At 50.7% G+C, this 57,671-nt stretch carries 55 protein-coding genes, 1 tRNA gene and 2 pseudogenes (1 of these 58 only partly in view); 41 read left to right on the top strand and 17 right to left on the bottom strand.

The genetic code is table 11. From position 1 onward, the window contains the following. Positions 1-92: 92 nt before the first annotated feature. The gene (locus tag QOS46_RS07790; protein WP_283608725.1) at positions 93-1,280 is read right to left on the bottom strand and encodes a glycosyltransferase; all 1,188 of its coding nucleotides are present in this window, start codon (positions 1,278-1,280) and stop codon (positions 93-95) included. Positions 1,281-1,846: 566 nt separating this feature from the next. On the opposite strand from QOS46_RS07790, the gene hprK reads away from it, so the two are divergent. The 6 genes from hprK (at position 1,847) to pfkA (ending at position 10,326) form a co-directional block, all read left to right on the top strand. Then, the gene (gene hprK / locus QOS46_RS07785) at positions 1,847-2,839 is read left to right on the top strand and encodes an HPr(Ser) kinase/phosphatase (RefSeq protein WP_408611452.1); all 993 of its coding nucleotides are present in this window, start codon (positions 1,847-1,849) and stop codon (positions 2,837-2,839) included. A 55-nt stretch (positions 2,840-2,894) separates the two neighbouring features. After that, positions 2,895-3,806 carry a UDP-N-acetylmuramate dehydrogenase gene (gene murB / locus QOS46_RS07780; RefSeq protein WP_283608723.1) on the top strand — a complete coding sequence of 304 codons (912 nt, stop codon included), beginning with the start codon at positions 2,895-2,897 and terminating at the stop codon, positions 3,804-3,806. Positions 3,807-3,835: 29 nt separating this feature from the next. Continuing rightward, the gene (gene rapZ / locus QOS46_RS07775; RefSeq protein WP_283608722.1) at positions 3,836-4,693 is read left to right on the top strand and encodes an RNase adapter RapZ; all 858 of its coding nucleotides are present in this window, start codon (positions 3,836-3,838) and stop codon (positions 4,691-4,693) included. 9 nt (positions 4,694-4,702) lie between these two features. After that, entirely contained in the window at positions 4,703-5,608 is a 906-nt protein-coding gene (gene whiA, locus QOS46_RS07770; RefSeq protein ID WP_283608721.1) for a DNA-binding protein WhiA, read from the top strand. A 119-nt stretch (positions 5,609-5,727) separates the two neighbouring features. Further along, positions 5,728-9,234 carry a DNA polymerase III subunit alpha gene (locus QOS46_RS07765; RefSeq protein WP_283608720.1) on the top strand — a complete coding sequence of 1,169 codons (3,507 nt, stop codon included), beginning with the start codon at positions 5,728-5,730 and terminating at the stop codon, positions 9,232-9,234. 120 nt (positions 9,235-9,354) lie between these two features. After that, the gene (pfkA, locus tag QOS46_RS07760) at positions 9,355-10,326 is read left to right on the top strand and encodes a 6-phosphofructokinase (protein WP_283608719.1); all 972 of its coding nucleotides are present in this window, start codon (positions 9,355-9,357) and stop codon (positions 10,324-10,326) included. A gap of 92 nt (positions 10,327-10,418) precedes the next feature. Here the strand turns inward: pfkA and QOS46_RS07755 are convergent, their stop codons facing one another. From QOS46_RS07755 to QOS46_RS07745, 3 genes are all read right to left on the bottom strand, one after another. Then, complete coding sequence (locus QOS46_RS07755) at positions 10,419-11,648, bottom strand: NRAMP family divalent metal transporter (RefSeq protein WP_283608718.1); 1,230 nt, start codon at positions 11,646-11,648, stop codon at positions 10,419-10,421. 128 nt (positions 11,649-11,776) lie between these two features. Next, positions 11,777-12,631 (bottom strand): TIGR03915 family putative DNA repair protein, encoded by an 855-nt coding sequence (locus QOS46_RS07750; protein WP_283608717.1) that lies wholly within the window; start codon positions 12,629-12,631, stop codon positions 11,777-11,779. Next, entirely contained in the window at positions 12,610-13,923 is a 1,314-nt protein-coding gene (locus tag QOS46_RS07745) for a putative DNA modification/repair radical SAM protein (RefSeq protein WP_283608716.1), read from the bottom strand. Before QOS46_RS07745 ends, QOS46_RS07750 begins: the two co-directional genes overlap by 22 nt. Before the next feature lie 3 nt (positions 13,924-13,926). On the opposite strand from QOS46_RS07745, the gene QOS46_RS07740 reads away from it, so the two are divergent. Both QOS46_RS07740 and QOS46_RS07735 read left to right on the top strand, forming a co-directional pair. Then, positions 13,927-14,193: a hypothetical protein gene (locus tag QOS46_RS07740; protein WP_283608715.1), complete on the top strand. Its 267-nt coding sequence runs from the start codon at positions 13,927-13,929 to the stop codon at positions 14,191-14,193. Between the two features lie 117 nt (positions 14,194-14,310). Beyond that, a complete protein-coding gene (locus tag QOS46_RS07735; protein ID WP_283608714.1) occupies positions 14,311-15,267 on the top strand; it encodes an L-lactate dehydrogenase in 957 nt (318 codons plus the stop codon). Positions 15,268-15,270: 3 nt separating this feature from the next. On the opposite strand, the gene QOS46_RS07730 is transcribed toward QOS46_RS07735, so the two are convergent. Next, positions 15,271-15,651, bottom strand: a complete 381-nt coding sequence (locus QOS46_RS07730) for a RidA family protein (RefSeq protein WP_283608713.1) — start codon at positions 15,649-15,651, stop codon at positions 15,271-15,273. Between the two features lie 83 nt (positions 15,652-15,734). Continuing rightward, positions 15,735-16,607, bottom strand: a complete 873-nt coding sequence (locus QOS46_RS07725) for a DegV family protein (protein ID WP_283608712.1) — start codon at positions 16,605-16,607, stop codon at positions 15,735-15,737. Positions 16,608-16,802: 195 nt separating this feature from the next. On the opposite strand from QOS46_RS07725, the gene cls reads away from it, so the two are divergent. After that, positions 16,803-18,338: a cardiolipin synthase gene (gene cls / locus QOS46_RS07720; protein ID WP_283608711.1), complete on the top strand. Its 1,536-nt coding sequence runs from the start codon at positions 16,803-16,805 to the stop codon at positions 18,336-18,338. Between the two features lie 103 nt (positions 18,339-18,441). Here cls and QOS46_RS07715 read toward each other — a convergent pair whose 3' ends face one another. Beyond that, positions 18,442-19,674, bottom strand: coding sequence for an MFS transporter (locus QOS46_RS07715; protein WP_283608710.1), 1,233 nt, complete (start codon positions 19,672-19,674; stop codon positions 18,442-18,444). A gap of 370 nt (positions 19,675-20,044) precedes the next feature. On the opposite strand from QOS46_RS07715, the gene QOS46_RS07710 reads away from it, so the two are divergent. The 5 genes and pseudogenes from QOS46_RS07710 to QOS46_RS07690 all read left to right on the top strand — a co-directional run bounded on the left by QOS46_RS07710 (position 20,045) and on the right by QOS46_RS07690 (position 22,561). Further along, the gene (locus QOS46_RS07710) at positions 20,045-20,545 is read left to right on the top strand and encodes a spore coat associated protein CotJA (RefSeq protein WP_283608709.1); all 501 of its coding nucleotides are present in this window, start codon (positions 20,045-20,047) and stop codon (positions 20,543-20,545) included. Next, on the top strand, positions 20,542-20,802 hold the full coding sequence (locus tag QOS46_RS07705) for a spore coat protein CotJB (RefSeq protein ID WP_283608708.1): 261 nt from the start codon (positions 20,542-20,544) through the stop codon (positions 20,800-20,802). The genes QOS46_RS07710 and QOS46_RS07705 overlap by 4 nt, the downstream gene beginning before the upstream one ends. Beyond that, positions 20,802-20,897, top strand: a pseudogene (locus tag QOS46_RS07700) (manganese catalase family protein); the annotation flags it as partial. The gene QOS46_RS07705 and the pseudogene QOS46_RS07700, both read left to right, overlap by 1 nt. An 85-nt stretch (positions 20,898-20,982) precedes the next feature. Beyond that, positions 20,983-21,795, top strand: a complete 813-nt coding sequence (locus tag QOS46_RS07695) for an alpha/beta fold hydrolase (protein ID WP_283608707.1) — start codon at positions 20,983-20,985, stop codon at positions 21,793-21,795. 292 nt (positions 21,796-22,087) lie between these two features. Beyond that, positions 22,088-22,561 (top strand): TspO/MBR family protein, encoded by a 474-nt coding sequence (locus QOS46_RS07690; protein WP_283608705.1) that lies wholly within the window; start codon positions 22,088-22,090, stop codon positions 22,559-22,561. A 192-nt stretch (positions 22,562-22,753) separates the two neighbouring features. On the opposite strand, the gene QOS46_RS07685 is transcribed toward QOS46_RS07690, so the two are convergent. Then, the gene (locus QOS46_RS07685; protein WP_283608703.1) at positions 22,754-22,999 is read right to left on the bottom strand and encodes a hypothetical protein; all 246 of its coding nucleotides are present in this window, start codon (positions 22,997-22,999) and stop codon (positions 22,754-22,756) included. Positions 23,000-23,259: 260 nt separating this feature from the next. On the opposite strand from QOS46_RS07685, the gene QOS46_RS07680 reads away from it, so the two are divergent. Both QOS46_RS07680 and QOS46_RS07675 read left to right on the top strand, forming a co-directional pair. Further along, a complete protein-coding gene (locus QOS46_RS07680; protein ID WP_283608701.1) occupies positions 23,260-24,687 on the top strand; it encodes a recombinase family protein in 1,428 nt (475 codons plus the stop codon). Continuing rightward, a complete protein-coding gene (locus QOS46_RS07675) occupies positions 24,675-25,214 on the top strand; it encodes a manganese catalase family protein (protein WP_283610803.1) in 540 nt (179 codons plus the stop codon). The genes QOS46_RS07680 and QOS46_RS07675 overlap by 13 nt, the downstream gene beginning before the upstream one ends. 181 nt (positions 25,215-25,395) lie before the next feature. On the opposite strand, the gene QOS46_RS07670 is transcribed toward QOS46_RS07675, so the two are convergent. Continuing rightward, complete coding sequence (locus tag QOS46_RS07670) at positions 25,396-26,337, bottom strand: D-2-hydroxyacid dehydrogenase (protein WP_283608699.1); 942 nt, start codon at positions 26,335-26,337, stop codon at positions 25,396-25,398. Positions 26,338-26,858: 521 nt separating this feature from the next. Further along, the gene (locus QOS46_RS07665; RefSeq protein ID WP_283610801.1) at positions 26,859-27,917 is read right to left on the bottom strand and encodes an SLC13 family permease; all 1,059 of its coding nucleotides are present in this window, start codon (positions 27,915-27,917) and stop codon (positions 26,859-26,861) included. Between the two features lie 377 nt (positions 27,918-28,294). Here QOS46_RS07665 and QOS46_RS07660 point away from each other — a divergent pair, with 377 nt between their 5' ends. From QOS46_RS07660 to QOS46_RS07650, 3 genes and pseudogenes are all read left to right on the top strand, one after another. Beyond that, a complete protein-coding gene (locus tag QOS46_RS07660; protein ID WP_283608698.1) occupies positions 28,295-28,459 on the top strand; it encodes a hypothetical protein in 165 nt (54 codons plus the stop codon). Positions 28,460-28,542: 83 nt separating this feature from the next. After that, positions 28,543-30,036 carry a recombinase family protein gene (locus QOS46_RS07655; protein ID WP_283608695.1) on the top strand — a complete coding sequence of 498 codons (1,494 nt, stop codon included), beginning with the start codon at positions 28,543-28,545 and terminating at the stop codon, positions 30,034-30,036. Between the two features lie 46 nt (positions 30,037-30,082). Next, positions 30,083-30,172, top strand: a pseudogene (locus QOS46_RS07650) (manganese catalase family protein); the annotation flags it as partial. A 165-nt stretch (positions 30,173-30,337) separates the two neighbouring features. Here QOS46_RS07650 and QOS46_RS07645 read toward each other — a convergent pair. Together QOS46_RS07645 and sppA are read right to left on the bottom strand one after the other, a co-directional pair. Continuing rightward, a complete protein-coding gene (locus QOS46_RS07645; protein WP_283608693.1) occupies positions 30,338-30,991 on the bottom strand; it encodes an RDD family protein in 654 nt (217 codons plus the stop codon). Then, the gene (gene sppA, locus QOS46_RS07640; protein WP_283608690.1) at positions 30,972-31,967 is read right to left on the bottom strand and encodes a signal peptide peptidase SppA; all 996 of its coding nucleotides are present in this window, start codon (positions 31,965-31,967) and stop codon (positions 30,972-30,974) included. Before sppA ends, QOS46_RS07645 begins: the two co-directional genes overlap by 20 nt. Before the next feature lie 308 nt (positions 31,968-32,275). On the opposite strand from sppA, the gene QOS46_RS07635 reads away from it, so the two are divergent. The 5 genes from QOS46_RS07635 (at position 32,276) to QOS46_RS07615 (ending at position 37,510) form a co-directional block, all read left to right on the top strand. Continuing rightward, positions 32,276-34,918 (top strand): calcium-translocating P-type ATPase, PMCA-type, encoded by a 2,643-nt coding sequence (locus QOS46_RS07635; RefSeq protein ID WP_283610799.1) that lies wholly within the window; start codon positions 32,276-32,278, stop codon positions 34,916-34,918. Between the two features lie 125 nt (positions 34,919-35,043). After that, positions 35,044-35,289: a DUF6514 family protein gene (locus QOS46_RS07630; protein WP_283608688.1), complete on the top strand. Its 246-nt coding sequence runs from the start codon at positions 35,044-35,046 to the stop codon at positions 35,287-35,289. Between the two features lie 121 nt (positions 35,290-35,410). Further along, entirely contained in the window at positions 35,411-35,569 is a 159-nt protein-coding gene (rd, locus tag QOS46_RS07625; RefSeq protein ID WP_283608686.1) for a rubredoxin, read from the top strand. 42 nt (positions 35,570-35,611) lie between these two features. After that, positions 35,612-36,805 (top strand): FprA family A-type flavoprotein, encoded by a 1,194-nt coding sequence (locus QOS46_RS07620; protein ID WP_283608684.1) that lies wholly within the window; start codon positions 35,612-35,614, stop codon positions 36,803-36,805. Positions 36,806-36,997: 192 nt separating this feature from the next. Further along, positions 36,998-37,510: an O-acetyl-ADP-ribose deacetylase gene (locus QOS46_RS07615; protein WP_283608681.1), complete on the top strand. Its 513-nt coding sequence runs from the start codon at positions 36,998-37,000 to the stop codon at positions 37,508-37,510. A gap of 67 nt (positions 37,511-37,577) precedes the next feature. On the opposite strand, the gene QOS46_RS07610 is transcribed toward QOS46_RS07615, so the two are convergent. Both QOS46_RS07610 and QOS46_RS07605 read right to left on the bottom strand, forming a co-directional pair. After that, positions 37,578-38,183, bottom strand: coding sequence for a cyclase family protein (locus QOS46_RS07610; RefSeq protein ID WP_283608679.1), 606 nt, complete (start codon positions 38,181-38,183; stop codon positions 37,578-37,580). Between the two features lie 66 nt (positions 38,184-38,249). Then, positions 38,250-38,942: a 5'-methylthioadenosine/adenosylhomocysteine nucleosidase gene (locus QOS46_RS07605; RefSeq protein ID WP_283608677.1), complete on the bottom strand. Its 693-nt coding sequence runs from the start codon at positions 38,940-38,942 to the stop codon at positions 38,250-38,252. Between the two features lie 215 nt (positions 38,943-39,157). Here QOS46_RS07605 and QOS46_RS07600 point away from each other — a divergent pair, with 215 nt between their 5' ends. The 17 genes from QOS46_RS07600 to QOS46_RS07525 all read left to right on the top strand — a co-directional run bounded on the left by QOS46_RS07600 (position 39,158) and on the right by QOS46_RS07525 (position 56,746). Further along, on the top strand, positions 39,158-39,910 hold the full coding sequence (locus tag QOS46_RS07600) for an N-acetylmuramoyl-L-alanine amidase family protein (protein ID WP_283608674.1): 753 nt from the start codon (positions 39,158-39,160) through the stop codon (positions 39,908-39,910). A 477-nt stretch (positions 39,911-40,387) separates the two neighbouring features. Next, the gene (locus QOS46_RS07595; RefSeq protein ID WP_283608672.1) at positions 40,388-42,223 is read left to right on the top strand and encodes a DEAD/DEAH box helicase; all 1,836 of its coding nucleotides are present in this window, start codon (positions 40,388-40,390) and stop codon (positions 42,221-42,223) included. An 89-nt stretch (positions 42,224-42,312) separates the two neighbouring features. Beyond that, entirely contained in the window at positions 42,313-43,377 is a 1,065-nt protein-coding gene (gene mutY / locus QOS46_RS07590) for an A/G-specific adenine glycosylase (RefSeq protein WP_283608670.1), read from the top strand. 158 nt (positions 43,378-43,535) lie between these two features. Then, entirely contained in the window at positions 43,536-44,939 is a 1,404-nt protein-coding gene (gene murD / locus QOS46_RS07585) for a UDP-N-acetylmuramoyl-L-alanine--D-glutamate ligase (RefSeq protein ID WP_283608668.1), read from the top strand. 2 nt (positions 44,940-44,941) lie between these two features. Next, entirely contained in the window at positions 44,942-45,970 is a 1,029-nt protein-coding gene (locus tag QOS46_RS07580) for a zinc-binding metallopeptidase family protein (RefSeq protein ID WP_283608666.1), read from the top strand. Next, entirely contained in the window at positions 45,958-46,992 is a 1,035-nt protein-coding gene (locus QOS46_RS07575; RefSeq protein WP_283608664.1) for a M42 family metallopeptidase, read from the top strand. The genes QOS46_RS07580 and QOS46_RS07575 overlap by 13 nt, the downstream gene beginning before the upstream one ends. Continuing rightward, complete coding sequence (locus QOS46_RS07570; protein WP_283608662.1) at positions 46,989-47,798, top strand: GNAT family N-acetyltransferase; 810 nt, start codon at positions 46,989-46,991, stop codon at positions 47,796-47,798. Before QOS46_RS07575 ends, QOS46_RS07570 begins: the two co-directional genes overlap by 4 nt. A gap of 48 nt (positions 47,799-47,846) precedes the next feature. Continuing rightward, complete coding sequence (locus QOS46_RS07565) at positions 47,847-49,118, top strand: methionine gamma-lyase family protein (protein WP_283608660.1); 1,272 nt, start codon at positions 47,847-47,849, stop codon at positions 49,116-49,118. A 159-nt stretch (positions 49,119-49,277) separates the two neighbouring features. Then, positions 49,278-49,361 (top strand) — tRNA-Leu (locus QOS46_RS07560). Positions 49,362-49,544: 183 nt separating this feature from the next. Then, positions 49,545-49,727 carry a DUF4417 domain-containing protein gene (locus tag QOS46_RS14295; protein ID WP_408611450.1) on the top strand — a complete coding sequence of 61 codons (183 nt, stop codon included), beginning with the start codon at positions 49,545-49,547 and terminating at the stop codon, positions 49,725-49,727. Continuing rightward, entirely contained in the window at positions 49,663-50,691 is a 1,029-nt protein-coding gene (locus QOS46_RS07555; RefSeq protein ID WP_283608658.1) for a DUF4417 domain-containing protein, read from the top strand. Before QOS46_RS14295 ends, QOS46_RS07555 begins: the two co-directional genes overlap by 65 nt. 138 nt (positions 50,692-50,829) lie before the next feature. Next, positions 50,830-51,102: a hypothetical protein gene (locus QOS46_RS07550; protein ID WP_283608656.1), complete on the top strand. Its 273-nt coding sequence runs from the start codon at positions 50,830-50,832 to the stop codon at positions 51,100-51,102. 714 nt (positions 51,103-51,816) lie between these two features. Then, the gene (locus QOS46_RS07545; RefSeq protein WP_283608654.1) at positions 51,817-52,155 is read left to right on the top strand and encodes a helix-turn-helix transcriptional regulator; all 339 of its coding nucleotides are present in this window, start codon (positions 51,817-51,819) and stop codon (positions 52,153-52,155) included. Between the two features lie 49 nt (positions 52,156-52,204). After that, a complete protein-coding gene (locus QOS46_RS07540; RefSeq protein ID WP_283608652.1) occupies positions 52,205-53,080 on the top strand; it encodes a methionyl aminopeptidase in 876 nt (291 codons plus the stop codon). Between the two features lie 1,306 nt (positions 53,081-54,386). After that, entirely contained in the window at positions 54,387-54,755 is a 369-nt protein-coding gene (locus QOS46_RS07535; protein WP_283608650.1) for a winged helix-turn-helix transcriptional regulator, read from the top strand. Positions 54,756-54,792: 37 nt separating this feature from the next. After that, complete coding sequence (locus QOS46_RS07530; protein ID WP_283608648.1) at positions 54,793-55,629, top strand: nitroreductase family protein; 837 nt, start codon at positions 54,793-54,795, stop codon at positions 55,627-55,629. A gap of 91 nt (positions 55,630-55,720) precedes the next feature. Then, entirely contained in the window at positions 55,721-56,746 is a 1,026-nt protein-coding gene (locus tag QOS46_RS07525) for an NADH:flavin oxidoreductase (RefSeq protein WP_283608647.1), read from the top strand. 189 nt (positions 56,747-56,935) lie between these two features. On the opposite strand, the gene QOS46_RS07520 is transcribed toward QOS46_RS07525, so the two are convergent. From QOS46_RS07520 to QOS46_RS07515, 3 genes are all read right to left on the bottom strand, one after another. Next, entirely contained in the window at positions 56,936-56,995 is a 60-nt protein-coding gene (locus QOS46_RS07520; protein WP_456298794.1) for a hypothetical protein, read from the bottom strand. Next, positions 56,971-57,096: a hypothetical protein gene (locus QOS46_RS14305; protein ID WP_456298797.1), complete on the bottom strand. Its 126-nt coding sequence runs from the start codon at positions 57,094-57,096 to the stop codon at positions 56,971-56,973. The genes QOS46_RS07520 and QOS46_RS14305 overlap by 25 nt, the downstream gene beginning before the upstream one ends. 154 nt (positions 57,097-57,250) lie before the next feature. Continuing rightward, positions 57,251-57,671, bottom strand: partial view of a sensor histidine kinase gene (locus QOS46_RS07515; RefSeq protein ID WP_283608645.1) — the end only. Its footprint extends 1,019 nt past the window's final position; the window shows 421 of its 1,440 coding nt (coding positions 1,020-1,440); its start codon lies beyond the right edge, outside the window — the gene reads right to left on this strand; its stop codon occupies positions 57,251-57,253.

Below are 57,671 nucleotides of genomic sequence, written 5' to 3'. Positions count from 1 at the left end.
TTCAAAGAATGTCCCTTTTTTGTTGCCCGTCAAAATATTAATACCGAAAAGGCAGGTTGGATAATTTCCCACCTGTCTTTTCGGTATCTGTATTATTCCAGTTTTTCTGCTGTTTTGTAGTGGTGCTTTTGCGTGAGCGAGTAAAAACTCAAAAAGCTCTTTGCCTGTTCCTCAAGCGTCAGATCACCCATTGTGCGTGTGACCAGCTTTTTCATGGCCGCTTCTTTTTCCGGGGAAAGGGAGGCGAAATTGCACAGGATTTTTTCAATATCGGTTTCACAATCATATGCGAAGCCGTTGACCCCATCCACCAGCAGCTCGGCGCAGGCACAGTTCTTCGGCAGAATGACTGGCAGACCGCTCACAATAGCTTCGAGCGGGGCAGCCTTCATGGTGTCAGATTCCGACGCACTGAAAAACGCACTGCAAACCTGGTAGCACAGCGGAATCTGTTCCCGCGGAATCTCTCCGGCAAAGGTGATCCGTGAAAAAATTCCCAGCAGATTTGCTTTGTTTTTCAGCTCGTCGAACTGCGGGCCTGTCCCTACGATTGCCAGATGCAGCTTGGTTTGCCCTTTACATAGGGTAGCCCATCGATCCAACAAAGCATCCACCTGGTTGTCCTTGCCCAGTGTTCCCACAAAAAGGATTCCTGTTTTTCCGGTGATTCCAAGGCGACGGCGCATTGCTTCGGTTTGTTCCCCCTCCGGCGTCTTTTTGCGCAGTCGTTCGGTGTCTATGCAAAGGGGAGAAACGGTTAGCTGGCGGTGTTTGCACAAGGGACGAATCTTGCGCAGAATTTTCTGCGAGGGGCTCGTCACAAGATCAGAAAAGGCCAGTGCTTTGCGGTAAGCGCTTTGGCACAGCTTTTGGTTTAGCAGACGGCGAATTCCTTTGCCGTAAAAGCCCTCACTTACATTGTGGGTACTCTGTACTGTGGTGATCAGGGGAAGATCGTGGGAAAGAGCGTACTTTAGACCCAGCCCGCCCACCGAACAAAAAGTGAACAGGTGAATCACATCCGGGTCGAAATCTTCAATAAAATCTTTTAACCGGTTCAGTTTGGTCCGCTGTCCCGTTTGCCCGTAGACGGTGTCGGCGGGCTTGGCCGGGCCGAACAGGGTGTGCTGCTCCAGATAGCATTCTTCTGATTCCACGTCGGTGCTGACTACCAGCACCTCATGCCCCATGCGAATGAGAGATTGGGCGAGCAGCAGAACCTGCGTTTCTACCGCGGAGGTTTGAGGCAGGTATGTTTCTGTAAAAATGGCGATTTTCATAAATCCTCCCGTTCCGGTCAGCCGAGCCGCTCAGCGAATCCAACGCCTCCGGCCAATCCGCAAATCATCAAAACTCACTTATTTTATCACAGATCAAGCGGCAGATTCACAATGCCTTTTGCACAGGTAAGGATCGCTCAGCAATCACGCCGCGGGGTTATCATTTTGCAGGAAAAGAATATTCCGGCTTTTCGAAGGAAGCCGATATTGGCATTTAGGTAAGAGATTATGCTCTTTCCAGATTATTATAGTATAGCAGAAGGAATTTGTCTTGGCTGAAATATTAATTTTCTTTTTAACAATCTTCAGGCGTCGAAAGCTCTGCTTTCGCTTACGCCGTGAGGTTATTATAACATAAAATTTCCCTGTGCAATCATTTCTTTTGCCAGTTTGGGCAAATTGACTTTCAGGTGGCCAATCATTGAATTTTGCCCGGTTTTGAGCTATAATAACAACAGATAAATCTTTGCAAAGCAAATTTTGACCACGGTAGGTTTCCCGACGTTTGAAACGGGCAAAAGCTGCGGCCTGACTTTGATCAGGCGGCGAAAAATATAGGAGTGATAATGATGAGCGGCCACGAGAACCACAACGCGAAGCCAACCTATACGGTCCCGCTTTCCAAGGTGATTAAAGAGCTTTCCCTTCGCCCTGTTTATATGCCGGTCGATCCAGAAAAGGTATTGATTTCTTCCCGCGAGGTGAACCGTCCGGGCCTGGAGCTGAACGGTTTTCTTGATTATTTCGATTCTCATCGTATCCTGATCATGGGGAATACAGAAACAGCGTTTTTAAGCAGCTTTTCGCCGGAGGAACGGCAGGTTTCGCTTAACAAGCTGTTATCGAAAAAATCGCCTGCGGTCATTGTTGCGCGCGATATTGAACCGTTGCCCGAACTGCTGGAAGCGGCGCAGATTTATGGCGTATCGGTGTTCAGTTCGTCCGAACCGACCAGCGACCTGATGGCCGCGCTCGTATCGTATGTGAACGTTGAGCTAGCCCCGCGCATTACACGCCATGGCGTTTTGGTAGAAGTATATGGCGAAGGAATCTTTCTGGTGGGAGACAGCGGTGTGGGCAAGAGCGAGACAGCCATTGAGCTGATTAAGCGCGGCCACCGTCTGATCGCCGACGACGCGGTGGAAATCCGCCGGGTGTCGGCCAAATCCCTAGTGGGTACCTCGCCGGAAAATATCCGTCATTTTATCGAGCTGCGTGGCATAGGCATTATCAATGCCCGGCGCATTTTCGGTATGGGTGCCGTCAAGGTGACCGAGAAACTGGATATGGTCATCAGTCTGGAACAATGGGACAGCTCTAAGAATTACGACCGGATGGGCCTTGAAAATGACTATACGGAAATTCTGGGGATTCGGGTGCCGATTCTGACGATTCCGGTAAAGCCGGGGCGCAACCTTGCGGTGATTATTGAGGTTGCTGCGATGAACAACCGCCAGAAGAAGATGGGCTATAATGCTGCGCAGGAGCTGCTGAGCAGCCTTGGATTGGATTCTCAACTGCTGGAACCCACCGAAAAAAAATTGGATTTTGATTTATAATGCCGGAGCGGATGACTCCGGTCTTTCTTGCGGGCAAAAATATTAGGAGGCATCTATGGATCGGATTGAACAATTAGGGGCAATGGCACAGCGGCTTGGCTGCTCTTATTCTTTTCACGAGCCGATGAGCCGGCATACCACGTTTCGCATTGGGGGCCCGGCAGATCTGTTTGTTTCTGCCGGCAGCCGCGAGTGTTTGCAGCGGATGGCGCGGCATGCCAACGAGCTGGAGATACCATACTTAGTGGTGGGTAACGGTTCCAATCTGTTGGTGAGCGACGAGGGAATTCGCGGAATGGTGATGGCCCTGACAGGGGAATTCAACGAGATGACACTAACACAGTCGCAGCAGGTGCGGTGCGGTGCGGGCGCTCCGCTTTCGGCGCTGTGTACCTTTGCTCTGAACCATTCGCTTTCGGGCGCGGAGTTTCTATGGGGGATTCCCGGCACGGCAGGCGGCGCCGCGTTTATGAATGCGGGGGCCTACGGCGGAGAAATGAAGGATATTCTGTTTTCCTGCGAGCATATGACGCACGACGGCGAATTTGGCACCCTGACCGGGGCGGAGCTGGAGCTTTCTTACCGGCACAGCGCGTACAGCCATAACCGGTCCGCCATTCTGTTTTTGAATTTGCAGCTTTGTGCGGGAGCGCAGGAAGAAATCCGTGCGAAGATGAATGATCTGATCGGCCGGCGGCGATCCAAGCAGCCGCTGGAGCTGCCTAGTGCGGGCAGTGTGTTCAAGCGCCCGCCCGATCATTTTGCGGGCACGCTGATCGAACAATGCGGCCTTAAGGGCCAGAGTGTTGGCGGTGCGGCCGTCAGCAGCAAGCACGCGGGCTTTATTGTAAATCAGGGCGACGCGACCTGTGAGGATGTTCTGCGTCTGATCTCTGTGATTCAATCGACCGTTCTAAAACAAACAGGTATCGAGCTGGAGTGTGAGATTCGTAAGATCGGGCAGTGACCGGGGTGTGAAGCGAGGGGGAATTTTAAATGGAATTTATTATTGTAACCGGGCTTTCCGGCGCGGGAAAGTCCAGGGCCGTCAACGCGTTGGAGGACATCGGTTTTTACTGCGTGGATAATATTCCGCCAAAACTGATCCCAACCTTTTACGACCTTTGCAGCCAGGCTAAGGAAGGGTTCCAGCGGGTAGCGGCCGTAACGGATATTCGCGGCGGCACGCTGTTCGACAGCCTTTCTGAAACGCTGGCTCTGCTGCGTGAGGAGGGCAAAAAATATAAGATTCTGTTTCTTGACGCGGGCGACTCCGTTCTGATCAACCGCTTTAAGGAAACGCGTCGCAAGCACCCGCTGGCTGAAGAATACCTCGGCTCTTTAGAGCAGGCGGTGCAGATGGAGCGCCAGATTCTTAAAACCGTGCGCGAGTGTTCCGATTATATTATCGACACGTCGTTTTTGTCGCCGGCTCAGCTCAAGGAACGAATTTCAAGCTTGTTTTTGGGAGACGCCTCCGCGGCGCTGATGGTTCACTGTGTTTCCTTCGGCTTCAAATACGGCCTCCCGCCGGAGGCAGATTTGGTTTTTGATGTGCGGTGTCTGCCTAATCCATTTTATGTGGAGGAATTAAAGCATCAGACGGGTCTGGATGAGCCGGTGCGTGAATACGTTATGCAATGGGATCAGACGAAGGGCTTTGTGAGCCGATTCCTCGATATGATCGATTACATGCTGCCCCTTTACTGCGACGAAGGAAAAAGCCAGCTGGTTATCGCAATTGGCTGTACCGGTGGCCGCCACCGTTCGGTGGCACTCGCGCAGCTGCTGTACAACCACCTTCTCGAAAACGGGAAGAGGGCCAGCGTCAACCACAGGGACATTCATAAATAGGAGAGCACCATGTCATTTTCATATGATGCCAAATCGGAATTATGCAGAATTGAGCCGGAACAGGACTGCTGTGAAAAAGCAGAGTGCTACGGCCTTTTGCTGTGCGCAAAAAGCTTTTCTCCGCTGGCGGTTTCTCTGGTGACGGAGCACCCCATGGTGGCGCGCCGTGCCGCTCAGTTTACGGCGCAGATTACGGGGGCAATTGTGGATGTGCGCACGGCGGTATCGTACCGGCGCAGCAGCTACGTGTTGACGGTGCAGGAAGAAAGCCAGCGCCGGCAGGTGCTTTCGGTGTTTGGCCACAGCGGGAATGAAATCAGCCTGCGGGTCAACCTGGCCAATTTGGAGAACGAATGCTGTAAAGCGGCGTTTCTGCGGGGTGTGTTTTTGTCTTGCGGGACGGTGACGGACCCGAATAAGGATTACCATTTGGAACTGATTCTTCCATATATGAATCTTGCGAAGGATGTCATGACTCTCCTGCGGGAGGGGATGGATTTTCACCCTGCGCTTGTTAACCGTAAAGGCGCGTTTGTGGTGTATTGTAAGGGCGGAGACCGAATCGCCGATCTGCTGGCGTATTTGGGCGCGGGCGGTGCAGCCATGGAGCTGATGCAGGTGCGCATGCTCAAAGAGGTGCGCAACAATGTGAACCGCAAAACAAATTTTGAAACAGCCAATATCGATAAAACCGTCGGCGCATCCGTGCTTCAGGTAGAGGCGATCGAGAAAATCCGTGACACGGTAGGGCTTGAGGCTCTGCCGGACGAACTGCGCGAAACAGCCGAGCTTCGGCTGCAAAATCCGGAGCTGTCCCTGCGGGAGCTGGGGCTGCTGTTCCAGACGCCGGTCAGCCGGTCAGGAGTGAATCATCGGCTGCGGCGCCTGATGGAGGAAGCCGAAAATTTAAAATAATTCCCGGGGGTCGAGGCTTTTTGCTTTGACCGTCGGATTGTATGCAGGCTGAGCCTGCACCCACGTCGAGGGAGAACAGCGAAGCCGCACAAAAAGCTTTTGGGAAGGGGGACAGGCACATGGGATTTGTGCATTTGCATCTGCATACGGAATATAGCCTGCTCGACGGCGCCTGCCGTATTGGGCCGCTCATGGAGGCGGTCAAGGGACAGGGACAGAATGCAGTAGCCATTACCGACCACGGCGTGATGTTTGGCGCGGTGGATTTTTACCGTGCCGCAAAGCAGAACGCCCTTCATCCGATTATCGGGTGTGAGGTGTATGTCGCACGCCGCACCCGGTTCGACAAAGTTCACGGGCTCGACAACGAGCCATATCATCTGATTTTGCTGTGCGAAAACAATACCGGGTACCAGAACCTGATCCAGATTGTTTCCCAGTCCTGGACGGAGGGCTTTTACAGTAAGCCCCGTGTGGATGTGGAGCTGCTCGAGGCGCACAGCGAAGGTCTCATTGCCCTTTCCGCGTGCCTGGCAGGGCAGATTCCCCGTCAGCTGACTGCCGATGATTACGCCGCCGCTCGGGAAACTGCCCTGCGGTACCAGCGTATTTTCGGTGAGGGGAATTTTTATCTCGAGATGCAGGATCACGGTATTCGTGAGCAGAAAATCGTGAATGACGGCCTGATGCGTCTGTCGAAGGAGACCGGCATTCCTCTTGTCGCGACAAACGACTGCCACTATATCCGCCAGCAGGACAGCCGAATGCACTTGATTCTGCTGTGCATTCAGACGAACCATACCATTCAGGACCCCGATAAAATGGAGTTCGCCACCGATCAGTTTTACCTGAAAAGTGAAGAGGAGATGCGTGCGCTGTTCCCGCAGGAGGCGTGCGACAATACGGTTGTGATCGCCGAACGCTGTCAGGTGGAATTTGAGTTCGGTCATACGAAGCTGCCTGCGTTTCAAACGCCGAACGGGGAAGATAACGTACAGTTCTTTCGCAACCTCTGCTTTGAGGGCCTGCACCGTTTGTATGGGGAGCAGCCCGATCCCGCCGTGACGGAGCGGCTGGAATATGAGCTTCGCGTGATCGAAAGCATGGGTTATGTTAACTATTATCTGATTGTTTACGATTTTATTCGATACGCAAAATCAGTCGATATTCCAGTGGGGCCGGGGCGCGGCTCCGGAGCAGGGAGCCTTGCCGCGTACTGTGTTGGCATCACCGGAATCGACCCCATTCGCTATCAGCTGCTGTTTGAGCGGTTTCTCAATCCGGAGCGGGTCAGTATGCCGGATTTCGACATCGACTTCAGCGACGAGCGGCGCGGCGAAATGATCGATTATGTTGTGCGGAAATATGGGGCCGATCACGTGGCGCAGATCGTCACTTTCGGCACCATGGCGGCGCGCGGTTCCCTGCGCGATGTTGGCCGCGCGATGGCGATCCCCTATAATGTGGTGGATGCTGTGGCAAAGCTGGTGCCGATGGGGCCGAATGTGACGCTGGAGAAGGCGCTGCGCGCTTCCTCCGAGCTGCATTCACGCTACGATACCGACCCCCAGATTCACGAGCTGATTGACATGGCCCGCCAGGTGGAGGGCATGCCCCGCAACGCATCCACGCACGCGGCGGGTGTCGTGATTACGGATCATCCCGCCAGCGAATATGTTCCGCTCGCGAAAAACGGGGAATCGATCGTCACGCAGTACACCATGACGACGCTGGAAGAACTGGGCCTTTTGAAAATGGATTTTCTGGGGCTGCGTAACCTTTCGGTGCTGAACGACGCGCAGGAAGCGATTCGCCGCCTGGACCCGAGTTTTTCGATTGCGAAGATTCCCCTCGACGACTCCAAGGTGTTTGAAATGCTCACCGCCGGCTCAACGGACGGCGTGTTCCAGTTTGAATCGGGCGGTATGCGCAATGTGATCATGCAGCTGCGCCCGGAAAATATTGAAGATTTGATCGCGGTGATCTCGCTTTACCGCCCCGGGCCGATGGAATCGATTCCCCGGTATATTGAAAACAGGCACCATCCCGAGAGGGTCACGTATCGCCACCCTCTTTTGATGGATATTCTGAAGGTAACGTATGGCTGCATCGTGTATCAGGAGCAGGTGATGCAGATTTTCCGCACGCTGGCGGGGTACTCCTTCGGCCGCGCGGACATTGTGCGCCGCGCCATGTCGAAGAAAAAGGCTTCTGTTATGGAGCGGGAGCGTTCTATTTTCCTGTACGGCCTTGTCGCGGAGGACGGCACGGTGGAGGTAGACGGCTGCATCCGCCGCGGCGTGGAGGAAGAAACCGCCAAGGCAATTTTCGGTGAGATGGAGAGCTTTGCTTCCTATGCGTTCAACAAATCCCACGCGGCGGCCTATGCCACGATTTCGTATCAGACCGCGTGGCTCAAGTGTCGCTACCCGCGCGAATATATGGCGGCGCTGCTCACCAGTGTGCTGGATAACACGAATAAGATCGCCGCGTATATTGCCGAGTGCTCTCGAATGGGCATCCGCGTGCTGCCGCCGAATGTCAACCAGAGCCGCCGCGGCTTTACCGTTGCGGGGCGCGACATCCGATTTGGTCTACTGGCAGTCAAGAACCTGGGCGACGGTTTTTTACGAAGCCTGATTCAGGAGCGGGATGCGAATGGAAATTTCGAATCCTTTTACCAGTTCTGTAAGCGCATGTACGGCAGGGATTTGAACCGCCGTGCGCTGGAAAGCCTGGTGAAATGCGGCGCGCTGGATTCGCTGGATTATAACCGCAATCAGATGCTCACAAGCATTCAGTCGGTGCTCGATACGCTTGATTCCGACAAACGCCGGAATGTGGACGGCCAGCTCGGATTTTTTGATACGCCGCAGCTGCAGTCTGAGGAGCCGGGCTTTTCCATTGACCCCATGCCGGATTTTTCTGACGCGGACAAGCTCGTGATGGAAAAGGAAGTGACCGGGATGTATCTTTCGGGGCATCCGATGGGAAAATATTTGCAGATGTACGAGCAGATTGGCGCAACGCCCACCGGCGAGCTGCAGGAGGAAGCCAGCGAACAGACGGGCCGTCATCAGGACGACGAGATTCTTACGCTGCTGGGGGTGATTTCTTCGGTTAAGCTGAAGGTAACCAAAAACGGCAGTCGGATGGCGTTCGTTCTGCTGGAGGATATGTTTGGCTCGATCGAGCTTCTGGTGTTTCCGAATGTGCTGGAGCGGTACGGGGAACTGGTGGCCGAGGGCAATGTCGTTGTGGCAAAGGGGCGGCTGAGCCTGACGGAAGAAAAGGACGCAAAGCTGGTGTGCGATACGCTTTCCCCGCCACCGCAGGAAAATAGCGGCGCCGCGCTGGCTACGGGAGCGAGCGCACAGCCCGCCGCGAAACGGCATTCCAGCCGGCCTGGCCTTTATTTAAAACTGCCGGCGCAGGAGAGCTTCTGCCACCGAAAAGCGATGCAGTATATCGCGGTGTTTGACGGTGCGACCCCGCTGTACCTGTATTTTGAGGATACAAAAAAGCTAATGCAGGCACCGATGCAGTACCGTGTCAGTGTTAATGATGTTCTGCTCAACGCGCTCCGTGAGTTGCTGGGAGAAGAAAACGTCGCTTTGGTGCAATGATGCAACTTTTATCCATATTATCGGTACTTTAATCCATAGTACCGCCGATTTTGTGATGGTATAATAATCGCATAAACGAAATAAGCCACAGTGTTATTTTGATTCGGGAGGGTCTGAAAGATGGGCAAAAAGCAAATCGCTGTACTTACCAGCGGCGGCGACGCACCCGGAATGAATGCAGCGGTGCGTTCTGTTGTTCGAACCGCGCTTACAAGCGGGATGGGCGTTTTTGGAGTACACAGAGGCTATAACGGCCTGTTAAACTGCGATGTGGAAGAGATGAACCTGCGCAGTGTTTCCGATATTATTCACAACGGTGGAACGGTGCTGTACACCGCCCGCAGCCCGGAGTACAATACGCCGGAGGGTGTGCAGCAGGCGGCGGAAAACTGCCGAAAGCTGGGCATTGAGGGCTTGATTGTGATCGGCGGCGACGGTTCGTTCCGCGGCGCGCGCGATTTAACAGAGGCCGGAATCCCCTGCATTGGGGTACCGGGAACCATTGATAACGATATTGCGTGCAGCGAGTACACCATCGGTTACGACACCGCGATGAATACCGCGATGGAAATGGTGGACCGCCTGCGCGATACGACAGAATCCCACGACCGCTGCAGTGTGGTTGAGGTGATGGGCCGGCGCTGTGGAGATATTGCGCTGAACACCGGGATCGCGGTTGGTGCTATGGCAATTTTGGTGCCGGAGCAGCCGTATGATTTTAAGCAAGATATTTATGAGCGCATGCAGTACACACAGAGCATCGGCAAGCGCCACTTTATTATTGTGGTGGCGGAGGGCGCCGGGTGCCATGTGGAGGATCTTGCAAAAGAGATTGAAAAGAACACGGGCATTGAAACCCGCGCGACGATTCTGGGCCATGTGCAGCGCGGCGGTTCGCCTTCTCTGCGTGACCGTGTTGTGGCGACGCAGATGGGTTATCATGCGGTAAAGCTTCTGGAAAACGGCCAGAGTAACCGTGTGGTTGCCATGCAGAACGGCAGAATAGTGGACTTCGATATTTCCGAGGCGCTCAAGATGACCCGCCAGTTTGATACGGAGCTGTACCAGATCGCTCTGAAGGTGTCAATTTAAATTTTCATAGCATGAACAAAAAAACGCTGCTGTCTAAAAAGACAGCAGCGTTTTTTGTTCAGAGAATCAGCCGCGGAGAAAGCCGGGGGAATTCAGTAAAACATCGCCAGCGAGGAGGGCAGCGCGCGAAAGGCCGCGTATGTAGTAATCACTGTAATCAGGATGCCGGCGGCTGTCAGCACACGGGGGTGGCGGTATTCCTCCCCGACAATGCTCTTGTCACGAATGCTCCATAGTGTGATTGCGAGCGTCAGCGGCAGCACAAAGCCGTTGATCACCCCTGCGATCACCAGCAGCGCGGTTGCTTTGCCGATCGTCGCGATCAGTATGGTGGCCAGTGCGATGAATCCGGTGATGAACCGTGTTTCATTGCGCCCCACCACGGGGTGCAGTGTCTTTAAAAAGGATACCGAGGTATAAGACGACCCGATAATTGTTGTAATCCCTGCGCAGAAGAGCGCAACGCCAAACAGCCGCGAGCCCAGCTCACCAGCCCCGAGTAGAAATGCCTGAGCCGCGGGGTTTTCCGCGGCCTCAATCGCCGCAGAAGCAGCCTGGCCGCCTGCGGCACAGACGCCGAATACCACGAGAAAGATCAAAATGCGCGAAAGGCCGGTAATCCCACAGGAAAGGAGGGTGCTTTTCTGAATGCCGCGCAGGTTTTTTCGGCCGGAAATCCCGGCATCCAGAAAACGGTGCGCGCCGGTATAGGCAATATAGCCGCCGGTGGAGCCGCCCAAAAGCGTAATTAGCGGAATCAGCAGCATCAGCGGCAGCTCCGGTGAGAGCAGGCCGTCAACCGCCCGGTTGATCGGTGGGTGCGTCTGAAATGCCATGATCAGCAGGATGACAAGAACCATCACGCTCAAAACCTGAGATGCCCGGTTGATGCCGTTCGACGCGTTTTTGATGAGGAACAGCGAGATTGCCAGGCCGCTCGAAATAAGGTAACCTGCCTGCAGCGGCAGGCCGCATACGGCATTTAGGCCGAGGGCCGCGCCGCCCACGTTGCCAATGGCAAACGTAAAGCCGCCGAAGGTGACCAGAATGGCGATCACATTCCCGGAGCCGGGCAAAACTCGGTTTGCAAGCTCCTGCCCGCGCAGACCAGACACCCCCAGTATGCTCCACAGGTTGAGCTTCGCAATGGTATCCATGACAATCATCGCGACGATCACCGCCGCAAGGCTCTGGCCGTATTGCGCGGTAAACAACGAGGTTTGTACCATAAAGCCCGGCCCGATTGAGGACGCGCCGGTCATGAAGGCTGCCCCAATGAGGACAGCACGGATTTTCTTTTGTTCCGGTTCCAGTTGGCTCATTTCTTACTCCCTTTCGATCTAAGCGCTCGGGAAAAGTCTCACTCTAGTATCGTACCGTTTTGCGGCGGGAAAAGCAAGGGGAGGCGCAAAAACAGCAGGAAAAGAGGAACTATGAAAAATCAAGCATTTCAGGGAGAGATAGAGTCTGGCGGGAGGGCAGTCGGCGTTTGTGGGCCATCGCGTGTTTCGTCGCTCGATTCTGTTTGCGTCTGACCAGCTCGGAACGGATTGTACTGCATTTCGGTCAAATGCTTCCAGTAGCGTTTTTGCATGTGGGTCATGCGCAGGCGCAGATTTTCGCGGTCACGGATGCTGATGGAATCGTAAAAGGTATGCCACAGCTTGCGGTAGCGCTGCTCGGTTTCGTCCGGTTCCGGCGGCTCAAAGGCCAGCAGGGGCAGAATCTCGTGCCGCCCGTTTTGGTAAACCAGCGCCTGATCGTGGGTTTTGTCATAGATGAAAAAGGTTTCATTGCAGAACCGCTGGCAGAAGTGCGGGGCCAGCAGTGGCAGCACCTGATTTTTTGGTTCAATGACAGACCACAGTGCCCCGTCCGAAACAGAAAAGCGAACGAAACCCTCGTACTGGTGGTTTTCTTGATGTAGGTGCAGCACGGCCTTATTTAAAGTATGCACGGCAGGGTGAGTCAGCTTGTTCATCACCGGTGGGCCGTGACGAAAGGCAAGGCGCAGAAAGCGAAGAATCCATACTTCTTTTTGCGGCAGACAGGTCAGAAAGGCGTGTTCTGCCAGCTCCTTGGCGTCGCAACCAATTTTGGGCAGCATCGCGCGCTTGACCCGGCCTGCTTTGTTCGGGTCCGTGACGATCTCCAGAGCGGGGTACAGCGTCTGCTGGGTGTCCTCCTGTGAGTACACGGCCTGCGGCAGCTCCCTGCGCTCGTACGTTTCAAACAGGCAGCACAGCAGGCCGTCCCAGCTGCCGTCGTAGCGGTAATCGCGGGTCAGCGGGGTCCCGGCAGGCATTGCAGCGCCTCCTCTCCCCAAAGCTGCGGCGTGGGGGCAGGGAAGAGCGAAAGCTGTTCGCCCTGTGGTTCATATAGCTCCCGGCAGGAATCCGATACCAGCGCCCGCAGCACGGCGTCACGGGTCAGTACAGGGGGGCGCTCGTCCCGCCCTGCACCGAAAACAAAGTACCGCGCCCGCTTCAGGACAACCCCAAGCTTTTTCAGGTCCTCTGTACGCAGTGTTCCGTCGCGGCGTGCGGCGGTGATCCGCCGTGCGCTTTTGACTCCGATGCCCGGTACCCGTAAAATCATTTCATAGGTGGCCCGGTTAATGTCCACGGGGAACAGCTCCAAATGATTCAGCGCCCAGTTGCATTTGGGATCGAGCATCGGGTGGAAGCTCTGGTGCGCTTCGTCGAGCAGCTCGTCGGCCGCAAAGCCGTAAAAGCGTAGCAGCCAGTCCGCCTGATACAGCCGGTGCTCGCGCAGAAGCGGCGGCTTGACCGTCAGCGCGGGAAGCAGAGGATCGTTTGAAACGGGAATGTACGCCGAAAAAAAGACGCGCTTTAATTCATAGCGGCGGTACAGCGCTTCCGTCAGCTTTAAAATCTGGAAGTCACTGTCCGGCGTCGCCCCGATGATCATCTGGGTGCTTTGGCCGGCCGGTGCGAATTTGGGCGCGTAGCGGTAGCGGGCCAGCTCCGTAGAGTTCTCTTTGATTTTCCCCGTGATAAAGCCCATGGGCTTTAAAATGTTCGTTTTTGATTTGTCCGGCGCGAGTACCGCAAGGCTTTTCTGAGACGGCATTTCAATGTTGACGCTCATGCGGTCGGCCAAAGCACCCAGCCGCCCGACCAAAAGACTGTCCGCACCGGGGATGGCCTTGGCGTGAATGTAGCCGTTAAAATGGTATTCCTCGCGCAGAATGCGCAGCACCTCGATCATCTGCTCGCAGGTGTAATCCGGATTTTTCAGAATCCCGGAGCTTAGAAATAACCCTTCAATATAATTTCTGCGGTAAAAGTTCATCGCCAAATCCGCCAGCTCCCGTGGCTGAAAGGTGGCCCGGGGCACGTCGTTGCTTCTGCGGTTGACGCAATATTTGCAGTCGTAGGCGCAGCTGTTGGTCAACAGTACCTTCAAAAGCGAGATGCACCGACCGTCTGCCGAAAAGCTGTGGCAGATTCCGCCGGCCATCGCGCTGCCCATCCCGCCGTTGTCCGAGCCCCCGCGATCTACTCCGCTGGAGGTGCAGGCCACGTCATACTTTGCGGAGTCAGACAGTATTTTCAATTTTTCGAGGGTCTGCATGCAATGCCTCCCATTCTATCTAGCGGTATTTTGCCACAAACGCAAAGTATTGTTGTGGTATCATTTATCAACGGTTACTTAAGTGGCGTTTCAGTTATTATATCACGAACATATGTTCTTTGTAAAGAGCGAAAACAGGGTTATACTAAAAAGAATTCTGAATTTCGTTCAGAAAAAAGAACCCAGCGCTTTGGCTCTTTGCCAAACTGGGAAAAAGTGGTATACTGCTATCAAACAAAAGAAGCGCAAAATCGCGGCGCTTCTTTGTAAATCAAACGGAACTTTCTTTTTTCTCCTGCCCAAGGCAAAGAAAAAGAAATGATTGGTTTGATGAAAGGATTAACTGCAGTTGCGAGTGATATTCGCAAAATGACAGGAGGGCTTTTTATGAAAAACGACATCAGAAAAATCGTATTAGTCGGCACCGGCTTTGTTGGAATGAGCTTTGCCTATGCGCTGCTGAATCAGACCGCATGCGACGAGCTGGTGCTGATCGATATTGATGCCCGGCGCGCCGAAGGGGAAGCGATGGACTTAAACCACGGTGTGGCGTTTTCCGGCTCTCATATGAAAATATATGCCGGCACCTATTCGGACTGCAAGGATGCGGACATTGTGGCGATCTGTGCGGGTGTGGCGCAGAAGCCGGGAGAAACCCGCATTGATCTTCTGCAGCGCAATACGGCGGTGTTCCGTTCTGTTATCGGTCCGGTGGTAGGGTCGGGCTTTAGCGGAATTTTTCTGATCGCGACAAACCCGGTGGACATTATGGCGCATGTGACCCAGAAGCTTTCCGGATTTGATCCACGGCGCGTGATCGGCTCCGGCACTACGCTCGACAGTGCGCGCCTGCGGTATCTTCTTGGCGATTATCTGAAGGTCGACCCCCGAAATGTACATGCCTATGTGATGGGCGAGCACGGCGACAGCGAGTTTGTGCCGTGGTCGCAGGCGATGGTTGGCACAAAGCCGGTTCTGAAAATGGTAGAACAATCACCCGAGAAATATTCGTTGGATGATCTGCAGAACATCAGCGAGGAAGTGAAAAATGCCGCGCAGAAGATCATTGCGGCGAAGAAATCGACGTATTACGGTATCGGTATGGCTATGGTGCGGATTGCCAAGGCAATTTTCGGGGATGAAAACAGCATTCTCACGGTTTCAACTCTGCTCAGCGGCGAGTATGGGGAAAGCGATGTGTATATCGGCGTTCCCAGCTTTGTCAATCGGGAGGGCGTCGCCGGTATATTGGAGGTTTCGCTCACAGAAAAAGAGCTTGAAAAATTCAAGCTCTCGGCAAACGTTCTGAAGGATGCCTTCGGTGGCATCCGTTTTGAAGAATAACCGTTACAGAACGGCAATCATTTCGATCTCAACCAAAGCACCCTTCGGCAGGCCGGAAACCTGCACGCAGGAGCGAGCCGGGTAGGGCTTTTCAAAATAAGTGGCATACAGCTCGTTCAGGGCCGCGAAATCGTTCAGGTCAGTGATAAAGACATTGACCTTGACCACCTTGGAAAAATCTGCTCCGTCCTGCTCCAGTACGGCCTTCAGGTTTTCAAATACACGGGTACCCTGCTCCTGGATGCCGCCCTGTACCAGAGCGCCGGTAGCGGGGTCGATTGGAATCTGGCCGGAAGTATACAGCGTATCCCCGATCTGCACAGCCTGAGAATAAGGGCCGATGGCTGCCGGGGCGTTGGTTGTGGCGATTTCTTTCTTTTGCATTTCAGAATCCTCCTGACAAATTATGAATTAATCCCGCGGCGGGCTGGGCGTTAAAGCCCGTGTTGTTCCGCCGCGGAGGACGGTCAGTTTTCGCTGGCCCAAAAGGAAACGGCCAGCATTCCGGGCCCGACGTGTGACCCGATTACGGGGCCGATTTCGCAGAGAATAATCTCTTTTGGGCGAAAACGCTCGCGAATCTCTTGCTTTAACTGCTTGGCGTCTTTTTCACTGTTGCCGTGCCCTACCAGAATCACCTGCTCAGCCGGATTAATGCCGGTTTGGGCGATTCGTTCAATTAGGGCGTCCATCGATTTTCTGCGCCCGCGCACCTTCATCGCGGCGACAAGCTTGCCTTCGCTGTCTACGTGCAGCACAGGCTTTATGCCAAGAGCCGAGCCGGCTAGCGCGGCAACAGACGAGATCCGCCCGCCACGGCGCAAGTGATTGAGGTCGTCTACGGTAAACCACTGGGCAACGTGCAGGTGGCTTTGCCGAGCCCACGCGACCAGTTCGTCGATCGTCAGTCCCTCCTGCTTTTTCTGGGCGGCCAGAATCACAAACAACCCCTGCCCAATGGAAGCGCACAGCGTATCGATGCAAACAACCCGCTGCTCCGGGTATTTTTCTTCCAGCTCCGCCGCAATGATGCGTGAAGACTGGTAGGTGCCGCTCAATCCCGAGGTGAGGCTCAGGTACACAACGTCCATGCCCGCTTCCAGTATAGCTTCGAAATATTTAAAATAAGTGAGCTGGTTAATCTGCGAGGTAGAAGGGGTTTCTCCCGCTGTCATCCGCTCATAAAAGGTAGTCAGATTCATTTCCCGCGCATCCGGATAATGCTGATATAGGGTTCCACCAATCTGAAATTCCATCGGGATGACCCGAACATCCAGCTTTTCCAAAACCTCTGCGGGAAGATCGCAGGTAGCGTCTGTGATTAAGGCATAGTCTTTCAATCAGATGGCCTCCTCTAAAAGCCAGGGCTGCTGTGATTCCCTGAATTTGAATCGTTTTATTCTGCATAACCCCGTCGGTGTATCCCTGTCGGGTTGATAGGTCATTGTGCGGTTTTGTTATTTATTATAACGTATCCCCACCCGTTTGACAAGAAAGATCCCATTAAAACCTGTTCTCTGCAAAGGAAGGACCGTATGAAAAAGGCACTAAAAAGTCTGCTTAGCCGCACCTCGATGATCGCACTGGCCATTCTCGTGCAGATTGCGGTGCTGCTGGTGATGATCACACAGTTCAGCAATTATTATGTATGGTTTTATAGCGTCTGCTACGTTATCAGTATTGTGGTAACGCTATGGATTTTAAATAACAGCGATCTAAATCCTACTTACAAGCTGGCTTGGAGTGTAGCTATTCTGTTATTCCCCATTTTTGGCGGAATGTTTTATTTGATGTTCGGCCGCAGTCGCCACAATCGGGTGATCCGCCGCAGTGTTTCACTTGAAAACCAAAGCTTTCGAGCATATTTAAAGCCAGACCCCGAAATTTTGGAGGAGATCACGGCGCAGAATCCAGATGCGGGCGCGCAGGTGCGATATTTACAGCGATATTCGAACTGCCCGGTCTGCCGAAATGGTTCGGCTGTCTATTTCCCGAGCGGAGAGTCTAAGTTCCGCACTCTGGTAGAAGAGCTGAAAAAAGCGGAGCATTTCATCTTCCTCGAATATTTCATTATCCGCGAGGGAGTGATGTGGAATACCGTTCTGGAGATTCTCGCGCAAAAGGCCCGGCAAGGAGTGGAGGTGCGGGTGCTGTATGACGACATGGGCTGCCTCTTTACACTGCCGTTCAAATACAGCCGCCGCCTTGAGAGAATGGGAATCCAATGCAGCGTGTTTAACAGCTTTGTGCCGTTCCTTTCCACCTTGATGAATAATCGTGATCACCGCAAAATTGTGGTGATTGACGGCAAGGTTGCCTTTACCGGCGGCGTAAACCTTGCCGATGAATATATTAATTTGTCTCCGCGCTTCGGTCAGTGGAAGGACGCCGCCATTATGATTCGCGGAGATGCGGTGTGGAATTTTACAGTGATGTTTCTGTCCCTGTGGGGATTTGAGCGCAAAATCACGGAGGATTACGAGAAATTTCGCGTCCCGCAGGAGCCGGGCGAGCCGCAGGAGGGCGGATATGTTCTGCCGTACAGCGACAATCCCTTGGATTGGGAGCCGGTGGGACGTAATGTATACCTGAATCTGATCGGCCGCGCAAAAAAATACCTGTATATTAATACGCCGTATTTGATCCCGGATAACGAAGTTCTAACGGCGCTGTGCAACGCGGCCAAAAGCGGGGTGGATGTCCGAATTATCACGCCGCATATTCCGGACAAAAAGTTGGTTTACATGGTCACCCGCGCCAACTACGAGGTGCTGGTGAAAAACGGGGTGAAAATCTACGAGTTTATTCCCGGCTTTAACCACGCGAAAACGGTTGTCTGCGATGATGAATACGGGATTGTTGGAACGATCAATTTCGATTACCGCAGCTTTTACATGCACTTTGAGTGCGCGGCGTGGATGTTCCGGTGCCCAGCCATTGGCAGCATGCGGGATGAATACCTGCTTTCTCTTTCGCAGTGCAGGCAGGTGGTGCATGCCGAGTGCCGCAGCAACAGATGGTTTGTTCGTGCGCTCAACAGCGTGCTGAATCTATTTGCCCCCTTAATGTAACAGCGAACCGTCTTTGCTTTGTCTGGTGCGGGTCAAAGAGAGAAAAATTCAGCAGGAATAGAAAAAGAGGTACGCTCCCGATTAACGGGACGTACCTCTTTTTCTACGGCAAAGAAACGGGCTGTTCGCCGGTTCCCGGCCACTTTGCCGTTCTGCCGTACTGTATCCCCACCAGAACCAGCAGCACACCGGTTACCAGCAGAATCGATTCGACACTGACGATGTCGGCCAGAGGGCCGAATAGCAGAATCGCCACCGGCATGGCGCTCGCAGTGATGAGCTGCACAATGGAAAAGACGCGGCCCAGTACCTCCGGCTCGGTGATCTCCTGAATATGTACGGTCTGCGCGGTGGAAAGCGGAGGCAGAAAGAAGCCGGAAATCCCCACGACGATCAGGTAAGACAAAAAATCCCAGGCAACTCCCATTAGCGCGAAAAACACACCGAACGCCGCAAGGCAAAGCGCAACGGTTTTCACCTTGTTGCGGAATTCCCCTTTTATCGCCACAAAAATTCCGCCCACCAGCGAACCGGCCGTCCACACCATTTCATTCGCAGTCAGGCGCCAAATTTCACCGCCGAAGGTACGCTCCACCAGAAGGGGAGAAAGGACAGCCGCTGGGGTAATCAGAAAAAAAGAGGCCATGTAACAAAAAATCAAATTCCGCAGCTGCGGGTGGCGAAACGTGTAGTCGATGCCGGTTTTCAGTTCTGCCCACATGGAATCGGGTTCTTTTTCGGTGCGAATGCGTTCCACGTTAATTCGGCTCATAACCAAAATCGCGAGAGCCGCGGTCGTCACATCCAAAAAAAAGGCGCCGACAATTCCCACCCAGCCTAAAATGATACCGCCTGCGGCAGGGGCAAGCAGCAGAAGAACAGAGTTCAGGGATTGGTTGATTCCCTGAACCTTGGTCAGTGATTCCTGCGGTACCAGCTGCGGGTAGATCGCTCCCACGGCCGGAGTCTGGATTCCTGCTCCAATTGAGCGTACGGCCGAAACAACCAGCAGCAGCTCCAGCCTTTGAAAACCAAGGAGAAATGCCACGGCCAGGCCGAGCGTGGCCGTGGCAATAAAGCCGTCTGATAGCATAATCAGGTATTTGCGGTTGTAACGGTCAGCCCAAACGCCCCCGATCAACGAAACCAGAACCTGGGGCAGAATCGAGCAGATGGTCGAAAGCATGATCCACATGCCGGAAGAGGTCGTCAGGGTAATGTGCCATATGATGGCGAAGCCCACAACGGAGGAGCCGAACAAAGAAATATTCTGGCTCAACAAAAACCAGCCGACCCGCTTTTTCCAGGCGGTGGGGTCAGTTTTGATTTGATTCATAAAATTGGTTTCCTCTCTCGGTTTTTAAGGAAAAAACTCGAAAAATCCGCCGGCCAGTGCTCTTAGCAGTCAGAAATTAGCGACATTTCCGCGATTTCTCCGAAGTAGTGTTGAACAAAGCAGGCACCTGCTTTCTCATATCAAAATTATACTATGAATCCGAACCACAGGCAAGGTGCAGAATCGCCGGGCGCGAGGATGAAATCGTGACTTGGTGATTTGTCCTGAAAATTCTTTATTTTGCGCTGTTTCAGCGCCAAAATCAGCCCCCTGTTTGATTTTCAAAAGAGAACAGGCACTCGGAATATTCTGCCGGCATATTCTGTTATGGGATAAGCTTTAGATTATGAGAAAGGGGAACACGAGAAGAATGACAGATAATCAGAATCTGCAGTACCTGCAAAACATGCAAAATATGCTCAACGCGCAGAGTACGCAGAATCCACAAAGCATGCAGAACGCACAGAGCATGCAGCCCGCGCAAAGTATGCAGAACGCGCAAAGTATGCAGAACGCGCAGAGCATGCAGAATGTGCAGGGTATTATGCAGCCCGCGCAAAGTATGCAGAACGCGCAAAGTATGCAGAATGTGCAGAGTATGCAGAATGCGCAGAGTATGCAGAACGCACAGAGTATGCAAAATGCGCAAAGCATGCAGAATGCGCAGGGCATGCAGAGCGTGCAGAATATGCAGAGCTGCGAACTGACCGTTGCGGTTTCACCGCTGCCGGCCCAGACGGTGGTTGCCATGGCATATATACCGTTTCAGCAATTCGACACAACGTATTCGGCGGAAAAGGGATTTAATCAGGGTACGATTTTCCCGGATCTGGATAAACCCTTTACGGGGAAAAGGGGTGTTCTAAAATGACAGATCAGGAAAGATTGATGCGCCAGATCAACGCGTATCGATTCATGGCGTGGGAGCTTCATATTTTTTTAGACACACATCCCAACAACTGTGAAGCCGCAAAGAAACTGGAAGACACCCGCAAGAAGATCGATGAGCTGACCAAAAATTATGAGGACACCTACGGCCCGATCGGAGAAACCAGCAGCCAAACCAGCCGCTGGGCTTGGATCACCGGCCCCTGGCCGTGGGAAATTGAAGAGGAGGGTGACAACTAATGTGGGTTTACGAAAAAAGATTGCAGTACCCGGTGAAAATTAAAAACCCCAACCCCGCTCTGGCTAAGATCATCATCACACAGTATGGTGGGCCATAGTGCAGACTGGTATCAAATCCATAACAGTCACCGAAATATCTTCAAAAGAATATTCTGGTAGTATTTTAGAGGAGATGATGATGTGGGATACTATGTAATGGTTGAATCAAATGTAAAAATTTTCGTTGAAGATCTGAATCCTGCCGGGGATAAAACCATTCTGCTTGTTCACGGGTGGCCGGGGGATCACAATTTATTTGAATACCAGTTAAACCAGCTTCCAAAACTGGGGTACCGGTGTGTTGCAATGGACTGCCGCGGCTTCGGCCTTTCTGATAAACCGTGGAGCGGTTACGACTACAATCGCCTGGCCGACGACCTGCGCGCCGTGATCGACGCCTTGCAGCTGAGGAACATTACGCTCGGCGGTCACTCCACGGGCGGGGCCATCTGCCTGCGCTATATGGCACGACATAACGGCCACGGGGTATCGAAGCTGGCGCTGTTCGCGGCGGCAGCCCCCAGCCTGATTCAACGCCCGAATTTCGCGTATGGGCTGAAGAGACAGGCGGTTCTGGACATTATTCAGGGAACATATACCGACCGCCCCAAGATGCTTCAGGGTTTTGGAAACATGATATTTTTCCACTGCGTTGGCAAACCGATTCAGGACTGGATCTTCCAGTTAGGCCTGCAGGCAGCCAGCTGGTCAACCGCCGCAGTTGCAAACACCTGGCTTAACGAGGTGCTGTTTGACGATATGGCAAAGGTGAATGTTCCCACGCTGATTTTACATGGGCTGAATGATCGAGTCTGTTTGTATCCACTGGCAGTGGCGCAGAACAGAGGAATCAAAAATTCGAAGCTGGTTTCATTCCGGCAGTGCGGCCATTTTCTGTTCTACGATCAAATGGAGAAGTTTAACCGCGAGCTGATCGCTTTTCTGCAAAGCTGAGTTCTTTGCCGGCGGAATTTTTTGGAGTACGACATATCGCTTCGGCTTACCATTTATGGATTGATTTTTAGTAATGATATGAGTATAGTAAAAGCAAAGAGGAATCGCCGTAACCAGTCATAAAGTCCGGGGAGAATAAATGGTGTGGAGCCAGGACTTTTTCTTGTTGTGCTGGTTCCGGCCTGCATAGAATCTGTGGATTACCGCATATACTAGTGCCGCGGAGGATTGCCGCAGGCTACGGGAGAAATCACCATATTAAATTAATCGGAAAGCAGGGTGGGGATAGCAGATGTATTGTGTTACGATTCGATGGAAGCCGCTGATCGCAAGTATCGTCCTAAGTATGGGAACCGGTGCATTGTCCGGACTGTTAATCAGGAGCAATACCGGGATATATGAACAGCTTACTCTGCCGCCGCTCTCGCCGCCTTCCTTCCTTTTTCCAATTGCCTGGGGCATTTTATATTTTTTGATGGGCATTTCTGCCTATCTGGTGTACTGCTCCGGCTCACAATGGAAAAAACAGGCGCTTACGGTGTATCTGGTTCAGCTTCTTGTCAACTTTTGCTGGTCGCTGATTTTCTTCAATCTGCAAGCCTTTTTTGTGGCCTTCCTTTGGCTGGTTCTTCTCTGGGTACTGATTCTCGTAATGCTTCGGCTGTTTTATCGCTGCCGAAAAGCAGCGGCGTATTTGCAGATTCCGTATTTGCTGTGGGTGACGTTCGCGGCTTATCTCAGCTGTGGAGTCTGGCTTTTGAATTAATAGACGATTTTATTTTTCACCGCACCCGGCACCGGGTGCGGTGTTTTGCTGTGAATTTTCGGCCTTGTGCGAGAATATCGGTTCAATATTGTCAGGCTTAAATTTTGCAGAGACGCTTTTTGTGCGAGAACGAACCAATAAAGAAATTCATAGCCATGGGATACTGTGCGAACGATAAACTCTTTATTTCTCCTAATTTTCCTTTGGCGCAGTGCCGCGTGAGTGGCGTAGCGACATCTGTTTTCCGATACGCTCAAGCATGGATTGTTCGTATTCTTGGCGCTCCTTTTGTACCATTTGAAATTCGTTTTCCAGGCATTCGCAGCGGTATGTTCCAGATTTCTTCGTTAGTGCGAAAGCTGCGCGTCCCCAGTCAAGCACGCGCTCGTCGTCGAGCCGAATGCGTGTCACTACGGCGTATGTCTCCTTTTGAGGCATCGGTCTCACCTCCATGACAAGCATATGGGGGGAGAATTTTGTCCTATGACAGCTCCTGTTTTTGTTGGATGGATTGATGCAGCGTACTTTCTGCAAAGCTGAGTAGATATTCCCCGTTTAAACTCCGCTAAAGGCCCTCGTGTGCTTCTGAAATGCGGAGCTTTCCTTACTTGTGTGTCGGTCGAATAATCCCTCAAGGGGGTTCATATACAGATTAAGGGAATCAGGGGTTTCATTCGAATGGAAGGGGGAAGACTGAAATGAAAATTGCGGCGGCTTATATCCGGGTTTCCACAGAGGATCAGGCCGAATATAGCCCGGACAGCCAGATTAGACTGATCCGCGACTATGCCGCGCACAATGGGATGACCGTGCCGGATGAATACCTATTCACCGATGAGGGGATCAGCGGAAAATCTACCAAGAACCGCACACAGTTTAACCGGATGATCGGAATTGCAAAGCAAAAGCCAAAGCCGTTTGAAGCGATCCTGCTGTGGAAATTCAGCCGCTTTGCACGCAGCCGACAAGACAGCATCGTGTACAAAACAATGCTGCGCAGGCAGCTTGGCATCGATGTGATCTCCATTACCGAACTGCTCGGCGACGATAAAATGTCCATCCTGATGGAAGCGATCATCGAGGCTATGGATGAGTATTACAGCATCAATCTGGCCGAGGAGGTTACCCGTGGGATGACCGAAAAGGCCGGTCGGGGAGAGCCGGTTTCGATTCCCTCCTTTGGGTACGACATCATCGATAAGCGGTATGTGATCCGGCCGGAGCAGGCAGAGGTGGTGCGCATGATTTTTGCGGACTATCTGTCCGGGATGGGAGCAGCTGAAATCGCGCGCAAAATCAATGCAATGGGCGTACCGACAAACCGGGGGAATTCCTGGGCGGGACGGACGGTGAACTATGTGCTGAATAACCCCGTGTACCTCGGCAAAATCCGTTGGACGCCGGGAGGAGTGGGGTGGGGAGGTAACCACGACAGTCTGCAAGAAAATATTCTTCCCGGCCTGCATGAACCGATTATCGATCAGGTGACTTGGGATCTTGCACAGAGACAGAAAAAACAGTTCCGGAAGATCTATCCCAAGTATTCGAGAAATACCCCGCCACAGAAAGGGGAGTATCTTCTGCGCGGCCTCGTCCGCTGCGGCGCGTGCGGCGGCACCCTTGCAAGGCTCGGCAAGGACAGCCTGCAGTGTGTCAATTATAATCACGGCCGGTGCGACGTGTCCCACAGCGTTTCCATTTCAAAGCTGAATGCCGTGGTTTTGGCCGGAATTCGGCAGGCGCTGGAAGATGATCTCTTTACGCTGCGCCCGCTACCAGAAGCTGCGGGTGCAGATCTTTCCCGGATGGCAGAAAAAGCACTGCAGCACCAGCAAAGCAGGCTTCTGCGCGCAAAAAAAGCGTATGCCTCGGGCGTCGATACCCTGGAGGAATACAGGGCGAACAAAGAAAGCGTTGAGAAAGAAATTGTGCGGATACAAAAAGAGCTGTCCGCTGTAAAATCAGAGCAAGGAGGAAGGCAGAGCAGTCAAAAACAAAGTATTCTTGCCGTTCTACGCGATGAAAAAATCGGGAACGCCACCAAAAACGAACTGCTCCGTTTGTTCGTTGACCATATTGTATTTGACCGAAGGGGCAAAACGGTTGAAATCGTATTTCTTCAGTAGAAAAGGATACCCTTTTGCAGTATGGAGGACCCGACGGGGAACTCGGCGCTTCTCTTCGCTACCTGAGCCAGCGGTTCACTATGCCGTACCCCGAGCTAAAAGCAATATTGACAGATATCGGCACGGAAGAACTGGGGCATCTTGAAATGATTGGCGCGATTGTGTACCAGTTGACCAGAAATCTGACTCCAGAGCAAATCAAAGAGGCTGGCTATGATTCGTATTTTGTCAGTCATACGACAGGGATTTACCCCGTAGATGCCAGCGGAGTTCCTTTTACGGCGGCAGCATTGGCGGTTTCCGGAGACCCCATTACCGATTTGCATGAGGATTTGTCTGCAGAACAAAAAGCCCGCACTACCTACGACAACATTTTGCGCTTCTGCGATGATCCTGACGTTATCGACCCCATTCGATTCCTTCGTCAAAGAGAAGTCGTTCATTACCAGCGCTTCGGTGAAGCAAAGCGCACAAAACGGATACAATCAACAGCCTTCAGAAACACTGGTTTTTCTGAAGGCTGTTGATTGTATGAATCGTTACAGAAACCTACTGATTGAAAACAATTCTCTTCATCATGCTTTCGTTGTATTCATACAGCCATATGCTGCATCTTGCAAAGAAAAATGGCCGCCCAGCTATGGGCGGCCATTTGTTAAAAATCAAAATTAAATTAAGTTGTAGATCAGCTGCTAGTTGCGCTTGTGATTAGTGCAGACCCAAAGCGTCCTTCAGCTTGCCAGTAATGAACACGCCGATGTCGCGGGATGCGTCGACCGTCTGCGCTCCCAAATGAGGGGTAACGATAAAGTTATCGCAACCAAACAGGGGAGAATCGAAGGTAGCGCCCTCAACCAGACCACCGGCCGCCAGCTCATTTTCCATTACGTCAGAAGCATAGCCGCCAACTTTATTAGCCTTCAGAGCCTCATAAATATCCTGCTCGTTGACAATGCCTCCGCGGCTCATGTTCAGAACCACAGCATTAGACTTCATCTTGGCAATGGATTCTGCATTAAACAGATCCTTGGTATCGGGAGTCAGAGGAATGTGAATGGAGATATAGTCAGCAACCTTCAGCAGTTCATCAATCTCCATGCCTTTGGCATGCTCTTTCTCAAAATCTTCTGCTTTGAGGAAGGGATCATAAGCCACTACGTTCATCAGGAAAGCACGGCCCAGTTCGCCCACACGGCGACCGATGCGACCAAATCCCAAAATGCCCAGTGTTTTGCCTCTCAGCTCGCTGCCGACAAACTTATATTTATCCCAGTTGTGATTGGCTTTGACGTCGGCATCCGCGGGGATGGTGTGACGAGCCATATCCAACATTTTAGAAATGGTCAGCTCAGCCACAGCGTTGGCGTTCAGGCCAGGTGCGTTGAACACCTGAATTCCCTTCGCCTTGGCGGTCTCCAAGTCGATGTGATTCAAGCCGACGGAGCACACACCAATCACCTTCAGCTTTTTAGCTGCATCCAAAATTTCCTTGTTGATTGCGGGATCTACACGCATGACCAGAACGTCATAGTCAGGGATCAGTTTTGCCAGCTCCTGCTGGGTGGGGAGCATGTGGGTGTCAACCTGCATGTACTTGCCCAGTTCTTCCGAAATCGAGCTATGGACAGCGTCAATAATAAGACATTTCATGAGAATCTTCCTTTCATTTGTACCACAATTTTCACGGCGCATTCCGTTGTTAAGCCACGAGAAATAACGCCGTTTTTTATGAATGAATAGATCAATCAGCAGAATAAAAGTGTCAAAAAAGATTGACAGAATAGTAAATATACCGAAAAAAATGAAATGGAGTCGGGCTTCTATGCGTTACACTTCCAGAGAAAGTGGAAAATAAACAAAATTGTAGTTTCAACAATCTCATTTATTGTAGCAGGTGGAGAGGGATTTGTCCAATACAAATAACACATTTCTAGTATATAGATTGTTTTATAACTAATTTCATTCTTTCGTTCGTTTGAGAAAGACCGGCCAGGAACAACAATAGTATGCGGAAAGCATACTTTTATATAATATTTATTATAAAATGACAACTACAGATAAATTCAAAAAAACTCAAACAAATTACATAAGTTACCGAATATATTGCTTTTATATTTTAGATAAGTGTGCTAAGAGTCGGCAGTAGTGTAATGTCATTGGTGCCGGATAGCTTAACACGACCAAACGAGTTCGAATACCGTTAGAACAGCGAGAAACACCAGGTTCAGCACGGTGAAGAGCTTTAAATACCGCCCCGTGCTCTTCTGATAAATACTTATGTAGAATTTGTACGAAATCACGCTAGCCATTGATGCGATCAGTGTGCCCAGCCCGCCGATGTTTACCCCAATCAGCAGCTGGCGTGCATGTTCGGTAAAACCGGAAAGAAGAATCGCGGCCGGAACATTACTGATGAACTGACTCGTGAGAATGGCTGAAAATATCGTGCTATTCTGTGTAAAGCAGGACAAAAATGTGTCAACTGACTCAATACTTCCTAGATTCCCCACTAAAACAAAGATGAAAAAAAAGGTTGCCAATAAGCTGTAGTCCACACTTGCGAGCGTTTTTCTGTCCAATGGAATGAGGACAGCGAGGAGCACAAGGAGGGTTGCCTGATAAGGCAGCCAATTAAATACGGAAGCAACAGATAGCAGAAACAGCATGCAATACAGCACAATTTTTTGGGGGCGCGGATGATTTTTCTCTGGGATAGGCGGAGGCTGGAGAGGCAATGGAGAAATTAACAGACAGCCGGCCGCCAGCAATAGCCCGCCCAACAGACCAACGGGGAGCATGCTGACAAAAAAATCAGCAAGCCCTATTTGGTACCGCGAAAACAAATAGAGGTTTTGCGGATTGCCAAAGGGCGTCATGGCAGAACCAACATTGGCGGCAATGGTCTGCAATACTACAATATAAGCACTCCATTCATCTAGCTCGCAGGCGGAAAGAATCGCCAGCGTGGTTGGGATAATCGTAATCAGTGCAACATCGTTTGTTACCAGCATTGAAAGAAAATAGCAGGCAAATACCAGAAAAAAAGTCAGCACGCGCGAGTTTGAGATTCGCGAACAGATCAACAGAGACGCTTTTTCCAGAATTCCTTCAGCCTGAAGGCCCAGAATAGAAGCCATTAGGCAGAACAGGCAGGATAATGTTTTAAAATCAATATAAGATAAATATTTCGTGGAAGGAGGAACCACGAGCATGGACAAAACTGCGAACACAACCGATGCAAACAAAATCGGTTCCTTTGCGAGCCGAGCTTTCGCTCGCCGGAGATAATACAACGAATTATCTTTCACTCATTTCACCGCTGTTTCAAGTTGTTCTCCAGTTTGAGGAAAACAAGTTAGGATTGAAATGCATTGCGATACGTCAAAATTACAAGCCTCATCATACCATGAAGAGAGGAAAAAGAAAATATCCAAAATCAATGATGCGGCGAATCATTTGAAACCGGATCGCTTTGGGATACAAGACATTTCCGGCTGCCATTGCCTGTGTTTGCGGGGGTGTTCAGGTGACTTTCTGACGGTTTAATGCACGGACATACATTTTGGGACATCCGTTCCTCATAAAGTACCACAAGGAGGGATGCTCCATGGGGAAAGAGAGGTCGTATGAAAAAAGTTCATGCCAGGCTGTTGTGCGGGGCAAGGTGGTTGCAATTCGGAATCTGACTCCGGTTTATACGCCACGGGAGAGAGAAAAAAGAAAGGCAGAAATCAATCGTACTCTTTACGAGGTTTTTTCAAAATACCGGTAAAGAAACCGGACTGAAGAGACAGAACCGCAAAAGGCCGTTTGGTAAATGGCCTGATTAGGGTTTGGGAAAGGGAGAAAAGGAGTATGGTCGCAATTTATGCCCGGCAGTCGGTAGACCGGGAAGACAGTGTTTCTACGGAAAGCCAGATTGAGGCCTGCCGGTACGAGGTTCGGGGCGAGGCTTTCCGCGAATATGTGGATAAAGGGTACAGCGGAAAAAATACAGACCGGCCCTGCTTTCAGGAGCTGATTGCGGACATCAGGAAAGGCGAAGTCTCGAAGGTGGTCGTATACCGGCTCGACCGGATCAGCCGCTCCATTCTCGACTTTTCCAATATGATGGCCCTGTTTCATCAATATGGGGTCGAGTTCGTTTCTTCCACGGAACGGTTCGATACCTCCACGTCTATGGGGCGCGCGATGCTGAGTATCTGCATGGTGTTTGCCCAGCTGGAACGCGAAACCATCCAGCAGCGCGTGGCGGATGCGTATTATTCTCGCAGCGAAAAAGGGTTTTATATGGGCGGCCGCATTCCGTACGGATTTCGTCTGGCCGAAACCTCGATTCACGGAAAACGGACAAAAGGATACGTTATATGCGAGGAGGAAGCCGAGCATATCCGAATGATGTACCGAATGTACGCTGAGCCGGGTACGTCGTATGGCGATATTGCCGCCTGCTTTCAGGACCGTGGGATCACTTACCGGGGAAAGCCGTGGCCGCGCGCGAGAATTGCCGATTTTTTGAAAACCCCGATTTATGTTCAGGCCGATTTGGAGGTGTATGAATTTTTTCGGGAGCAGGGAACTGTAATCGAATCCCCGCCGGAGGATTTTATCGGGACCAACGGCTGCTATTATTACAGGGGAAAAGACTCTGTGCAGCGAAAACAGGCTGATTTCAAGGATAACCGGCTGGTGCTGGCGCCCCACCGGGGAATCATTCCTGCCGGGCTTTGGCTGAAATGCCGCAAAAAGTGCCAGCAAAACAAGCAGATTCAGCCGGCGCGGAAAGCGGTACATACCTGGCTTGCGGGTCTGGTGAAATGCGGCAATTGCCATTATGCGCTCACCTTCAAGAAGTACAATACGCGCAGTTCCCGCTATCTGCTTTGCAGCCGGAAAATGAATTCCAAGGCCTGCAAGGGTGCCGGAACCATTTATGCGGATGAATTTGAAGCAACGATCTATGATCAGATGGTTCAAAAGCTGCGGGAATTTTCGGTTTTGGCCCAGGAAAAAGAGGTTCTGGAGAATCCGGAGGCCGCAGTGCTGCACTTGGAATGGAATAAGACGGAACAGGAAATCGAGGCCCTGTTGGATAAAGTCGCTTCGGCCGACGCCGATTTAATGAAGCTGATTAACCGGCGGGTCACCGAATTATCTGCAAAGCGCGATCAGCTGGAACATCGGCTCGCTGGCTGCGCGTGTGCCGATGTGGCTAGTCAGGGACAAATAAAAGATTACCTGAACGAATGGGAGTGTCTGTCTCTCAATGACAAACGAAAGGTGGCTGAGAGCTTGATTGGAGTGATTTACGCCACCAGTGAGCAGGTCGAAATCAATTGGAAAATATAATGTTCTTTCGAACGAAATCGTGCAAAAGAGTGAAAATTACCCTTTTGTACGCTTTGGTGAAGGTCTGCGCATTACCACCGATCATCTGGACAGCAAGAACTTCTATGCGTTCAACCCGGCGTTTGACAAAAAGTAAAGTCGGCGATCGGAGCGCATAATAGGCAGATTATTCGGCGCATAACACAAAGGCACCCCATTCGTCAGGTACAGTCAATCCCTGTCTGACGAATGGGGTGCTTTGTATGCCTATTTGATTACCACAGGATGCCCCGCTTCTTTGGTGGGGCATTGTTTTGCGGCTTTATTTGGGTTCCTGCTCCTCCGTGTGAGCCGGGGACTCCGTTTCACCGGGCAGCGCCTGTTCAGGCAATTCGTGAACAGCCTCGGGGTTCGCCTGCCCGTAGGGCCGGTACGAAACAGGAGCAGAAGGTGCGGCGGGAGCCTGAGCTCCGCCGTATCCGTAGGCCGGGGAAGCCTTGCCGTATCCCACAGGCCGGCATTTGCAGGTGTAAATCACCTGTGTGTCACAAAGACGGTCGTGGAGACCCTGTTTGCTTTCACTTGCGCCAATCATCAGGTAGCCGATGAACAAAAGGGAGGAAAGGTAACGTCCAATGGTTTCACGGTAGAGAACGTTTACGAGCGTCAGCTTGCTGTCGTCGCAGGCGACCACGCGCAGGTTCATCAGGCGTTTGCCGATGGTTGCACCGGTCAGGTACGTCATCACGATAAAATAGGCCGATGCGGCCAGATACAAGAAAATATCGTACGGGCTGAAACGGAAGAGAATCGGGCTCAAAAACCACGAATCAGGGTTTTGAGCCTGCACCAGCATCAGCGGCAGGCGAACCGTCACAAAAAGGATGGTTCCAATCAGTAAAAGATCAATCAGGTAAGCGGTTAGGCGAACGAAAAATCCGCCCGGAGTGGTTGTGTTATTCTCCAATGGCTGCATAATACATCGGCACCCCGCTCTCTTTGATTTCCATCAGGTCGGCCAGTTTATCCGCGTCGCTGCGGGTGTAGTGATTTGCCATAGAGAACAGGGACGTTAACGGCGAAGTAGGGTAGGTGGGGGTGTAAAACTCCACAGAGCCGCCCAACACTTCCTTGAATTCGGCCTGCGCATCCTCGTAACCGGCAATTTTGTCGATCAGCTTATTCTCCAGCGCCTGTTTGGCGGTATAGATTCTGCCGTCCGCCAGAGTACGTACCTTCGCTTCATCCATATGGCGGCCCTTGGCCACGATGCCGACAAAGCCGTTGTACGGTTCATCCACAAGGGACTGGAAAATCTGTTTCTGTTCGTCAGTCATATCGGTTCCGGAGCTGCCCATGGCCTTGTTTCTCCCGCTGGTGAACAGAACGCTCTTCACCCCGATTTTATCCATAAGCTCCTTGTAGTTGGTTAAGGAAATGATTACGCCAATCGAACCGGTCCAGGTTTGGCTGTTGGCAATAATCTTGTCAGACGCCATGGAGATGTAATACCCGCCGGAGGCCGCCATGTTTGCCATATAGGTCCAAACCGGCCGCTCCGTGGTTTTCTTGTATTTCAGCAGGCGCTGGTATAGCTCGTCGCTTTCATATACACCGCCGCCCGGCGAGTTGACGTATAAAAGAATTCCTTTGTTGTTCGGGTCAGCCTCTAAGCTGTCAATCAGCTTTAAGGTTTTGTTGTGGTCGTAGCCTTCCTCCGGCAGCAGGGAAGAGGTTGAGGAAGATGCCTGAATGGTTCCCTCCACAGTAACCACGCCTACGAACGGACTAGTCGGGAAGTCTTGAGAAACGTCCTCGGCTGCCCCCAGCAGCTTGTCGAAATAGTTGGTTTCCTGCTGTCCAGCAAAGCTGCGAATCGCCATGCTGGAGCCGCAGACAAATACAAAGACAAGTGCGGCTGCAATGAGTCCGGTAATCTGCTTTTTGTTCATGCTATGCCCACCTTTTCTGAAGGGGTATCCCTTCGTGTTCAATTTGTTTTATTTCTATTCATCATATCGGTCTTTTCAGCTGTTTGTCAAGGCCATCTACCTTTTCCATCCTTCATTTAGCTGCTTTTCAGGGGGTGTTTTGCGGATGTCTGCAAGATTTTTTCGCGTTTTACGGTGAATTCCGACAAATCTCCGCGCAGAGTTCTATTTCGTCCACTCGGGTTAATATATATAACCAATGCAAAGGCAGGTACGGGCGAAAGCCTGAAAATCAGAGCGGGAGTTGATTTGTTTTGGAGTGGCAAAGTCTGTCCAGAGAGGAATGTGTACGGCAGTTAAAAACAGATCCCAAGCGGGGGCTTACCGTACCACAGGTGGAACTACGGAAAAGGGAATATGGACAAAACGAGCTGCGGGAGGGCAAACGGCCTAGCCTGGCCTCTAAATTTATAGCGCAGTTTAAAGACTTTATGGTTATTATCCTGCTGATTGCCGCGGCAGTTTCGTTTTTTACCTCCTTGTTCCGGCACGAAAGTGATTACATAGACCCTATTATCATTCTGTTGATCGTAATTGTTAACGCGGTGATCGGTGTAGCGCAGGAAAGCCGTGCCGAAAAGGCGATCGATGCCCTGAAGAAGCTCTCTTCGCCGGAATCCATAGTCATGCGCGAGGGCAAGCGGATCAAGGTCCCTTCCAAAGAAATTGTTCCCGGCGACATCGTCTTTCTCACGGAGGGTGATTTTGTTCCGGCCGATCTGCGCATTCTTGAAGCTCATAATCTGCGGGCGGAGGAATCCGCGCTTACCGGGGAATCCCTGCCGGTAGAAAAATCGGCAGAGCTTGTCTGCGGAGAACGGACACCGCTCGGCGACCGGAAAAATATGATGTATTCCAGCAGCAGCGTTGCGGCCGGGCGCGGCGTAGGCGTGGTGGTTGAAACCGGAATGGAAACACAGGTGGGGAAAATTGCCCATATGATTCATTCGGAGGAAGCGCCTCAGACTCCTCTGCAAAAGCGGCTGGCCCATACGGGAAAGGTTTTGGGTATCGGCGCGCTGGCAATCTGTGCCGTGATCTTTATCATGGGGCTGATTCAGAGCGTAGAGCCGCTGGATATGTTCATGATTTCCATCAGTCTGGCGGTAGCCGCAATCCCCGAGGGGCTGCCGGCAGTTGTTACAATCGTTCTGGCCATGGGAGTGCGTCGCATGGCAAACTGCCGTGCCATTGTGCGCCGTATGCCCGCGGTGGAAACCCTTGGCAGCGCCAGCGTGATTTGCTCGGATAAAACCGGAACGCTCACTCAGAACAAAATGACGGTAGTGGAGGTAGCCGGCTACGACGGTTTACTCACGAAGGAGGACCCCCAAGCCAGACGCATTCTGGAGCTGGCGACGTTGTGCAACAACTGCACGGTTTCGGGCGATAAAATACAGGGAGACCCCACCGAGGCCGCGCTTTTGGCGGCTTCTCCCGTTCCCAAGGATCAGCTCGAGCGCCGCATGCCGAGAATCCGTGAAATTCCGTTCCAGTCTGCACGCAAGATGATGACGACGGTTCACCGGCTCGACAATCAGCAGTACCGCATCATCACAAAGGGCGCGCCGGATCTGCTGATGGAGCGCTGCACTACCTGCCAGGGCGGCAGCTTTACCGCCCCAATGGATCAGCAGGTGCGGCGTGAGCTGCAGCGCAGAAATGAGCAGATGGCTTCCCGCGCACTGCGCGTGCTAGGGGTCGCCTACCGCGACGTCCGGCAACTTCCGCCGGAAAATGAGTGGGAAAAAGACCTGGTGTTCTGCGGCTTTATCGGGATGATCGATCCCCCGCGACCTGAAGCGGAGCGGGCGGTGAGTCTGTGTAAAAAAGCGGGGATTCGCGCCGTAATGATCACCGGGGATCACGTGGCAACGGCAATTGCGATTGCCAGCAAGCTGGGAATGATGGGCGCCGAGGACAAAGCGCTCACCGGCCAGCAGCTTGATCAGATGGAGCAGCGCGATCTGGAACGGAACATTTACCAGTATTCGGTATTTGCCCGAGTGTCGCCAGAGCATAAGGTGCGCATTGTAAAGGCCTACCAGAAGCGTGGCGAGGTTGTGGCCATGACGGGCGACGGCGTCAACGACGCTCCGGCGCTCAAAGCGGCAGACATTGGCTGTGCCATGGGGATTTCAGGCACCGATGTGGCAAAGGGAGCGGCTGACATGGTGCTCACCGACGATAATTTTGCAACAATTGTGGAGGCGGTTCGCGAAGGCCGCGGCATCTACGCAAACATTCGCAAAACGATTCATTTCCTCATCTCCTGCAATATTGGTGAGATTCTTACCGTGTTCATGGCGTTTTTGCTGCACCTGCCCCTGACACTTCTGGCCATTCAGCTTCTGTGGATTAATCTGGTGACCGATTCCCTGCCCGCTTTGGCGCTCGGTGTAGAGCCCATTGAAGATGATGTGATGGAACAACCCCCGCATCGGCAAAATGAGAGCGTTTTCGCGGGTGGAATGGGCTACAATATTTTAGTGGAGGGCTGTTTGATCGGTGCTTTGGCGCTGCTGGCTTATAGTGTGGGCCGTGCGTTTTTCGACATAGACCCTTCTTATCCGATCATCGGCCGAACCATGTCATTCGCAACCCTGAGTCTTTCTCAGATCGTACATAGTTACAACATGCGTTCGTCCCATTCTCTGTTCCGCATCGGATTTTTCAGCAATCCGCAGCTCGTAGTGGCCTCCGTCATCTGCACGCTCATGCAGGTTTCGGTGATCGCGGTGGCGCCAGTGGCGCAGATTTTCAAAACAGCGGTGCTTAGCGGTGCCCAGTGGGTGGCAGTTGCGCTGATTTCGCTGGTTCCTTTTGTCATAGTGGAGGCAGAGAAGGCACTGCTTGGTGCTACATCTGGTAAGAAAGAAAATGAGAAGCGAAACATATTGAGGAAAAACTAAAAAGTCAATATGGCAATGGGATGTCATATTGAAAACAAAAACAAAATCTCGTATGATGGAAGAAGATTTATGTGAATTAAATTCACAAGGATTTTCAATTTATCCAGAAGGGGGAGAGGCCGTTCATGGTCAAAAATGTTGGGAAGGTCATCGTTTTGCGGCAAAACAAAGTTTTGGAGTATTATGTATTTGGCGATGAAAAGACTGGCTTCGGAATTCGCATTGTACAACGGGGGACTGTCAATGCGCAGGCCGAATATGAGAATGTGAGCTGTAGCGAAGCGAGCGCAATGGCTTTGGCCCGTACTCTAGCCACGGGTACGGTGTGTCCCGGGCATTTGTGCAACATTTTGGAGGATCGTGGTTTTTAGTGCGGAAAGACACCTGAAAGACACCTGGATTGATTGACAATTTAGACACGAATAGAGTATACTTAAGGCATCAATTCTTAAGTGATAAAAGATTGTCAATCAAAAAGGAGTGTTAAAAGTTATGGCAAAATATGTATGTGATGCTTGCGGCTATGTATACGATCCGGTAGTTGGGGATCCCGATAACGGAATCGCTCCCGGTACTAGTTTTGCAGATCTTCCCGAGGATTGGACCTGTCCGGAATGCGGGGCTTCCAAGGATATGTTCAGCCCCCAGTAAAGGGCAAATTTACGCCCAGTCAGCGGGAAGGATGTTTCAGTCATGGCAACGAAGAAATTAGCGGACCACATTTATTCGGTCGGGGTATTGAATCCTGGTTTGCGTGTGTTTGATATTATTATGGAGTCTCCTTATGGGAGCAGCTACAATGCATACCTGATCACCGGCCAGAAGAATGTGCTGATCGACACGGTTCATGCAGATTTCTTTGAGGAATATCTCGAGAATATTCAGGGGATTATCGATATTTCCGAAATCGATTACCTGATTATGAACCATACAGAACCGGATCATTCCGGCAGCGTGGCAAAGCTGCTGGCACTGAACCCCAATATTGAGATTTACTCCACAATGGCGGCGAAGAAATACATTACGGCCATTGCGAACCAGGAGTTCCGGTTCCACGTAGTAAAATCGGGGGAAACTCTGGATTTGGGCGATCGGTCGCTGCAATTTATCGTGGCACCTCTTCTGCACTGGCCAGATTCCATGTTTACGTGGGATGAAAAGAGCGGGTTGCTGTTTACCTGCGATTTTCTGGGAACGCATTTCTGCGAACCCACCATGGTGGATACCAACATGCACTACCGGGAGAAATACCTGGAGCAGGTACGCCACTATTATGAATGTATTTTCGGCCCGTTCAAGCCCTATGTGCTCAGCGGTCTGGATAAAATGAAGGATCTGCCGGTTCGGATGGTTTGCCCAAGCCACGGGCCCTGCCTTGTTCAGGGAATTGAAGAGATCAAAGCGCTTTACCGCAAATGGAGCTTGCCCGCAGAGCGTGACCGCAGAAAGATTTCGATTCTGTACGCTTCCGCATATGGATGCACCAAGCAGCTGGCGGAGGCGGCTTATGAAGAGCTTTCCGCCGATTCCGAGCTGGATGTGCGCCTGATCGACGTGGTCTTTACTCCGTTTGAACAGTCCGCTGCCGCCGCAAACGAAGCGGACGCTCTTCTCATGGGCTCCTGCACCATTAACCGTGATGCGCCCAAAATCGTTTGGGATGTGCTGTCGAGTATTGACGCAATTAATGTTCGTTCCAAGCCGGCCGGCGCTTTCGGTGCGTTTGGCTGGAGCGGCGAGGCTGTTGGTATGATGCGCTCCCGCTTGGAGCATTTAAAGTACAGCTTTGTGGGAGAAGGAATCCGTTCGAATTTCACCCCCACGGCAGATGATCTGGCAAAAATGAAGTGCTATGCGCGCAGCATCGCCGACCAGATTTCCGAATGATTTCAGTAAGGCAGAAGAATAATGACTCCTCTCTCGCTGTTTTTAAAATAGCCGGGTGAGGAGTCATTTTTTATTTCTTTTTAATTGTATTTTGACCCGGTACGGAGTATTCTGTCTTTAGAAAAGCACACCAAATAGAACCGGGCCAACCCGTCCGGTTCTGCGGGGGCAACGGCTCAAAGGAGGAATGTTATGGAAATTTCCATTATTCAGGGGGATATTACGGTTTTTGTGGCAGATGCGATTGTCAATGCCGCTAACACCTCTTTGCTTGGCGGCGGCGGAGTAGATGGAGCCATTCACCGGGCAGCTGGCCCAGGGTTGCTGGAGGAATGCAGAACGCTTCACGGGTGCGAAACCGGTCAGGCCAAACTCACGTCGGGGCATCGCTTGCCGGTAAAGTATGTGATCCACACGCCCGGGCCGGTCTGGCACGGCGGTGGAGCGGGGGAAGAGGGACTGCTGGCCTCCTGCTACCGGAGCTGCCTGCACCTTGCGGAAGAAAACGGATGCCGTACCGTGGCGTTTCCCTCCATCAGTACAGGCGTGTACCATTTCCCGCTGGAATGTGCCGCTTATATTGCCGTAAGGGAAATCCTTGCGTTTTCCAAAACTTCTGAAACAGTGCAGTCGGTCACAATGGTCTGTTTTGATGAAGGAACGAAAGCCGCTTACGAAACGGCCCTCCGGCACGCGCAGAAGTGATTTTCCGCGCTTCAATTTTCAAAGGGCTTCCACGTAACACGTGCAAGCCCTTTGATGATTGAAAAAGTTATACAAGGCGTTCGTCCTCCGGCAGGGAGCCCTGCACCAGCACTGCGCGGCAGGGAGAAGCCTCCAGCCCGCGCAGCTTCAGGGGCAGCGCGATCAAAAGGTAGTCCCCGTCCGGAACGCCGTCGAGAACAGCACCCTCCAAAATCGGAATATCCGCGCCCAAAAGCTCCAGATGAACCAATCGCTCTTCGGCTTCGCTGCCGATCGAAATCGCATCCGTTCCCACCAGAATCGCACCGCTGTCTGCCAGAACAAACGCGGCACTGCGGTCTAAAAAGGCCTGACCGTCGCCGTGGAACAAAATCCGCTTTTGGCAGACGGGCAAAAGCTCTTCTATCCGGTCACCCGTCACAATTCCCTCTACCGAAATCACCGTGCATGGCCCGATTAGAAATTCCGGCGGAATCCGGTCGATTGTGTCCCCATCCTCCAGAAAATGACGGGGTGCATCCAGGTGAGTGCCGCTGTGAGAGCCGGTAAAAAATGCGGACAGGTTGTAGTCATCGCCGGTATCGATGCGGCGAATCCGTTCCGACCAGGGAACAGGGTCGCCCGGGTATACATCGGCAGAAAATAATTCGCGGGAGATGTCATAGAACTTCATACGCACCCTCCGTTTCTGTGTGACGTTTCAAATCGGGAACAGGAGAGATCCGCTGCGAAAGAAAAATCAGGTCAACTCGGGAAGAATGCGGCACAGCAGGTCAATCCCGCGCTGGGCGGCAATTGGGGCGAACGTCGCGTAATCCATTTTTGCGTCATCGTCAGCGTTGTCTGAAATCGTGCGCAGCACGATAAAATCCACGCCGTTTACATAGCAGACCTGCCCGACAGCGCCGCCCTCCATTTCACAGGCCAGAGCGCCAAAATCGTGATTTAGCTCATGCAGCTTTGCTGAATCGCAGATAAACTGGTCGCCCGTAGCGATTACACCCGTATGTACCGCGCCCTTGTAAACCTCCGGCGCCGTCCGCCCAAGCAGCTGAATCAGCTTTTCCGAAGCGGGGATCTCAATCAGCCCCACGCCGGACAAATAGCCCCGCTTATCCCCCAGAGGCGAAGTATCCATATCGTGTTGCACAACAGCGGTGGAAAGCACCAAATCACCGATGTGAATGCTTTCGCCGATTCCGCCTGCCACTCCGCTGTTAATCACCAGCCGGGGCTGGTAGTGGGTAATCATCAGCTGGGCGCACAGCGCGGCGTTCACCTTGCCGGGGTTGCAGTGTGCGACAACGCATTCTACGCCGGACAGCGTTCCCTTGCAAAATTCCAGTCCCGCCAGTGTTTCCGTCTGCGAATTTTGCAGTCTGCTTTTCAGTCCCTCAACTTCAATGGGCATCGCGCCGATAATTCCGATCATTTGCGTTCTCCTTCACCGGATGGGAATCCGTCGTTTTCTTTTGATTATAAGAGATTTGGTCTTGAAAATCAACGGCTGCTGCAGGCGCTAGCCCAATTTTCTGTAAATTACATAGAAAACGAAACAATAAATTTACTTAAAAGAATTATATTTTATGGACAAGTAGATATAATAAAATGAAGTATATATGTCCGTCTTTACAGGGGGAAGTGAAAATGCTGAAACGAATAATGAGCCTTTTGCTCGCAGTGGGAATGCTATTCTGCACGGGTGGCGGCATGTGCGTATCTGCTGCCGAAGCAACGCAAACAGCGGGTGAAGTGCTTATGAAATCAAATACCAATACCCAGGCTGCACAGCCGGCATTCCGGGTGTATCTCAGCCCATCGCCGCAGTATTATAATCTGTACCCCGACGGAAAATCTGAAGAAGATTATATGCGGCAGATCGCCAACTGGATGGCTCAGTATTTGCAGGAGTACGGGATTGAAACCATTATTGCGCCATCGAGCGCACAGGTTCCCGCAAGCGAATGGGGAACGATGTTGCAGGCCCGTGCGAATCAGGCCGCGCAGAACAACTGTACTTTGTATCTGTCCATTCACTCAAATGCCGCGCCGGAGGTGCTCTCTGGCCAGTATAACGGCTGCTTTATTTATTACCAGACCAATCACCCCATGAGCGGGCTTTGGGCTCAGATTGTAAAAGATAATTTCATTTATCCTGAAGGGGATATGATCAAACTGGCGAACAACCAGACCTTAACGGAGATGGCGTACCCCGAAATGCCCGCGCTGCTGGTGCAGACAGCATTCCACGATAACCCGCGCGACGCGGACTGGATTATGCACAACACGCAGCGGATTGCCGCAAACCTCTCTTACTCCATCGCGCAGTACCGCAAAGAGTATTACGGTGTACCGATCAAAGAAATTACAAATCCCAGTTTGCAAATTCCGTTTTTATAAGCATATAATAAATCGTAGGGAAGCGGCTGGCCGTTTGGCCGGCTGTTTTTGTGCTGAGACCGGGTTTTGCCAGCGAATTTTCCCTGTTTGGCCGGAACTGGAAAGGGCAGAAAGCGCAGGGCAAGGGAGACCATTGGCCGGTTGTTCTTGCTTTCAAGCCCAAAGAGCGGTATAATAAACTATTATCCGGCAAAATGACCACCGGGAAGAAAGCCGATGTTTTTAAGCGGCAGGCCACACGCTGTGGGCGGTGGCGGCCGCTTTCTATCATTTATAGGATTTTATAGAAAACTCACGCCGTTAACGGCAATAAGCTGCTGACGGCTTCGCATGGAAACGCTAAGAGGAATCATATGGTTCTCACCTTCCGCAAAAGAAGGAGACATCTGATTCTCGTTTATAGATTCAGAAGAGAAAGGCCGGGCCAGCGCCTCTCGGGCGAGCCGCCGGTTTTTTAGGAAGGAATTTAACATTACTATGAATTTTCAGGAACTCAAGTTAATTGCGCCTATTTTGAAGGCGCTGCAGGAGGAACAGTACGAAGCACCATCTCCCATTCAGGAAAAAGCGATACCGCCCGCCCTTTTGGGCCGCGATGTGTTAGGCTGTGCGCAAACAGGAACCGGGAAAACCGCCGCGTTTGCCGTGCCGATTCTGCAAAGGCTCAACGCGCAGCCGCCCGTCCCAAAGGGGCAGCGGCGCGAAATTCGGTCGCTGATTCTTACCCCCACGCGCGAGCTTGCCATTCAGATCGCAGAAAGCCTGCGCGCTTATGGCCGCTATCTTCCCTTGCGTAGCGAGGTAATCTTCGGCGGCGTTTCGCAGGTACCGCAGGTAAATAGCCTGAAATCAGGGGTAGACATTCTCATTGCGACTCCCGGCCGCCTGAATGATTTGATTCAGCAGGGTTTTGTCGATTTGAGCGGAGTTCAGATTTTCGTTCTGGACGAAGCCGACAGAATGCTCGACATGGGCTTTATTCACGACGTAAAGCGTGTGCTTACCCGCTTGCCGCAGAAAAAGCAGACGCTGTTTTTCTCCGCGACCATGCCCCCCGAAATTACGGAGCTGGTGGATTCTCTGCTGGTAGACCCCTTTAAAGTGGCGGTTACGCCGGTTTCCTCCACGGTAGATGCGATCGAGCAGTCCCTATATTTTGTGGACAAGGCGAATAAGCCAAAGCTGCTCATCGATCTGCTGAACAATTCCAAGATTGAATCGGCACTGGTGTTTACGCGCACCAAGCATGGGGCGGATCGTGTGGTCCGCGAGCTTTCCCGCGTAAAGATTCAGGCTCAGGCGATTCACGGCAATAAATCACAATCCGCGCGCCAGCAGGCGCTTTCCAGCTTTAAAGCCCGTCAGATCCGCGTTTTGGTGGCAACCGATATCGCCGCCCGCGGCATCGACATCGACGAGCTTTCCCATGTGATCAATTATGATCTGCCGAATGTACCTGAAACGTATGTGCACCGCATTGGCCGTACCGGCCGGGCGGGGCTCGAAGGGACGGCAATCTCATTTTGCAATATTGACGAAAAGCCATATCTCAAAGATATTGAATCGCTGATCGGCAAGCCGGTTCCGGTAGTGGAGTCGCATCCCTACCCCATGCAGGTCTTTACGCTGACGCCCCCGAAGCAGCAGACGGCGCGCCCGCAGCGCGCACAGCAGACACAGCACCGCGAAAAGCAGCGGGGGGAAGCCGCACCGCGGCAGGAGCATCCGCGTCAGGCGCAGAAAACCTCGTCGCCCGACGTTCAGAAGCAGCAAGCGCAGCCGAAATCCGGAACGAGAACAAGGAACCGCAAGGGCCAGAAGGATGCTGCCGCTCGCCCGGCACAAACAGAGAGGGCGCAGAACCCTTCCACTGTGAAGTCTGCTCAAAAGCCAACAGGAAAAGAGCAGCGTGCAGCAAGACCCGAGCAAAAGGAACCAGCCGAGGGCAAAAATCAGGTGGTCAAGGAGCAACATACTCCAAGAACTGCGGAAAAGCGTGTGCCGAAAGATCAAACGGCCGCAAAGCCCGAAACGCGCGAAACGCGCGCACACAGGGATCAAACAGCCGCAAGGCCCGCCGAAAAGCGTGAAGTGGCAGACACAGCGCGGCGTGTGCAGAAGGAGCGAATAGAGCACCAGCCGGAGCAGGAGCGCCGAAGCTCTCCGCCTTCTGATCAGAAGGAAGATTACCTTACTTCTCTCGGCCCGCGCAAAAAGGGCGAGCCGCCGCGTCCCCTGATGACCAGGGAACGCATGACGAAAAAGCCCGCGGATCAGTTTTTATCCGATAAGCCGTATTTTCGCAAGGGATAATCCAGTCGTTTGCAGAGAAAATAAAACGGAGCGCAACAGCCGGCGGAGCATAGCTCCCGCCGGCTTTTTTAGCAGAAAGGGGAAATTCCTTGACAGCATCGCTGGATTTACACAAAATTGTTCCGCCGCTTCTTTCCTGGTACGACAAAGCGGCTCGCGTACTGCCGTGGCGGGAGAACCCACAGCCGTACCGCGTTTGGGTGTCTGAAATTATGCTGCAGCAAACACGGGTAGAGGCGGTAAAGCCATATTATGAACGCTTTTTATCAGCTCTTCCCACAGTGGAAACACTGGCCGATGCGCCGGAGGAGCTGCTGCTCAAGCTCTGGGAGGGTTTGGGGTATTACAATCGGGTTCGAAACCTGCAGCGCGCCGCGCGCGTGATAGCAGAGCAGCATGGCGGGCAGGTTCCCGCATCGTTTGACAAGCTTCTGGCTCTGCCGGGTTTTGGGGAGTATACGGCGGGCGCGGTCGCTTCCATCGCATTCGGGATTCGCGTTCCCGCGGTGGACGGCAACGTGCTGCGCGTGATCTCACGCCTCACGGCGGATCGCCGCGATAGCAAGGATGCCGCGGTCAAGCGTCAGGTCACCGAGGCGGTGCGCGGAATCCTGCCAGAACGGGTGGGGGATTTTAACCAGTCGCTGATGGAGCTGGGGGCTACTGTGTGTTTGCCAAATGGCGCACCGTTGTGCGCGGAATGTCCCTTAAATGGCTTGTGCGCCGGGTACCGGCAAGGGATTGCCGCCGAGCTGCCGGCTAAAACGGCGAAGCGCCCCAGAGTGATCGAAGAGCGTACGGTATTTCTTTTGTGTACGGAGGATCGGGTGGCGCTGCGCCGGCGGCCCGCAAGAGGGCTTTTGGCCGGGCTGTGGGAGCTTCCCGGTATCTCCGGAACGCTTTCTGCCGAGCAGGCCGAAGAACAGCTGCGCGAATGGGGACTTTTGGAATCTTCTGTGCAGCCCCTGCCAAGGGCAAAGCACATCTTTACACACCGTGAATGGCGTATGACGGCATATGCCGTTCGGGCACCGCAGCCGTTCGGGGAGTTTGTCTGGGTGACGCGGCAAGAGCTTTTGGAGGAATATATGCTGCCATCTGCCTTTAAAACTTACGCGGACATGCTGAAAGATTGGATTTCGGTTGATATTTAAAAATCTGGTAAGTATAATATGGTAGAAGCAAATTACTTTAGTATAAAAAATAGCGGTTTCTTTTCCCGCCGAAGGCGGGGAAAGAAATACATCCTATCGTTTAAAATAGAATGGTGGCAGAAGCAGAAACCAAGTGAGAGAGGCGGGGGCGTATGGGTATGGACAGCAGGGTACAAACCTTTTTTGAGGGGTTACAAGGGAAGAAAGTTGCCTTCTGCGGGATCGGCGGGAGCAACCTGCCGCTGATCCGGATTTTTCTGGAGCATGGCGCAAAAGTACAGGCGCGTGACCGGAGGCAGAAGGAGCAGCTGGGGGAAACAGCACTCCAGCTGGAGGAGTTAGGGGCGGAGCTTTGCCTTGGCGAGGATTATTTAAAGAACCTGGATGCGGACATGATTTTTCGTACGCCGGGCATGAAGTATTTTCTGCCGGAATTGGATCAGGCCAGAAAAGAGGGGCGGGCCGTCACGTCGGAGATGGAAGTGTTTTTCGATCTTTGCCCGTGTAAAATCTATGCGGTAACCGGCAGCGACGGCAAAACCACCACAACGACCATACTTTCCAAGCTCCTCGAAGCCTCGGGGAAAACCGTACATCTCGGCGGGAACATCGGTAAGCCTTTGCTGCCGGAAATCGCTTCCATTCAGCCTGGGGACGTGGCTGTGGTCGAGCTCTCCAGCTTTCAGCTGATCTCGATGCGCAGGAGCCCCGATGTGGCGGTTGTTACAAACGTTTCGCCGAACCATCTGGACATCCATAAGGACATGACAGAATATGTGGAAGCAAAAAAGAATATTGTACGGCACCAGAACGCATTCAGCCGGGCAATTATTAATGCCGATAACGCCATTGCCGCCGGCTTTGCGGAGTCCGTGCGCGGGCAGGTGCGCCTGTTCAGCCGCCGCCGGGCCAGCACCTACGGCGCGTGGCTGCGCGAGGACGGCATGATTCTTGTTGGCAATACCGAGGTGATGCCCGCGTCGGACATCCGGTTGCCCGGCATGCACAATGTGGAAAATTACTTAGCGGCGATTTCGGCCGTGTGGGGGGAAGTGGATGTTGAGTCCATCCGCGCGGTGGCGAAGGATTTTTCCGGCGTTCAGCACCGCATGGAGCTGGTGCGCGAGCTTGGCGGCGTCAAGTATTACAACGATTCCATCGGCACCAGCCCCACCCGAACCATCAGCGGAACCTTGTCTGTGTATTCGGATAAGATCATCCTGCTCGCGGGCGGCTACGACAAGCATCTTCCGTTTGAAGAGCTGGGAAAAGCGATTGTGGAAAAAGTAAAGCTGCTGATCCTGATGGGCCAGACAGCGGATAAGATTGAACAAAGCGTCAAAGCGGCGCCCGAATACCAGCCTGGCCACCCCGAAATTCTGCGGGTAGGCGGGATGGAGGAAGCTGTGAAGGCTGCCTATGGGGCGGCAGAGAACGGCGACATCGTGTCGCTCTCGCCGGCCTGTGCCAGCTTTGATCAATATACAAGCTTTGAGGTGCGCGGTTACCACTTTAAACAGCTGGTAAACGCGCTGCCGGGAACAAAAAAGAAAGAGGAATAAGTATGGAACATCTGCAGGAGCTTCTGTTTCGCCTTTGCTCTGCGCCCGGCATGTCCGGTGCGGAGGATGCTGCGGTAAAAGCGGCGGAGCAGGAACTGAAACAGTACGGAACGATTTCTTACGATCCGCTGGGAAATCTCGTCTGCCAAATGGGGAACCCCACGGCAGAGCGGCGGATTTTGCTGGACGCGCACATTGACCAGATCGGTCTTTTGGTCGCAGGTATTACGGAGAAGGGCTTTTTGCGCCTGGCCGCCTGCGGCGGCGTGGATCGCCGCGCTCTGCCCGGTACCACGGTAACGGTGTTTGGCCGCGAGCTTCTGCGCGGTGTGGTGTGCTGCCTGCCGCCGCATCTTGTGGAGGGCAATGAGGAAAAGGTGGAGCCGGTAGACAAAATGTTTGTCGATGTCGGCCTGACGCGGAAAGAAGCCGAGCGGTTGGTTACTCCGGGCGACCGCATTTTGTGGCAGATCACGCCCCGCGCCCTGCTGGGCGGCAAATTGACCGCCGCCGGGCTCGATAACCGAGCGGGTGTCTGCACGCTGATCCGCTGCGCGGAGTTTTTATCGAAGGAAGAACTGAATTGCTCCGTGACCATTTTGCTCAGCACGCGTGAGGAGGTGGGCGGTCAGGGCGCCAAAACGGGCGCGTTTGCGCACGACCCCACCGAGGCGATCACTGTGGATGTCAGCTTCGCCGGGCAGCCCGGCGTGCCGGAGCAGAAGAGCGGAAAAATGTCTGCCGGGCCGATGATCGGAATTTCTCCCACGCTCCACAAAGAAATGACCGACGAATTGGTGCGGCTGGCCAGGGAGCGGAAAATTCCGTTCCAGTATGAAGTCATGGGCGGCACCACGGGTACGAACGCGGATTCCATCGGAACGGCACGTTCCGGTGTGCGCTGTGCGCTCGCTTCGATTCCGCTGCGTTATATGCACACGCCGGTGGAAGTGATCGACACCGTGGATATTGAGAATACGGCAAAGCTGTTAGCCGCGTATATCGGGGAGGGGAAAGTATGGCAGATGTAACTCTTTTGCGGCGGCTTTGCGAGCTTCAGGGCATTTCGGGTCGTGAACAGCAGGTGGCCGCCATCATTTTAGAAGAAATTTCCCCGTTTGCCACCACGGTGCAGAAGGATGCCCTGGGAAATATAATCGCGTTGAAAAAGGGCGCAAAGGAGCCCGCCGTTCGGCTGATGCTCAGCGCCCATATGGACGAGGTGGGCATGATTGTAACGCAGATTGGTGAAAACGGTCTGCTCAAATTTGCGGAGGTCGGGGGAATTGATCGACGCGTTCTGTGCGCAAAGCCGGTTCTGGTGAACGGAACAGTATCCGGTGTCATCGGTGCCAAGCCGATCCATCTCCTCGAGGGAGACGAGCGCGGAAAATCAGTGCCTGTTTCAGATATGTACATTGATATCGGTGCGAAAGACAAAGAAGAAGCGGAACGCTTTGTTTCGCCCGGGGATTCTATCACCTTTGACGCCGGATTCCATCAGGAGCGCGGCACGGTGATTTCCCGTGCGCTGGATGACCGAGCGGGCTGCGCGATTTTGATTGATATGATCAAAGAGGAGCTTCCCTATGACATGACTTTCGTTTTCTGCGTGCAGGAGGAAGTTGGCTTGCGCGGTTCGGCGGTCGCGGCCTATACGGTAGACCCGCAGGCGGCGATTGTGGTAGAAACCACCACTGCAGGCGATATTGCCGGTGTGGAGCCGGAACGGCAGGTGTGCCATGTTGGGCAGGGGCCGGTGCTTTCTTTTATGGATCGCCGCACCATCTACGATAAGCCCTATTTTGATCTGGCGATGCAGCTTGCCAAAGAACGGGAAATTCCCTGCCAGACAAAGCAGGCGGTAGCCGGAGGAAACGACGCGGGCGCGATTCACACCACCCGCAGCGGGGTGAGAACCATTGCGGTTTCCATCGCGTGCCGGTATCTGCATGGCCCCGCAAGCCTGATTGCCGAGCAGGATTATCACGATACCGAGCGCCTTGTCCGCGAGTTGGCCGTGCGCATCGCGGCGGGGGAGAACGCACAGTGATCCGTCTGCTCACGGAATCGGAGATTCCTTTGCTCGAGCGCTTTTGTGAGGGCAGTCCGTTTGGGTGCAAAATTGCGGGATTGCAGAGAGCCTATGGTCTTTCGCTGCCGTTTGCCCGCTTCTGGGTACAAACGGATGAGCAGGAGGAAGTGACCGCCGCAGTATCCTCACTGGATGGCGCCGCGGTTCTGCACTGGAACAGCACGGCGAATAGGGACGAGCTGAAAGAGTTTTTTTGCGCTGCCGGGTGCCGCACTCTTCTGTGTTCGGAGAGTGCGGCAGATGCTCTGTATGGAGGATCGAACCGGGCGGGAGAGCTTTTTGTCTGTCCTCCGGTGATACAGCCCATGGCCCAAAGCGGCGTGGTGTGGCTGAATGAAGTGCCGGTTCGCGAACTGTTTTCCCTGCTGTGCGAGTGTGGGGAGCAGCGGGTCGAGCAGTTTGAACCGTTTTATCTTGACGTTTCCCATCGCGTTCGCCATGGGGCATCCTTAACGCAGGGAGCAGTCCTTTCGGGGAAGCTCGCCGCCTGCGCCATGGCGGGCAGTATGACGGAAAGCACCGTTGTCCTTTCGGCGGTGGCGGTGCATCCCGACGTTCGCCGCAAGGGCCTTGGCGGCGCGGCTGTGCGGGCGCTGCTTCTGCGCCTTTTGCCCAGAAGGGTGTATGTGCTGTGCGAAAACGAACGAGCCAGGCTCTTTTACCAATCGCTGTCCTTTTCCCCTGCGGGCCGGTGGGCCGAGCTGGATCTGCTGCGGAACGGATCGATTTGTGATGCCGCACCGGAGCCAGGCCAATCATTTTGAATTAGACTTATTCCGTGGAATAAGAAACATAAGGGAGCTAAGAATCATATGGTTTATCCGTTTTTTCAGTTGGATGACAAAATCCTTTCCGCGTCGGAGCAAGCAATGCAGCAGCTCGAGCCGGTTTTACGCCAGATTGATGAGGTAACCGGCTACAATCAGCAGAAAATGCTGGCGGCATTTAACCATGCGCGGGTGAGCGAAAGCCATTTTGTGGGAACGACCGGCTACGGCTATGGCGATCGCGGCCGCGACGCGCTCGATGAGGTGTATGCCTACGCTCTGGGTGCGGAAGATGCTCTGGTGCGCGCCAATTTTGTCAGCGGCACACATGCGCTTACCGTCGCGCTGTTCGGAGTTCTGCGCCCTGGCGACACCATGCTGAGCGTGACGGGGATTCCCTACGATACTCTGCGCGGTGTGCTGGGGATCACCGGGAACGGCAACGGTTCGCTCAAGGAATTTGGTGTGCGTTACGAGCAGCTCGATCTAAAGGAGGACGGCGCACCGGACTATGAAGAAATGGAGCGCCGGATTCACCCCGGCATCAAGATGGTATATGTTCAGCGCTCTCGCGGGTACAGTCTGCGCCCGTCGCTGTTCGTGGAGGATATTGGGCGCATCGCGGAAATCGCCAAGCGCCGCGCGCCGGACTGCATTGTAATGGTGGACAATTGCTACGGCGAGTTTGTTCAGACGGAAGAGCCCACCCAGCACGGCGCGGATTTGATGGCCGGCTCTCTGATCAAAAACCCGGGCGGCGGCATCGCGCCCACCGGCGGCTATATTGCAGGCCGGCGAGATTTAGTGGAAAGCTGCTCCTACCGTCTGACCACTCCCGGCACCGGGCGGGAGATCGGCTGTACCCTCGGCAATAACCGCGAGCTGTTTCTCGGCGCCTTCCACGCTCCGAATGTAACGGGGGAGGCGCTGAAAACCGCCGCCTTCGCGTCCGCACTCTTTTCCAGCCTGGGATATGATGTGACTCCAAGATGGGACGAGCCGAGAGCGGATATTATTCAGGCCGTGCTGTTGCGCGAACAGGAAGCGCTCATCGCGTTCTGCCGCGGAATTCAGAAGGGTGCGCCGGTCGATTCCTTTGTTACGCCCGAACCGTGGGACATGCCCGGCTATGACAGCCAGGTAATTATGGCGGCCGGAGCTTTCACGCTCGGCGCTTCTATCGAGCTTTCGGCAGATGCTCCCCTGCGCGAGCCATTTGCCGTCTGGATGCAGGGTGGACTGAACTTCCACAGCGGCAAGCTGGGCGCGATGCTGGCGGCACAGTCTATGTTGGAGCAGGGAATCCTGCCCCTATAATTGGAAAGAGAAAGATACTTTCATACGAGTTTGAAATATTTGCAAGAGCGTATGAAAGTCGCTCTTGCAAAAGATTCATGTTTTCGCTATAATATAAAAGTTGTTTCAATACAATGATTTAAAACCAAGGTCCTTTGTTGTATCAAACAGAATAAATGTGCGGGCGTGGCGGAATTGGCAGACGCGCCAGATTTAGGTTCTGGTATCTCCGATGTGCAGGTTCAAGTCCTGTCGCCCGCACCAATGAAAAAGCAACATATAAGGTTTCGAGCCTGTATGTTGCTTTTTGTTTTTTACCGACTTAAAAAAAGTTTTTCAAGTGGCCGTATTTAACACTGCGGCATTTTTTAATAAATTTTTTGAAGAGTTCATTTTTTTCTGTACGATTACAAATTCGAGCGTGTATGGAAAAATCCAGATAGCGATTTGGAAAAACTGAAACATTATCGAGCTGTTCTCTCTCCAGATTTCAGCATGTATGTCGAGATGACACCGGCTTTGCAGCTTTACAATACATTCCGAAACCGTTGGTGTGGGGTCTATTTTGCATCAAAAGGGATTGATTCGCGTCGTTCCCACTGTCAGTTGGGGAAACGAAAATACGTTTGATTTCTGCTTTGATGGAATTGAAAAGGGCTCCACAGTTGCAGTATCTACCTACATGGTATCGGAACATGATAACCGAAAAGATCAGAAAGAGTTTTTCCTCAAGGGCTATAACGAGATGCTTCGCCGGATTGAACCGGAAAAGATTATCTGCTACAATACGCCGTTCCCCGAGATGCAGGGCGATATTGTGTTTGTCGACTATGAACTAAGTTCGTGGAAGTACATGAACGATGATCCATATGCGCCCTCAAAATACGTGAAATACATCTGCGGAGAAGAACCTCTTCCGATAGGAAGCAACCTCATCATTAAAAGCGGATATGTTGTAAGTGGAAATGATAAGTATTATAATAACGTTATTCAGACTGGAATGGGTAGCGCTTATGGTGGAAAATGGAGACCCAGCCCTAATAAACCAATGGATCAAAGATTTCTTGGCCAACCGGGTGAGATAAAGGTAACGTATAATAATAAAGGGGAAAAATTCGAAACAAAAATTGGAGATGAAGGCAGAGCGATCAAAGAAAGGCATAATACAGATCATAATAGACCTGACAAACATAGTAATCCACATGACCATAATATTGACTGGTCAAATGGATATCCAGATCCCGGATCCCCGATTAACGATCCCGATGGAGCACCGGAATTTAAATCCTTTTTGTGTAAGGAGTTATTCGCTATGTATGAAAAATCATATGACATCCAGCAGCAAAATTTAAATTTTCAAACAATCAGCGAGTTTAAATGGTGTATGAAAGCTCACGGTGAACTTGAATTCGTCTGGAATAATAAATCTTACAGTATTACACATCCTAACGGAAAGATTAGCCTTTGCCAAGGTAATCATTATGCTGAAGCCTTTGACGCAGAAACTCCCGATGATATTTTGAACTGTTTAATTGACGGAATAAAACTTCGCGACATTATTACAAAGGTAAAGGTAATAGATAGAACGGTTTAGGGTATCTTTCTAAGTAGCATTAGCAGCAACATTAATTGGGATAATCCAGATGAACATCCTGACTTCGGACCAGCGGTCAATTATTTTGATGGTAATGTACCGGAGTTTAAGTCAAAGCGCGGAGGTATCTGTGACATTATGAAAATAACTGATAATAGGTTGGAAGACGATCACTTTAATACAATCAGCGACTTTAAAAAATGCATGCGGTTCCATGGTGAAGTTGTCTTGGAATGGCATTCTGAACAATACGGAATCTTTTGGGATGGAAGCCGCTATTGTATTGCAAAAATAGATGGCTCAAACGAAAAATGGTGTAACACCGCCGACGAAGTATTGGAATATAAGGTTGGCAAAGACCGTCTTCGCGATGTGATTACGCAGGTCACAGTACCTGATAGAACGATATAAATAACGATTTTTGGATGTAAATACTGCTTCTTAACTGCCCGTAAACCCTTGGCATTACTGACTTTTTTGAATAAATGCCGTAAGAACACCCGCACCAAAATCAGAGCCGTCGAACTTGACGGCTCTGATTTTTCTATCTTGAATTTTCTGATATTTTCCTAAGCTTCCTCCGCTTTTCAATGTTATTTCAAAAAAAAGAAGCGCAGCCGCAGAGGGGGATTTTTCTGCAGCTGCGCTTCTTTGCCCTATTTTACGGAGCGAATCTTATTTCTTTCTTCCGTTGAGCTTATTGTCCAGCCAAGTAATAATTGGCTTGTCAATATCGCTGTCGATTCTTAGAGGGCCACTTGTAATAGTAAGATTTTCCTTCCTTTGGTTTTTACTGCCTGTTGTTTAAATTGCCACATCATCTAAAAAAGCCAGTGACCTATAAAAAAGTTGTAAATCTTTGGACTTCTATGAAAAAAGTATAATAAACCAAATAACAATTTCGCATAATGTTTATAACTTTCTTTGATAGCACAATCCGATTATTTATATAATGAGCATTTAATTTGCAGAAAGAGTATAATGTGTGCAGTAATTAATGGAATCCGTAAACTCCTGCTGCAGTCAAATTACGCAGGCTATCGGCAAGCACCTTATCTCATATGTGCAACTTATATCAGGTAATTGTCTGTGAGAATTGATATACTGGAGCAAGGAGTGAAGCAAATGTCTGTACAAACAATAGAAACAATGGCAAAGTGGGTAGAAAATAACATAATGGAAAACCCAAGTCTGCAAGATATGTCATCATATGTTGGTTACTCACCGTATTACTGCTCTACAAAGTTTCGGGAGCACATGGGTATGACATACAAACAATTTCTTGCCCAATGTAAATTAAAAGCTGCCGCTTATGATCTTTGCATAACCAATGACAGAATAACCGATATTGCTTTTCGATATGGGTACTCGTCATCTGAAGCGTTTGCAAGAGCCTTTTCACAAGCGTTTCGATGTTCGCCACGGCAATATCGGAAAGCTTGCGGTATTCCTCTTCTCAATTAGTCCATATGGTGTATTGCTCCCTCCGAATTCGTAAATGCGAGGAGAAAAAATGTCCGACAAACTTGGAAGAAATGATCTCTGCTGGTGTGGTAGCGGTCGAAAATATAAAAAATGCCATGCCTTTATCGATGAGCAAATGGAAATCTACCGCTTAAAAGGATATGAAGTGCCCCATAGAAAATTGCTTAAAACAAAACAACAGATTGAAGGTATCCGGGAAAGCAGCAAGCGAAACATCGCTGTACTGGATTTCATCGGGGGTTATGTGGTTGATGGGGTAACCACGGAAGAGCTTGATCGGCTCATTTTTGAAAGGACCAAGGAGCTCGGAGGCATTCCGGCAGACCTTCATTACGAAGGATACCCTAAGAGCGTGTGTATCTCAATTAATGATGTTGTATGTCATGGTATCCCCTCTGATCGTGTATTCCTGCGAAACGGCGATATTGTGAATATTGATGTGTCTACAATTTACAACGGCTTTTTTTCAGATTCTTCACGCATGTTTTGCGTCGGTGCTGTTTCCGCTGAGAAACAAAAACTGATTGATGTTGCGAAAGAGTGTGTGGATCGGGGCATTGAACAAGTAAAACCGTGGGGATTTCTTGGAGATGTTGGGCAAGCGGTTCATGACTATGCAAGAGAAAATGGATATTCTGTTGTTCGAGAAATCGGAGGCCACGGTATTGGTCTGCAATTTCACGAAGATCCTTGGGTCGGTTATGTGACAAAGCAAGGTACAGGAATGCTCTTAGTTCCAGGGCTTGTTTTTACTGTAGAGCCTATGATAAATATGGGAAAATCCAATATAGTAACAGATAAATACGATAATTGGACTGTTCGTACTGCCGATGGGAAGCCTTCTGCACAATGGGAAAAAACAGTGTTCGTAACCGAAATGGGTTATGAGGTGTTGACATATTGATGAACAGTTAGGAATAACCAGAATTTCTTATTATGAGCAAACTGAAAAACTTGGTATGATTTTGAAATTCACAGTCTGTTTATTATACAAAGAACTATCAGTGAACTGACCAAGGTACAAAAATTGCTGTACATCTTTACGATTTAATTCCAGCACTTTTTCTATGTTTAATAATTACACGCTTTCTATCCTCGAGCTCACCAAAAAATAGCGTTATTATTAATGAGTTATTTTGTGCGCGAATCATTTACATGAACTTACAAAGCAGATTACGTGATCTTTTCAAGTTTAATACGTAAATTTCAGTATATAAGTTCAATTTGATTTTAGTTAATAATTATATTTGAACCTGCACATTTAATGTGTTATAAAGAATTTAGACTGTAAAAAAGCATTCCACAACGGTAAAAATAGAAAAGTTTTCAGGAGTAAGATGTTTTTGGATTATGAGTACTACTGATTTACAGGTAGCGTCCTAAATTATGACGGTGACTTTTATGATGTGATTATACAATCAAAATTTTTGTTAAAAATAAAGGAAACTCTGATACTATTGGAAATTAAAAGCAGCCGAGCAAGGACTATTTTAAGGTCGAACTTGTTTGGCTGCTTTTTTTATTAAAGAATGCATGCATATCAAACCGATTCTCATTTTTTATATGTCCGATTAGGCGTATCTTTCGCTCTATACAAAAAAACTGATGGCCAACAAACATAAATCCTAAGAATAAGCATGATGGAGGTTTTCTTTTTCCCCCAAGGACCAGATTCTAATAATGAGTTACTTTTCAATAAATTCAGGTATTTTAGTTCGTTTTGTTGTAATTCTTTGTCATCGGCGGCCTTTCTATTTTGACACATAACCAAAACTTAGGGGTATTAAATCTAAGACAGTAGGTGGCAGGTAAGCATAGCCTGATTAAATTCGTGAACAAATGCGATGAACAAATTGTAGTTTATATGTCTTTACAGAATGTCATGATCCATAGAAATATTTTAATTTTTACTATTGCTATTTATTTAATAGCATGCTATTGTTTAGATAGCAAAAGATATACTTTTATTTAAGAACAAAATAGTTATGCCAATGATTATAATTAAAAAAATAACCTGAGAAAGAGAATTGATTGAGAAATTGACTTCAGTTGCAGTTGAAGTTAACCATTCTCTATTCAGTAATATTGGGATTGGTGGACAACCATTGTCAGAGAAAGCCGCCAATAAATAAAGTGTTTGGCTATCACCGTGCTTAGATATGTGCGCGGTGCCTTGAAAAATATGATATTAATTAAGGAGGATTAAAACTATGCCTGTTCCACATCCAGGGAAACCAGTTCGCGGTTCCAAATCAGGACTTCCTATAATGGCTCTTTTTGATCTTTTGGGTAGAAATTGGGCAATGGGTATCATCTGGAATTTGCAGAATGGTTCCACAACTTTTCGAGAACTTCAACAGCGATGTGAATCTATTTCTCCTGCAATACTAAACAATCGTATTAAGGAGTTAAGAGAAGCCGATATTGTAGAACGTACGATTGAGGGATATCAATTGACACAACGAGGAAAAGAGCTTATGGAATTATTGCGTCCATTTGGTGAGTGGTCACGTAGTTGGTCAAAAGAAGTATTCAACTATACTAAGCCACTTGACAATCAAAAAAAAGATGATAAGTAGTATATGGGTTGTGTATTAAAAGAAAGGATGAATTTAAATGGCTTTGCTTCATGTAAATAAAGAAAAATGTGTTCATTGCGAAATCTGTGCTCAGGTTTGTCCAAAGAATTATATTGAAATGAATGAGGAAAAATTTCCGGTCGATGCAGGACATACGTGTATCTCTTGCGGTCACTGTGTTGCAATATGTCCACAAGGAGCATTAAATCACGTTCAAGCACCGATTTCAGAGCAAGTATTATTTGATACACCCACTGTTTTAGATACTGAAACAGCAGAGAGTTTTCTTCGATCTAGACGCTCTGTACGAGTATATAAAGAGGATAAGATTACGAAAGCTCAAATATTAAAATTGTTGGATATAGCCAGATTAGCGCCATCAGGTAATAATACACAGGGTGTGCAATACATGGTGGTCAATAATAAAAAAACTCTATGTGCCATTACAAAAGCAACAATTGCCTGGATGGATGAAGCAATCGCCGCCAAAGAAGTATTTGCTGCTAATTTAATTGAAATGTCAGAGCATTATCACAAGACTGGTGAAGATGTGATTCTACGAAATGCTCCTAGCTTGATATTAGCACTTTCTGATAAAAATTTCGCACGCGGACGTGACAATACTCATTTCGCTCTTGCGTATGCTGAATTATTTGCAACAAGTATGGGGTTAGGTACGTGTTGGACAGGACTTGTGGAAACGTGCGCTCGTTCAGGTTATCAGCCCTTACTTGAGCTATTGGATATACCTGACAATTTAATGGTGACAGGTGGAATCATAGTTGGTTATCCCAAATATAGATTTAGACGACTCGTGAACCGTTCCCCATTGATTGTGACTTGGCACCCATCATGTGATTCAGATGAAATATGAGTTAAAAAGCTTAATAAAAACTCATTTTTGTATTGTTATCACCGAGTTACTTAACAGTTGAAAAAATCAATAAGTAGAGAAGGTAATTACTATGTCTCGTTTGTTTACTCCTTTAAAAATCGGAAATCTGGAACTGAAAAACAGGCTAGTTCTGCCTCCTATGGCATCATCAAGAGCAGGATTAAACGGAGAAATAACTGCACCTCTTTTACAATTTTATGATGAAAAAACACGTGACGGATACTTTGGTGTGGTAATTACAGAACATTCTTTTATTTCAGAGAATGGGAAAACCAATTTTCATCAAATTTCTTCTGCGGACAATAGTATGATTTTAGGTTTACGCCAGATTTCCGATGTCATTCATCATAATGGATGCCCTGTTATTTTGCAGTTAAATCATGCGGGAAGTGGTACGAAAGAGACAATCATTGGTTCGCAGCCCATTGCTCCATCAGCTGTTATAAATCCTTCGAAATTAGATCTAGAGCTTCCATGTGAGCTGAAATATGGTGATATTCAAAAAATCATAAGTGATTTTACCAGTGCGGCTTTGCGAGCAAAACAAGCTGGTTTCGATGGAGTTGAAATACATTCCTGTCATGGTTACTTATTAAATCAGTTTTTGTCACCACTTACTAATAAGAGAAATGATAAATATGGAGGCAATATAAAAGGCAGGATGCTTATCCATCTTCAAGTATTGAGAGCAATACGTAATGTAGTTGGCAATAATTTTCCTATCTTATTCCGTCTTGGTGCTACGGACAATACGGATGGTGGGCTTAGCTTAGATGATTGTATTACAGTGGCAAAGGAATTAGAAAAGGAAGGCGCTGATATACTGGATATATCCGGTGGAATGTGTCGTTACACAGCGCCAGACTTAGAAAAAACGGGATATTTTATAAAACAGGCAAAAGCCGTTAAGGAGGCTGTCTCAATACCTGTTATAGTAACTGGGGGCATTAGAACACTAGAACAAGCAGAATCGCTTTTAAATAGCAGTGTTTCAGATTTAATTGGCATTGGAAGACCTGTCTTTAAAGACTCCAATTGGATGAAACATGCAATGGATAACTTTGGTTTTGAAACGGATTATCCTCGGCAAATTTAAAAAATACAATAAATCAGCTTTATTAGGAATATCACCAAATATTCAAAATTATTTCATCACCATGAGCAAAGGCTACGGGTACTTTAAAACCTTGCCGGGTGTCAGATCAATGCTTGAGCGGTCGAGTGTCAGGTCGGTGATAGCCTGCTGGGAATGTCAAATGACCGCCTCAACAAACTCATCTTCGTATTATCTTAAAAGCGGCATAAAACCTGTTAGCTTGTTTACTTTTTTCTTGTTCCCATAAATAGCAATACCAAAGTAATTAAAGCACCAACAGGACAAACTTTGACCGAAGGGTAAAGATGATTTTGTGGACAACGAGCCGCTTTAACAACCAGAGATTTCATTTTGATTTTCCTCCATATTATATTTTGGATTCTAACGTGTTTTTAATTACGTACTAAAGATTTTCATTCAGTGATTAGGTCACGCTGGATATGAAAATTAAAGTATGCCAAAAATAAGGTGCTTGTCATACGAAATGGCAAACACCTTAAATTATTAAAATTGAAATTGAAATTCAGTTCCTTCGTTTTGCCTGTTATTGACTAAGATACGAATATTATGTCTATCAGCAATCTGCTTTGCAATCGCAAGTCCAAGCCCCGTACCGCTTTTATTTTCTTCTGACTTCACTTGATAGAAACGGTCAAAAATATACGGCAAATCTTCCTGTGCAATTCCAATTCCGTTGTCACGGATGGATACCGTTTTATCTTTTAAGGATACGGTGACGGCACCGCCTTGGGGCGAAAATTTGATGGCGTTGTCCAGAATGATTAAGAACATCTGGCGCAGGCGTCCATAATCGCCAAATGCTGCGCACATCTGTGTATCGTGCTCTTGCCGGATCTCAACATTTTTAAGCTGTGCCATGTGTCGTGCGCTGCGGACAACATCACTGAGAACATCACAAAGGCTG

The sequence above is a fragment of the Faecalispora anaeroviscerum genome (assembly GCF_947568225.1).
Lineage (GTDB): Bacteria > Bacillota > Clostridia > Oscillospirales > Acutalibacteraceae > Faecalispora > Faecalispora anaeroviscerum.
This window is presented reverse-complemented; position numbering and strand designations above follow the sequence as displayed.

Coding starts and splice junctions, on each gene's coding strand:
- hprK (WP_408611452.1), top strand. CDS start 1,847: ATGATGAGCGGCCACGAGAACCACAACGCGAAGCCAACCTATACGGTC.
- QOS46_RS07580 (WP_283608666.1), top strand. CDS start 44,942: ATGGAACATCTGCAGGAGCTTCTGTTTCGCCTTTGCTCTGCGCCCGGC.
- QOS46_RS07535 (WP_283608650.1), top strand. CDS start 54,387: ATGCCTGTTCCACATCCAGGGAAACCAGTTCGCGGTTCCAAATCAGGA.
- QOS46_RS07615 (WP_283608681.1), top strand. CDS start 36,998: ATGGAAATTTCCATTATTCAGGGGGATATTACGGTTTTTGTGGCAGAT.
- QOS46_RS07545 (WP_283608654.1), top strand. CDS start 51,817: ATGTCTGTACAAACAATAGAAACAATGGCAAAGTGGGTAGAAAATAAC.
- whiA (WP_283608721.1), top strand. CDS start 4,703: ATGTCATTTTCATATGATGCCAAATCGGAATTATGCAGAATTGAGCCG.
- QOS46_RS07565 (WP_283608660.1), top strand. CDS start 47,847: ATGGTTTATCCGTTTTTTCAGTTGGATGACAAAATCCTTTCCGCGTCG.
- QOS46_RS07620 (WP_283608684.1), top strand. CDS start 35,612: ATGGCAACGAAGAAATTAGCGGACCACATTTATTCGGTCGGGGTATTG.
- QOS46_RS14305 (WP_456298797.1), bottom strand. CDS start 57,096: ATGAAATCTCTGGTTGTTAAAGCGGCTCGTTGTCCACAAAATCATCTT.
- QOS46_RS07645 (WP_283608693.1), bottom strand. CDS start 30,991: ATGCAGCCATTGGAGAATAACACAACCACTCCGGGCGGATTTTTCGTT.
- QOS46_RS07765 (WP_283608720.1), top strand. CDS start 5,728: ATGGGATTTGTGCATTTGCATCTGCATACGGAATATAGCCTGCTCGAC.
- QOS46_RS07690 (WP_283608705.1), top strand. CDS start 22,088: ATGTATTGTGTTACGATTCGATGGAAGCCGCTGATCGCAAGTATCGTC.
- QOS46_RS07745 (WP_283608716.1), bottom strand. CDS start 13,923: ATGCAGACCCTCGAAAAATTGAAAATACTGTCTGACTCCGCAAAGTAT.
- pfkA (WP_283608719.1), top strand. CDS start 9,355: ATGGGCAAAAAGCAAATCGCTGTACTTACCAGCGGCGGCGACGCACCC.
- QOS46_RS07655 (WP_283608695.1), top strand. CDS start 28,543: ATGGTCGCAATTTATGCCCGGCAGTCGGTAGACCGGGAAGACAGTGTT.
- murD (WP_283608668.1), top strand. CDS start 43,536: ATGGACAGCAGGGTACAAACCTTTTTTGAGGGGTTACAAGGGAAGAAA.
- QOS46_RS07715 (WP_283608710.1), bottom strand. CDS start 19,674: ATGAATCAAATCAAAACTGACCCCACCGCCTGGAAAAAGCGGGTCGGC.
- QOS46_RS07630 (WP_283608688.1), top strand. CDS start 35,044: ATGGTCAAAAATGTTGGGAAGGTCATCGTTTTGCGGCAAAACAAAGTT.
- QOS46_RS07750 (WP_283608717.1), bottom strand. CDS start 12,631: ATGCCTGCCGGGACCCCGCTGACCCGCGATTACCGCTACGACGGCAGC.
- QOS46_RS07540 (WP_283608652.1), top strand. CDS start 52,205: ATGTCCGACAAACTTGGAAGAAATGATCTCTGCTGGTGTGGTAGCGGT.
- QOS46_RS07575 (WP_283608664.1), top strand. CDS start 45,958: ATGGCAGATGTAACTCTTTTGCGGCGGCTTTGCGAGCTTCAGGGCATT.
- cls (WP_283608711.1), top strand. CDS start 16,803: ATGAAAAAGGCACTAAAAAGTCTGCTTAGCCGCACCTCGATGATCGCA.
- QOS46_RS07710 (WP_283608709.1), top strand. CDS start 20,045: ATGACAGATAATCAGAATCTGCAGTACCTGCAAAACATGCAAAATATG.
- sppA (WP_283608690.1), bottom strand. CDS start 31,967: ATGAACAAAAAGCAGATTACCGGACTCATTGCAGCCGCACTTGTCTTT.
- QOS46_RS07790 (WP_283608725.1), bottom strand. CDS start 1,280: ATGAAAATCGCCATTTTTACAGAAACATACCTGCCTCAAACCTCCGCG.
- rd (WP_283608686.1), top strand. CDS start 35,411: ATGGCAAAATATGTATGTGATGCTTGCGGCTATGTATACGATCCGGTA.
- QOS46_RS07610 (WP_283608679.1), bottom strand. CDS start 38,183: ATGAAGTTCTATGACATCTCCCGCGAATTATTTTCTGCCGATGTATAC.
- QOS46_RS07685 (WP_283608703.1), bottom strand. CDS start 22,999: ATGCCTCAAAAGGAGACATACGCCGTAGTGACACGCATTCGGCTCGAC.
- QOS46_RS07600 (WP_283608674.1), top strand. CDS start 39,158: ATGCTGAAACGAATAATGAGCCTTTTGCTCGCAGTGGGAATGCTATTC.
- QOS46_RS07735 (WP_283608714.1), top strand. CDS start 14,311: ATGAAAAACGACATCAGAAAAATCGTATTAGTCGGCACCGGCTTTGTT.
- QOS46_RS07705 (WP_283608708.1), top strand. CDS start 20,542: ATGACAGATCAGGAAAGATTGATGCGCCAGATCAACGCGTATCGATTC.
- QOS46_RS07755 (WP_283608718.1), bottom strand. CDS start 11,648: ATGAGCCAACTGGAACCGGAACAAAAGAAAATCCGTGCTGTCCTCATT.
- QOS46_RS07530 (WP_283608648.1), top strand. CDS start 54,793: ATGGCTTTGCTTCATGTAAATAAAGAAAAATGTGTTCATTGCGAAATC.
- QOS46_RS07605 (WP_283608677.1), bottom strand. CDS start 38,942: ATGATCGGAATTATCGGCGCGATGCCCATTGAAGTTGAGGGACTGAAA.
- QOS46_RS07730 (WP_283608713.1), bottom strand. CDS start 15,651: ATGCAAAAGAAAGAAATCGCCACAACCAACGCCCCGGCAGCCATCGGC.
- QOS46_RS07680 (WP_283608701.1), top strand. CDS start 23,260: ATGAAAATTGCGGCGGCTTATATCCGGGTTTCCACAGAGGATCAGGCC.
- QOS46_RS07660 (WP_283608698.1), top strand. CDS start 28,295: ATGGGGAAAGAGAGGTCGTATGAAAAAAGTTCATGCCAGGCTGTTGTG.
- QOS46_RS07740 (WP_283608715.1), top strand. CDS start 13,927: ATGCCTCCCATTCTATCTAGCGGTATTTTGCCACAAACGCAAAGTATT.
- QOS46_RS07595 (WP_283608672.1), top strand. CDS start 40,388: ATGAATTTTCAGGAACTCAAGTTAATTGCGCCTATTTTGAAGGCGCTG.
- QOS46_RS07550 (WP_283608656.1), top strand. CDS start 50,830: ATGAAAATAACTGATAATAGGTTGGAAGACGATCACTTTAATACAATC.
- murB (WP_283608723.1), top strand. CDS start 2,895: ATGGATCGGATTGAACAATTAGGGGCAATGGCACAGCGGCTTGGCTGC.
- QOS46_RS07525 (WP_283608647.1), top strand. CDS start 55,721: ATGTCTCGTTTGTTTACTCCTTTAAAAATCGGAAATCTGGAACTGAAA.
- rapZ (WP_283608722.1), top strand. CDS start 3,836: ATGGAATTTATTATTGTAACCGGGCTTTCCGGCGCGGGAAAGTCCAGG.
- QOS46_RS07670 (WP_283608699.1), bottom strand. CDS start 26,337: ATGAAATGTCTTATTATTGACGCTGTCCATAGCTCGATTTCGGAAGAA.